This window comes from Streptomyces sp. NPDC003077 (assembly GCF_040611095.1).
GTDB lineage: Bacteria > Actinomycetota > Actinomycetes > Streptomycetales > Streptomycetaceae > Streptomyces.
The window spans coordinates 1-57,671 of record NZ_JBEXNM010000052.1; the positions used below are offsets into that span (position 1 = coordinate 1).

Sequence of the window (57,671 nt, forward strand, 5' to 3'; positions counted from 1 at the left end):
CCGCACCACGGGGGAGTGCGGCGCGCGCTTTCTCGTGTGCCTGGATGCCGGGAGGCCCGGCCTTCGTTCAGCGCCCCGGTCGCACCGTCAGGTCGTTGATCTCGGCGTCCCGGGGCAGGTCGATCGCCGTCAGGATGGTCGTCGCCACCGACTGCGGGTCGATCCAGCGGGTCGGGTCGTACTCCTTGCCCTCCTGCTGGTGGGTGCTCTCCTGCATGGGGGTCGCGGTGCGGCCCGGGTAGACGGAGGTCACGCGGACGCCGTTGGCGTGCTCCTCGGCGCGCAGCGAGTCGGCCAGCGCCTTGAGGCCGTGCTTGCTGGCGGCGTACGCGCCCCACTGGGCGTTGGCGTTCAGTCCGGCGCCGGAGTTGACGAAGACGACGTGCCCTTGGGAGAGCCGGAGCTGCGGCAGCATCAGGCGGGTCAGCTCGGCGGGCGCGAGGAGGTTCGCGTTGATCGTCCGCTGCCAGCTGCGGAAGCCGACGTCGGCGATGGCGCCGAGCTCGACGATCCCCGCGATGTGCAGCAGGGAGTCCAGCCGGTCCGGGATGGGCTGGTGGCCCAGCGCCCAGGACAGCTTCCCGGGGTCGGCGAGGTCACCGACGAGCGTGCGGGCGCCGGGAAACTCCCCGGCGAGTTCCCTCGCGCGGCCCGCGTCGCGCGCGAGCAGCCAGAGGTCCTCGCCCCGGTCGGCCAGCCGCCGCGCGACCGCCGCCCCGATCCCCGATCCGGCGCCTGTGATCAAGTGCGTACCCATACCGCGATCCTAACGACGCGGCCGGTCGCGGCCCGGCACCCCCGGGGCACGCACGCCGGACGGGCGTTTGTTACGGACACTCGGGCGGCCCTTGCCCACAAGTGCTTACAAGTGCCCTCAGGCCTGGACGCCCGCCTGCTCCTCCAGGTACGCCAGGGCGCCCACGCCGTCCTCCGCGAAGAAGACCAGGTCCGTCAGCGGGATCGGCAGGAAGCCCTCCTCCTCCATCCGCTGGAACTGCTGCTTGAGCCCGTCGTAGAAGCCGGCCGCGTTGAGCAGGACCACCGGCTTGGTGTGCATGCCGTGCTTCTTCAGCTCCAGGATCTCGGTCGCCTCGTCCAGCGTGCCGGTGCCGCCCACCATGATCACGACGGCGTCGGCGCGCGCCAGGAGCTGGGCCTTCCGCTCGGCGAGGTCCTTGGTGACGATCATCTCGTCCACCCCGGCCCGCGCCTTGTGCGCCAGGAACTCCACGGAGACGCCGACCAGCTTGCCCCCCGCGTTCTCCACCCCGTCGGCCATGACCTTCATCAGTCCCGTGTCGGAACCGCCCCAGACCAGGGTGTGACCGCCCTTGCCCAGCAGCTCGGCGAACTCGCGGGCGGGGGTGGTGTAGCGGTCGTCGAGGTCGGCGGCGGAGCAGAAGACACAGATGTTCATACCGTCACCCTACGGCCGACCGGGAACGGCGGCCCGGGCCGGTACCTCGTGCCCCAGGCCCACCCACCGTGAGCGGGGGCTGTCGCGAGCGGTACGGGAACAGATCGGGAACAAAAACCGCCCTCGAAAAGCAAAAAAGCCCACACGTTGTGGGCGTGAATGCTCACCCGCCGCACACCACGTGGGCGAGCGAGCGACCCGTACGAGCTCCATTGATCGCACGAGCCACCACGGCTCAGGCCGCCTAGATCAGGCCCTGGGCCAGCATCGCGTCCGCCACCCGCTCGAAGCCGGCGATGTTCGCGCCCGCGACGTAGTCGCCCGGCATGCCGAAGCGCTCCGCGGTCTCGTAACAGGTGTCGTGGATGTCGCGCATGATCGCGGTCAGTTCGCTCTCGGTGCGCTCGAACGGCCAGGACTCGCGGGCCGAGTTCTGCCGCATCTCCAGGCCGCTGGTCGCCACCCCGCCCGCGTTCGCGGCCTTGCCGGGGCCGAACGCGACCTTGGCCTCCCGGAAGACCTCCACGGCCTCCGGCGTGGTGGGCATGTTGGCGCCCTCGGAGACCGCCTTCACGCCGTTGCGGACCAGCGTCCGGGCGGCCTCCTCGCCCAGTTCGTTCTGGGTCGCCGAGGGGAGCGCCACGTCGCACGGCACGTCCCACACGCTGCCGCCCGCCACGTACGAGGCGGAGCCGCGCCGCCGGGCGTACTCCTCGACCCGGCCCCGCTCGACCTCCTTGATCTGCTTGAGCAGCGCGAGGTCGATGCCCTTCTCGTCGACGATGTAGCCGCCGGAGTCGGAGCAGGTCAGCACGTGGGCGCCGAGCGCCTGGGCCTTCTCGATGGTGTAGATCGCCACGTTGCCGGAACCGGAGACGACGACCTGCTGGCCGTCCATGCCCTCACCGCGCCGCTTGAGCATCTCGGCGGTGAACAGCACGTTCCCGTAGCCGGTGGCCTCTGTGCGCACCGTGGACCCGCCCCACTGGAGGCCCTTGCCGGTGAGCACGCCGGCCTCCCAGCGGTTGGTGATCCGGCGGTACTGGCCGAAGAGGTAGCCGATCTCACGGCCGCCGACGCCGATGTCGCCCGCCGGCACGTCGGTGTGCTCGCCGAGGTGCCGGTACAGCTCCGTCATGAACGACTGGCAGAACCGCATGACCTCGGCGTCCGACCTGCCGTGCGGGTCGAAGTCGCTGCCGCCCTTGCCACCGCCGATGTTGAGCCCGGTCAGCGCGTTCTTGAAGATCTGCTCGAACCCGAGGAACTTGACGATGCCCAGGTTGACCGACGGATGGAAGCGCAGCCCGCCCTTGTAGGGGCCGAGCGCGCTGTTGAACTCCACGCGGAAGCCGCGGTTGACCCGGATCTCGCCGGAGTCGTCCTGCCACGGCACGCGGAACATGATCTGCCGCTCGGGCTCGCAGATCCGCTCCACGATCCGCGCCTCGGCGAACTCCGGACGTGCGGCCAGCACCGGCGCCAGCGTCTGCAGCACCTCCAGTGCGGCCTGGTGGAACTCCGGTTCGCCCGGGTTGCGCCGTACCAGTTCCTCGTACAGGGAGGTCAGTCCGGCCGATATCGTCCCGGTCGCAGCGGGCGCGTTCTCAGCGTGAACAGTTGTCATGCTCGTCTTCGATTCCTTTCTTGGCCAGCCAGGGTCTGTCCGCCATGCGGACTTCATCGTCCGGACATCGAACAGCCCTTGACTGGACCTCAAGGCCCTGTCGCGCCCCCGACCCTATTGCCACACCGGCCGCTCCGGGGAGCCGGGGACGCAAAGAGCCCTCTTTGAACGGAAATAAGAGGGCGAAACTTGCGCTCGTTCGGTCGCGCGCGGGCAGGAAGGCCCCTCTTTCGGACGCGAATCGGAGAGAGGACCGTGCGACGCCCGGATGATCTTCGGAGCGCGTCGCGACGCTAGTTTGTGCCCATGACGGAGCGGCGATTGGACACCGACACGGTGCGCCTGGGCATCCCGGCCACGGCTTGGGACGGTCCGGGAGGCGTGAACGCGTACCCGTACGGTGAGGTGTATCCACATGGTGAGACGGGGTCGTACGGCGACGCGTCCGCGTACGGACACGACCAGGGGGACGGGCACGCGTACGGGCACGGGAGCGGTCCGGTGTACGCGGGCGCACGATCGCAGGTCGTAGCCACCGGCTCGTCCGCGCCCATGGGCATATCCGCGTCCGCGGAAACGTCTCCTCCGATCGCGGAGAACGGCCCGGGCGAACAGACCGGCAAGAAAAGCGCCAAAGTCGGAGTCCTGCGCTCCTCCGCCCTGATGGCCGCCGGAACCATGGTCTCCCGCGCCACCGGCATGATCCGGCAGGTGCTCCAGACGGCCGCCCTGGGCACGGGCCTGCTGGCCACCACGTACCAGACCGCCAACACCGTTCCGCTGAGCCTGTACACGCTGATGATCGGCGGCGCGCTGAACTCCGTCCTGGTCCCGCAGCTCGTCCGGGCCCGGGTCGAGCAGCCGGACGGCGGGCGGGCCTACGAGCAGCGCCTGGTCACGCTCGTCCTGTCGCTGCTGGCCGTCGGCACCCTGCTGTCCGTGTGGGCGGCGCCGCAGATCGTCAGCCTGTACCAGAGCGACACGCCCGAGACCCACGCGGCCTACGAACTGACCGTCGTCTTCGCGCGGTTCATGCTGCCGCAGGTGTTCTTCTACGGGCTGTTCTTCATGATGGGGCAGGTGCTCAACGCCCGGGAGAAGTTCGGGGCCATGATGTGGACCCCGGTGCTGAACAACATCGTGCTCATCAGCCTCTTCGGCCTCTACCTGGGCCTGATGACGGTGCCCGACCGGGTGCAGGACATCACCGACGCGCAGGTGAGGCTGCTGGGCATCGGGACGACGCTCGGCATCGTCCTGCAGGCCGTCTCGACGATCCCGTACGCGCGCGCCGCCGGTTTCCGCTTCCGGCCGCGGTTCGACTGGCGGGGGACGGGGCTGCGCAAGAGCGTCGGCGCGGCCCGCTGGACGCTGCTGTTCGTGCTGGTCAACCTGGTGGGCCTGACCGTCGTCACGCACTACGCGAGCGCCGCCGACCTGGCGCTCCCCAAGGACGGGGTGGGCTTCTCCGCCTACACCAACGCCCAGACGATCTGGATGCTGCCGCAGGCCATCGTCACGGTCTCCCTGGTGACCGCGCTGCTGCCGCGGATGAGCCGCGCGGTGGCCGAACACCGGCTGGACGACCTACGCGGTGACCTGTCGCGGGCGCTGCGGACCAGCGGGGCCGTCATCGTCCCGGCCGCCGTGTTCTTCGTGGCGCTCGGCCCGGAGGTGGCCCGGCTGCTGTTCGCGCACGGCACCGCCGACGCCGCCTCCGCCGGGCCGACCGGCCACATGCTCCAGGCGTTCGGCCTCGGCCTGATCCCCTACTCGGCGCAGTACCTGCTGCTGCGCGGCTTCTACGCCTTCGAGGACACCCGTACGCCCTTCTGGATGGCGACCTGGATCCAGGTTGTGAACATCGCCCTGACCGTCGCCTGCCACCTGCTGCTGCCCGCGCGGTGGGCGGTCACCGGGATGGCCGGTGCCTACGCCGTCGCCTACGCCGCCGGGCTGCTGCTTACCGCGCTGCGGCTGCGGCGGCGCCTGGACGGGCGGCTCGACGGGAAGCGGCTGTGCCGCTCCTACGCCAAGCTGACCGCCGCCGCGCTCACCGCCGGCGCCCTGGGCTGGGCGGTCGCCCGCGCCTGCGCCACCGAGGCGGCCCCGACCTTCTGGAGCACCGCCCTCGCCCTGGCGGCGGGCGCGGTGGCGATGGCCGTGCTCTTCCTGCTGCTGGGCCGCGTCCTGAAGATCGGCGAACTGCGGGGGCTGCCGGGGCTGCGGTGAGGGGTTGAGGGCTTCACGCATGTGAGCGGGGAGGGATGGGTCACCCCCGCCCCTCCCCGCTCGTCCCCCGGGGACCGGCTCTTTCGGTGCCGTGGCCCGGGACCGGCTCTTTCGGTGTCACGGCCCGGGACCGGCTCTCCGGTGCCACGGTCCGGGACCGGCTCTCTGGTACCGCGGCCGGGACCGACTCTCCAGTGCCGCGGCCCGGAAGGCAGCCGCTCAGCGACCATCCCCGGCCGCCTCGGGCACCACCGCACCCCCCAGCGCGCCGGCTCCGCCCTCCCCCGCGCCGTCCTCCCCGGCGGCCCGCTCCCTCCGGGCCACCTCTTCCGCCACCATCCGCTCCATCGGGTCCACGGCCATCCCGCCCGAGACCACCATGGCCGCCACGATGGCCACCACCAGCATCACCGTCCCCAGCCACACCATCGTGTCGATCGGGATCGTGTAGGCGCCCACGACCCGCGCCACGCACTCCGTCAGCAGGGCCGCGCCCCACACCGCCGAGAACGTCCGCTCGGCCCTGCGGAACCGCGCCGACCCGGCCAGCAGATCGTCCCAGGCCGCCTGCTTGGCGGGGCTGCCCTTGACGACCCACGCCCGCAGCCCCGGCGTCATCAACGGCCGCCCGTAACAGGCCGTCACCAGGACGACGATGCCGATCACACTGCTCACCCCGCTGTCCTTGGCGAGCATCAGCCGCGGGTCCCCGGTGACCGTGCTGAGCAGCAGTCCGATCACGTTCACGGCGAGGATCAGCGCCGCCATCCCGTTGATCCGCCGCTCCTTGACGACCGACCAGACCGTACGCAGCGCGGGCACCGCACTGCTCCACGCGAGCGCGGCGACCGTCCCCATCCCGAACCCGTCACTGAGCACGTAGTACGAGCCCAGCGGCACCCCCACATCCACGACCAGCGGCGCCAGACTCTCCACCAGCGGATTCCGGCCCTTGCCCGGCCGCCCGCCCTCCTTGCCCCGGCCCCGCTCCCTTGCCCCCTGGCTCATTACCGAGTTCCCCCGTATCCGCTGACGTCCGTGTCCGCCGCCGCGCCCGGGGCCCGCGTTCGGGCCCGGCGTGCGGCGGCGGATTCAGCTTCGCGGACCGGCGGGGCACGGCGGCAGAAGCGACTGTCCAGGGAAAGCGATGACTTTTGTCATGGGGGGCTTGGTGCTGGGCGCGGATGGCATGTTCCCTTCCTGCAGATGGACGGCAGGAGGGGGCAGGGCCTAAACGCTGCTCAGGCGTCTCCGTCGGCGATACCCAGCGCGACGACCAGGCGCCACACATCCGTGGACGGGTCTCGCAGGAGCGGGTCGCACTCCGCCGCGTGGCCGGTGCGCCGCCGCCACCGTTCGTAGGTGTCCCTCTGCACCGGTGCGATCGGCCCGATATCCGCGCCTTTGGGAGAGCAGTTACCGTGCGGGCAATCCGTCACCAGCTTGCGCGCGTTCCGGACGGCGGTCTGCTCCCGCCCCAGCAGCGACGCGCCGCGCTCGCCGGCCACTCCCTTGCCCCGTTCGCCGGACTGCCTGTCGTAATCCGCGAAGCCCTTGGCGTCGCGGTGCCGCCGCAGCCGGTCGACGACAGCGCCGTCGAGCCCGTTCTCCTGGCTGGTGAACGGCTGGAAGTGCAGGAGCAGCCACAGCTCGAACGACGGATGGGACAGCGCCACCTGTACACCGTGCCCGGCGGCCCGGCGCATGGCCTTCCTGATGGCGGTCTCACGGCAGTCGGCCGCGTCACGGTCGAAGAAGGCCCATTTCTCGCAGTCCGGATCGGCTTCGGCCGGCACCTGCTCGACAACGGCCTCGGGGCGTAATCCGTTGGCGTGTGAGGGGGAGCAGACGTGGAGCCGGAACATCTTGCCGCTGCCGCGTTCTCCGTACACCTCGTTGAGCAGCCGGAAGTAGTCCGGCTCGGTCCTGGCTCCTTCGGCGGCGACGTACACGACACGGCGCGACTGGTCTCCGTACGAGCCGAGGGTGCGGCGAAGCCGTCCGGCTCCGCCGGACCGGTCGCGTCGCCGGGCGCCGCCTTCCCTGCGGGTGCTCACGCGGTCACCCCCAACCGCTCCTCGATCAGGGCGAGTTCCCGGGCGACGTCCCCCGTGACGAAACGTGGCACGCCTCCGTAGTGGCCGTGCAGGTAGCGGCGTTCCAGGTTGTCGTCCTTGCGGGCCTTCTTGGCCGCTGTCAGCGGGTAGAGCGAGGTCTCGCCACCGCTGTTCTTCAGGGTCAGCCACACCTGGTCCCGGTCGAGCGGGCGCTCGGCGACCGAGGGGCCGAGCAGCGTGGCGTCATGCGTGGTGAAGATCAGCTGGGCGCCGCGCGAATTGGCGTCCCGGTCCTGGAAGAGGCGGATGACCTCGGCGGCCAGCAGGGGGTGGAGGCTGGAGTCCAGTTCGTCGGCGAGGAGGGTGCCGCCCCGTTCGAGGGCCCGGAGTAGGGGGCCGAGGAAGGCGAACCACGCGTGGGTGCCCAGGGACTCCTGGGTCAGGAAGTCCAAAGGTCGCTCGGTCCCGTCGGCGCCACGGTGCAGCAGTTGGCACTCGCCGGTTTCGGGATCGGTGGTCAGCCCCGTGATGCCGAGGTCGGCGGCACGCAGGAGGCCGAGGAACCTTCGGCGCAGGCCCTCGTCGGCCCGTCCGGGGTCCGCGAGAAGATCCCGGGTCCACTTGGTCCGCGCCGCCGCGTCGGCTCCGGGGCCGATCTCCCACAGGTCGTCCCGGAACCAGCGGTGCACCTCGGAGAGCTGCGGGTGGTTCATCGTCGCGGCGACCGTGAGGAACAGGGCGTCGGGCCGGGTGAGGGACACGTACGCGTCCTTGGGGCCGCGCAGGCCCGTGCCCCGGAAGCGGAACTCTCCGCCTTCCTCTTCGGGGCGTCCCGCCTCCCGGTCGAACCAGACCTGCCGTCGTCCCGAGGGGTAGGCGTGCAGCCACTCCGCTTCGACGCGCTGGTCCGAGAGCTCGAAGCCGTAGGTGTACCGCACGGGGGCCGGGTGGCCGAGCAGCAGCTCGACCTCGAACAGGCTGGTCTGCTCGCGGGCCTCCGGGGCCAGGGCGAAGGGGTCGCGTTCCTGTATTCCGGCGTCCCGGCCCCAGTCGGCGAAGGACGCCCGGACGGCCCGGCGCATGAAGGACAGGGCCGCCAGCACGTTCGACTTGCCGGAGGCGTTGGCCCCGAGGACGCCGACCGCCGGCAGCACCGCGACGGGCTTGCCCTCGAACCGCACGCCGGTGTCCCGGCCGGTCCGTTCGTTGAATTCGGTGGCCACCAACGACAGCTCCTGCTCGTCGCGGATCGACCGGTGATTGGCGACGCGGAAGCTGAGCAGCATGGCCGACCTCCCGGCGAGACGGCCCCTATAAAGCCGTCTCACGCTCTCACGTGTGGGTAACCCTCACGAGACAGCCTAGGGCGGGGTGGCGGACGTCACCACCGACACGTCAACCCGCGGTGACCTTTCCGACCCGCTCCGTGCTCGCGATCGTCGCCGACCCCACCACCCGCGTGCCGGCGTACAGCACGACGGCCTGGCCGGGGGCGACGCCGCGGACCGGCTCGGTGAAGCGGACGTGGATCTCGTCGCCGATCACCTCGGCCGTGACCTCCGTCTCGCCGCCGTGGGCGCGGAGCTGGGCGGTGTACGGGGCCGGGCCGGGGGGCGGGGCGGAGCCGCACCAGCGGGGGCGGATGGCGGTGAGGGCGGTGACGTCGAGGGCTTCGGCGGGGCCGACGGTGACGGTGTTGTTCACCGGGGAGATGTCCAGGACGTAGCGGGGCTTGCCGTCGGGGGCCGGGGTGCCGATGCGCAGGCCCTTGCGCTGGCCGATGGTGAAGCCGTAGGCGCCCTGGTGGGTGCCGACCTTGGTGCCCGACTCGTCCACGATGTCGCCCTCGGCGGTGCCCAGCCGCTTGGCCAGGAACGCCTGGGTGTCGCCGTCGGCGATGAAGCAGATGTCGTGGCTGTCCGGCTTCTTGGCGACGAACAGGCCGCGCCGGGCCGCCTCTTCGCGGATCTCGGCCTTGGTGGTGGGGGTGTCGCCGAGGGGGAACATGGCGTGCGCGAGCTGGCGGTCGTCCAGGACGCCGAGGACGTAGGACTGGTCCTTGGCCATGTCGGCGGCCCGGTGGAGTTCGCGGGTGCCGTCCTCGCGCAGGACGACCTGGGCGTAGTGGCCCGTGCACACCGCGTCGAAGCCCAGGGCGAGCGCCTTGTCCAGGAGCGCGGCGAACTTGATCTTCTCGTTGCAGCGCAGGCACGGGTTCGGCGTGCGCCCCGCCTCGTACTCCGCGAAGAAGTCCTCGACCACGTCCTCCCGGAACCGTTCCGCCAGGTCCCAGACGTAGAAGGGGATGCCGATGACGTCGGCGGCGCGGCGCGCGTCGTGCGAGTCCTCGATCGTGCAACAGCCGCGGGCGCCCGTGCGGAAGGACTTCGGATTCTCGGAGAGCGCGAGGTGCACGCCGGTCACGTCGTGGCCGGCTTCGGCGGCGCGGGCGGCGGCGACGGCGGAGTCGACGCCGCCGGACATGGCGGCCAGTACGCGCAGGCGGCGGGGTGCGTCAGTCATAACCCCTCAAGAGTAGACGGAACCGGTGACAGGCCCGTAAGCGTTTGTCCAGCACAGGGGGACGCGTGATCACGAGCGGGTGGGAGGGGCGGGGTGCATGGGCGCTGAGGTCGGGGAGAGCGGGACGAGTGGGGGCGGTCCAAGCGGTGCCGGGGTGCGGGCTTCCGGTGACGATGACGGTCGGCAGCCGGGGCCTGGTGGCGAGGGCCGGAAGCGGCGGCGGGTCGGGCGGCGGGCGCTGCTCATCGGGGGCGCGGGTGTGGTCGCGGGCCTCGGGGTGGGCGGGTACGCCGCGCGCGAGGACCTGGCGCGCTGGTGGTGGCGGATGCCCTGGCAGGAGAAACCGCGCCAGGAGGGCGCGGTGGACTTCGCGGGGGCCCAGTGGATCGCCGCCTCCCCCGCGAACTCGCGGCGCGCCGACCGGCCCGAGGACTATCAGGTCGACCGGGTGGTCATCCACGTCGTCCAGGGCGGCTATCCGGTGGCGCTGAAGGTCTTCAAGGACCCGCTGCACGGCGCGGCCTCGCACTACGTCGTCCGCAAGGACGGGCATGTGGCGCAGATGGTCCGCGAGCTCGACGTGGCCTTCCACGCCGGCAACCGCGTCTTCAACGAGCGCAGCATCGGCATCGAGCACGAGGGGTTCGTGGACCGGCCGGAGTCCTTCACCGACGCCATGTACGCGGCGTCCGCGCGGCTGACGGCCGGGATCTGCCGCCGCTACGGCTTCCCCGCCGACCGCGAGCACATCGTGGGCCATGTGGAGGTGCCGGGGACGGACCACACCGATCCGGGGCCGCACTGGGACTGGGAGCGGTATCTGCGGCTGGTGCGGGAGGAGCTGAAGCGGCCGGCCCCCTCGGGGACGGGGGCCGCTCCGCCGGCCACCGCTTCCTCGGGGTCCGCTTCCCCGGGGGCGGAGACGGGGAAGGCCGGGGCGCCGGGGGTGGCTTCCGGGCGGTGACGGGGACGGGGGCCAGCCCCCGGACACCAGCCCCGGCAGCCTTTCGGACCGGCCTCTCCAACCTCCCTCAGCTCAGCCCCGCGCTCCGCGCCCGTTCGACCACCGGGCCGATGGCCGAGGCCAGCGCCGCCACGTCCGCCCGCGTCGAGGTGTGGCCGAGGGAGAAGCGCAGGGTGCCGCGGGCGAGGTCCGGGTCGGTGCCGGTGGCGAGCAGGACGTGGCTGGGCTGGGCGACGCCCGCGGTGCAGGCGGAACCGGTGGAGCAGGCGATGCCCTGGGCGTCCAGGAGCAGCAGGAGGGAGTCGCCCTCGCAGCCGGGGAAGGAGAAGTGGGCGTTGGCGGGGAGGCGGCCCGCCGGGTCGGGGTCGCCGCCGAGGACGGCGTCGGGGGCGGCGGCCCGTACGGCCGCGATCAGCTCGTCCCGCAGCCCGCCGATCTCCCGGGCGAACTCCGCGCGGTGCTCCACCGCGTACCGCCCGGCGGCGGCGAACGCGGCGATGGCGGGGGTGTCCAGCGTGCCGGAGCGCACCTGCCGCTCCTGGCCGCCGCCGTGCAGGACGGGGACGGGGGCCCACTCGCGGCCCAGCACCAGCGCGCCGATGCCGTACGGGCCGCCGACCTTGTGGCCGGAGACGGTCATGGCGGCCAGCCCGGAGGCCTTGAAGTCCACCTCCAGCTGCCCGAACGCCTGCACCGCGTCCGCGTGCAGCGGCACCCCGAACTCTGCTGCCACGTCGGACAGTTCACGCACCGGCATGACCGTGCCGGTCTCGTTGTTGGCCCACATGACGGTGGCCAGCGCGACATCGTCGGGGTTGCGCGAGATCGCCGCGCGCAGCGCGTCGGCGTGCACCCTGCCGTGCGCGTCCACCGGCAGCCACTCGACCCGCGCGCCCTCGTGCTCGGCGAGCCATTCGACGGCGTCCAGGACGGCGTGGTGCTCCACGGGGCTGGCGATGACGCGGGTACGGGCCGGGTCCGCGTCGCGCCGGGCCCAGTACAGGCCCTTGACGGCGAGGTTGTCGGCTTCGGTGCCGCCCGAGGTGAAGACGACCTCACTGGGGCGGGCGCCGAGCGACGCGGCGAGCGATTCCCTGGCCTCTTCGACGGTGCGCCGGGCCCGTCGGCCCGCGGCGTGCAAGGAGGAGGCGTTGCCGGTGACGGTGAGCTGGGCGGTCATCGCCTGCACCGCCTCGGGAAGCATCGGAGTGGTGGCGGCGTGGTCGAGGTAAACCATGGTGCGCACGATTCTACGAGTCGGCGCGGGGGCGCGCGGCGGGCGCGCGGTGGCGTCGGACGCGCGGGCCACGGAGCGTGAACGGCGGCTGGACGCAGAGCATCGAATTGCGGACGGTCGGAGAGCGCCGAATCGCGGACGGTCGCAGAGCACCGAATCGAGGACGGCCACGGAGCGCGAGACGGCGTCCCGTGCGTGGATCCCCGTACAGAGCCCTCCGCCAAGATCATGACAAACTTGATCATGTGTTTGATTTCTCCGCGCGCCGCCTGCGCCCCGCCCTCGCCGCCGCCGGTGTGGGGCTCGCCCTCACCCTGACGGCCTGCGGGTCGACGGATTCCGCCGCCTCCAAGGCCCACCCCTCGGCGTCCGCCTCGTCCGCCTCGTCCACCGACCGTCAGGGCGGCACCCCTGCCCCGAAGGCGACCCACACCGCACACGAGGACGCGACCGAGGCCCCGCGCCGGAGCACCCCGGCCGCCGACCCCACGACGGCCGCCGCCCCCGAGCCGGAGCCCGCCGCCCCTGAGCCCGCCACCACACACGACTCCCCCGGTCGGCACGACGGCAGCAACTACGACCACCTCTCCCCCGAGGGGCAGCGCGCCCACGACACGCTGAACTGCGCCAAGGGCCCGGGCAAGAAGAAGGGGAGCTGCAACGAGCCGCACCGCAAGTGCCGGGAGAGCGGCGCGGAAGCGGTCAGCTCCGCCGGTATCCACCTGACCTGCCGGACCGCCCCGTGGGACGGACGGCTGCGCTGGCTCGGCGACGAAGAGTGACGGTGCGCCGCGGTCGCCTCGCGGCCACCTTGTAGTGGCCTCGCGGTCGTACCGCGGCGCGACCGCGGCCGTCCCCGGCACCCCTCCCCCGAAGGCGCGCCATCGCGGCGAAGCCTCTCCTCGTCACTCCCGCATCTCCATCAGCAAATGCAACTCCCTTGCCGCATCGGACAGTTGGCGCACCTTGGACGTCCCTCACGGACGTATATCAGCCGCGTCACCCGCCCCCACCCAGGCACCCTCAGGCGCCATCCGCACGCCATCGGCAAGACCCCCGAAGAGCGCGAGCGATACCCCCGCGACCGGCCGTAACCTCGGCCCGCTAACACGCCGTCCGGCGATTCCGCAATCCCTTGTCGTATTCCCGCCCGGCCCCTTACGGCCTTCACGTCGGCGGCGTAACCTGTGATCCACGTCACAGATGACCTTGCTTCTCGCCAACCTCATCCGCCCGAATTCCCGCTACCATGTTTGCAATTCGGACGGACACTCCGGCACCGCGGCGCACCGGAAACCCGGCCCTTCCCACGCCGCGGTCCATCGGCCCCCTCCCCACTTCCAGTCGGCTTCTTCCCCCACTTCCAGTCGGCTTCGCAACGAGCCGCCGTCGAACAGCGCTTGCTCACCCCACTCACCGGCCCGCGCGCCGTGCGCCAAAAGCGTCGTCGCATGCGGAAGCCGGAATCAGCTGCGCACAGGAGTTGCCATGCCCTCTTCCGGGAATGCGTCGTTCTCAGCTGTCACCGCCGCCGTGAACGAATGCCGTAAAGAATTCGCCGGTACTCTTCTTCTGCCAGGCGACCCCGGATATGACGACACGCGCCGCGTATGGAACGCGATGCACGACCGCAGACCAGCGGTCATCGCCCGGTGCCGGACGACCGCCGATGTCCAGGCCGCCGTCCGGCTCGCCACAAAGGCCGGAATTCCGGCTACGGTGCGCGGCGGCGGACACAATGTCGCGGGCACCGCCGTGGACGACGACACCGTGATGATCGACCTTTCCCTGATGCGCGCCGTTTCGGTGAACGCCGGGGAACAGTGGGCGGACGTCGACGGTGGATGCCTCCTGAAGGACCTCGACACGGCCACCGCCGAGCACGGGCTCGCCTGCCCGTCGGGCGTCGTCGGGCACACCGGCGTCGCCGGTCTGACCCTCGGCGGCGGGTACGGCTGGCTCACCCGGAAATGGGGCCTGAGCTGCGATCACATCATGAGCGCCGAGGTCGTGCTCGCGGACGGTTCGGTGATCGAGGCCACCGACGCCGAGCACCCGGACCTCATGTGGGCGCTGCGCGGCGGGGAGGGCACCTTCGGTGTCGTCACCCGCTTCCGGATGCGGCTGCGGCCGGTCGGGCCCATTCTCTACCGGACCGGTCTCTATTCTCTCGACACCGCCCCGGCCGCATTGCTGGCCTTCCGGGAATTCACCGCGCGGCAGTCCGACGACCTGCGGGTGTTCGGCTCGTTCCAGCAGGCGGGAACGTCGGCCGTCATTCCCTCCGTATTGCACGGTCAGCAGGCTCTGGAGCTCGCCGTCGCCTGTTCCGCGGACAATCCCGACAGCGTCCGGCAGAGCCGTGAGATCTACGACGCGGTGCCCGCGCTGGCCACCACCGAGCAGACCATGCCGTACGCCCGGTTGCAGGCCATGCTGGACGCGAGCGGACCGGCCGGCCGCCGTTACTACACCAAGTCCTGCTATCTCACCGACCTCGGCCCGCAGGCGGTCGAAGAGGTGGTGAAGGCCGCGGCGGCGAATCCGTCCGCGCTTTCCTCCATCGACGTGGAATTCCTGCGCGGCGCCATGGTGCGGGAAACCGGCGGCCCCTCGGCCTTTCCGCAGCGTGAGGCCCCGTACATGCTCACCGCATGGGCTTCCTGGCTCACTCCGCAGGACGACGCGACGAATATCGCCTGGTCCCGGGACACCATTTCTGCCCTATCCTCCTGGCATCACCAGGGGCATTACGGGAATTACGCGCCCGAGGACACGGCCACCGCGCCACCGGCCGATCCCCGGCTCGCCCGGGTGAAGCGGGAATACGATCCGCACCACCTGTTCCGAGGAAAGCGCCATTCCCTTCCGGAATCCGCCCGGGCCGCTTCCTGAGTGGCCGCCGGAGAGATCCGGACGGGAGCCCGCGCATGACGACACATCGATCTCCGGACCCCTCACTCCTCGACGACCTGGCCTTACAGGCGCGGCTGCGACCGGACGAGCCGGCCCTGACATGGCGCGAAGGCGTCGTCAGCCACGGTCAACTCGCCCGCATGAGCGACCGGTTGGAGAAGGAACTGGCCACCGGCGGACGGCCGCTGGTGGCCGTGCCCGCGGTCAAGGCACCGCAGACCATCGCCCTGGTCCTGGCCTGCATGAAGGCGGCCCGGCCGGTCCTCCTGCTGTCCACGGAGCTGGGCTCCGCCACCCGGGAGGCGCTCCTCGCCCGGGTGGGCGGCCCGGGCCTGGCGACCGTCACCGCCGACCTCCGCGTCGAGTGGAGCGGTGGCGCGACGCCCGGGGACGCGCCCGCCGGGCCGGACATTCCCCCGAACACCCTTCTGCTGCTGACCACTTCGGGTTCCACCGGAATCCCCAAGATCGTGCCTCTGGGCCGGTCGGCCGTGGACCGGTTCACGGACTGGGCCCGCGCGGAATTCGGGCTCGGGCCCGGGACCCGGGTCCTGAACTACGCGCCGCTGAATTTCGATCTGTGCCTGCTGGACATCTGGGCGACGCTGCGGGCCGGCGGCCATTGCGTCCTCGTCGATCAGGAGCGCGCGGCCGATCCCCGGTACCTGCTCGATCTCTTCACCGCGACCGAGCCCGAGGTGGTGCAGTCGGTCCCGCTCTTCTACCGGCTGCTGAGCGAGGCGGCGGGCGCCGCCGGGGTCGCGTTCCCCGGCGTCCGGCACGTCCTGCTCACCGGTGACCACACCCCGCGCCCGCTGAGGGCCGGGCTGCCCGCCCTGTTCCCGTCGGCCGTCTTCCACAACGTCTACGGCTGCACGGAGACCAACGACAGCTTCCTCCACTCGCTCGGGCCCGCCGAGCTGGCGGCGGCGGAGGTCCTGCCGCTCGGGCGCCCGCTGCCGGGGGTGACCGCGGCCGTGCTGGACGAGGACGGGGTGCTGGACGGCCCGGGGACGGGCGAGCTGCTGGTCTCCACGCCCTTCCAGACCACCGGCTACCTCGCCGAGGACGGGCCGGGCGACCGGTTCACCGGCCCGCCGGACGGTCTGCCGCCCGGCACGTACTACCGCACCGGCGACCTCGTCACCCGTGCGCCGGACGGCGCCCTCACCCTCGTCGGCCGCACGGACTTCCAGGTCAAGGTGCGGGGCGTGCGGGTGAGCATCGAGGAGGTCGAGCGCGTCCTGCTCGCCCACGAGGGCGTGGTGCACGCCGCCGTGGTCGGCCTGCCGGACGAGGCGGCCGGGACGCGGCTGGTCGCGGTCGTGCTGCGCCGCTCGCCCCGGCTGTCCGTCTTCACCCTGCGACGGCACTGCGCCGACCGGCTGCCCAAGGCCGCCGTGCCCGCGTCGTTCCGTTTCACCGAGCACGCGCTGCCCCTGACCTCCACGGGCAAGACCGATCGGCGCCGTGTCAAGGACCTCCTGCGAGAGGAGCGGATATGAACACCGAACGTGCGGTCAAGGAATTCATCATCTCCGAGTACGCACCCGAAGCGTCGCCCGACGAGCTCGACGCGACGTACGACCTGCTGGACACCGGCCTGGTGAACAGCCTCGGCCTGCTGCGGCTGATCGGCTGGGTGGGCAAGACGTTCGACATCCCCGTCGACGACATCGAGATCTCGCCCGACGACTTCCGTACGGTCGCGGCGATCTGCGCGTTCGTCGAGGGCGCGCCCACCGGCCGGCACTGATCCCCGGCCGGGACCGGCCGGGCGCCGAAGCCCCGGTCGTCAACCGGCCGGCGCCCCGGGTCGACCCGCACCGGACGGCACCGAGGACCGACCGACACGGCCGGATGGGAAAGACCGACCACACCCAGGGAGCTGGGAAAACACCCTTACGGATTCATGCGGAGAAAGGAGTGGCTGTGTTCGCACGCTCAAAGGACGCGGTCAAGGCGGTCAATTGGGGCAACGGTCTCAGCTATCGGATGCTGGTCGCGTCCGACGGCATGGGATTCACGATCTGCCACACGGTGGTGCACGCCGGAACGAAATCCCGGCTGGAGTACCGCAATCACCTCGAAGCCTGCTACTGCATCGCGGGAAAGGGACGGGTGGTCAGCGCCGACGGCAGCGAATCCCACGACATCGTGCCCGGCACGATGTACGCCCTGAACGAGCACGACGCGCACTTCCTGATCGCCGATCCCGAGGCCGACATGCATCTGATCAGCGTGTTCAACCCACCCTTGCGGGGTGATGAGCGGCACAACCTGGAAGGCGACCACTTCTCGAATTACTAGATCGGGACCGAATCGCGATGCAGTGGAACGACGAACAGCGAGCATTCCGCACGACCGTCGCCGGACTCAGTGAGGTGTTCAACGCCGACCACATCGAACGCGACGCCACGGGCACCTTTTCCCGCGACCACTGGAAGCGGCTGGCCGACACCGGATTGCTGGGCCTGCCCTTCGGCGAGGAGGTGGGCGGCCTCGGCCAGAGCCTCCTGACCACGCTGTACGTCCTGGAGGGCCTGGGGCAGCACTGCCGGGACGCGGGCCTGAGTTTCTCCGTCTCGACGCACATGGTCAGCGTCGGGGTTCCGCTGGACCGCTTCGGCTCGGACGCCCTCAAGGCGCGTTTCCTGCCGGGCATCACCGCGGGGACGACCATCGGCGCGCACGCCATCACCGAGCCCGACGGCGGCTCGGATGTCATGGGCATGCGCACCACCGCGGTGGCCGACGGCGACGACTACGTGCTGGACGGCGGCAAGACGTTCGTCAGCAACGGGCCGATCGCCGACGTGTTCGTGGTGTACGCGCGCACCGGCAGGCCGTCGAACCCGGCGGGGATCACCGCGTTCCTGGTGGAGCGCGGTACCCCCGGCCTGAGCGTGGGGCAGCCCATCGGCAAGATGGGCCTGCGCACCTCGCCGCTGAGCGAGCTGCGCTTCGACGCCATGCGGATACCGAAATCCCAGGTCATCGGGTCGGTCGGGGCGGGGTTCCTGGTGCTCGACCACGTCATGAAGTGGGAGATCCTGTGCTCCTTCATGATCAACGTGGGCGAGATGCAGCACCGCCTCGACCGCTGCGTCTCCTACGCCCGCAGCCGCACCCAGTTCGGCAGCCACATCGGCGCCTACCAGTCGGTCTCCAACAAGATCGTCCAGATGCGGATCGACGTGGAGACGTCCCGGATGTGGCTGTACCGCACCGCGGAGAAGCTCATGGCCGGCGAGGACGTGGCGGTGGACATCGCCATCGGCAAACTCCTCGCGAGTGAGGGCAACGTCCGCACCGCACTGTCCGCGGTCCAGATATTCGGCGGATACGGCTACACCACCGAATATGGCCTGGAAAAGGACGTGCGCAACGCCGTGGCCGGCACCATTTATTCGGGCACCACCGAGATCCAGCACCAGCGCATCGCCGCGCTGATGGGCCTGGACCGTCCCCAGTTCCGCGGGAAGAGCGCCACCGCCTCCCGTACCGAAACTTAGGAATGGCCGAGTACAGATGAGCGACCCGAACGCTCCAAAGCGCATCACGAAAAACGGAAACAACAGAGAGAACGAGAGAAACAGGGAAAACAAAGAGAACGGGGAAGGAAAGGCAAACGCAGAACACGAGCAGTACCTGCGCAGAACCGAATTCCTCGACTACGACTCCCCCACCGTCCAAAAGCTCGTGGGCGACGTCCTCCCCGACCCCGCCGGCATGACCCCCGTCGAAAAGGCCTGCGCCCTCTACTACGCCGTCCGCGACGGCATCGATTACGAGGTGTACGGCGCCGACCTGTCGCGGCACGGGCTGCGCGCGAGTTCCGTCATCGACGGCGGCACGGGTTTTTGCGTCCACAAATCGATCGTGTACGCCGCCGCCGTGCGGTCCGTGGGCGTGCCCTGCCGGATCGCCTACGGCGACGTGCGCAACCACCTGGCCTCCGAGCGCCTGCGCAAGCTGGTGGGCGGTGACGTCTTCCGGTACCACAGCTGGACCTCGGTCTACCTGGAAGGCAAGTGGGTCAAGGCGACGCCGGTCTTCAACAAGCTGCTGTGCCGCCTGTACAAGATCAAGCCGCTGGACTTCGACGGCCGGTCGGACAGCGTGTACCACCCGTACGACGAGACCGGCCGCCGTCACATGGAATTCCTCCAGATGCACGGGGAGTTCGCGGACGTCCCCTACGAGCGCGTCGTCGGCGGCATCCGCGCGGCCCACCCCCTGCTGTTCGCCGGCGCCGAGCGCACCACGTCCGGCTCCCTCCCCGCCGAGGCCCACGCGACCACGACCCCGCCACCTCCCACGGCGGCACCCACGACAGGAGGCTCCGACGGTGGAGCGCGTTAAGTTCCAGCTCGACGAGAAGGACATCCCCACCACCTGGTACAACCTGGCCGCGGACCTCCCCGGGGCGCCGCTCGCCCCGGCGCTGAACGCCGCCACGGGCGAGCCGCTGACCCGCGACGAGCTGGCGCGGCTCATGCCGGAGCCGCTGATCGAGCAGGAGATCGGGCTGGAGCGGGAGTTCGAGATCCCCGAGCCGGTCCGGCAGATCTACGCCATGTGGCGGCCCTCGCCGCTGTACCGGGCCCGGCGCCTGGAGAAGGCGCTGAACACCCCGGCCCGCATCTACTACAAGTACGAGGGCGTCTCCCCGGCCGGCAGCCACAAGCCCAACACCGGCATCGCGCAGGCCTACTACAACAAGCAGGCCGGCAAGACGGGCCTGGTCACGGAGACCGGCGCCGGGCAGTGGGGCAGCGCCACCGCGCTGAGCGCCGCGTTCTTCGAGATGTCCGCCAAGGTCTTCATGGTCAAGGTGAGCTTCCAGCAGAAGCCCTACCGCCGCGCCCTGATGGAGACCTACGGCGCGGTCTGCACCCCCAGCCCCAGCCCCGAGACCGCCGCGGGCCGCGCCATCCTGGCGTCCGACCCCGACTCCCCCGGCAGCCTGGGCATCGCCACGTCCGAGGCCATGGAGACCGCCGCCGCCAACCCGCAGCTCGGCTACGTCCTGGGCAGCGCGGCCAACCACGTCCTGGCCCACCAGACGGTGATCGGCCAGGAGGCCCTGGCCCAGATGGAGCTGGCCGACGACTACCCCGACATCGTCATCGGCTGCGCCGGCGGCGGCAGCAACGCGGCGGGACTGAGCTTCCCCTTCCTCGGCGCGCAGCTCCGCGGCGGCCCCGAGGTGCGGATCATCGCCGTCGAGCCGGCGTCCTGCCCCACCCTCACCCGGGGCCGGATCGCCTACGACTGGTCCGACACCGGCGAGGTCGGCCCGCTGTTCCGCATGCACACCCTCGGCCACGCCTTCGTCCCGCCGCCGGTGCACGCCGGGGGCCTGCGGGCGCACGGCATCGGGCCGCTGTTCAGCCGGGCCGTGGAGGACAAGCTGATCGAGCCGGTCGCGGTGGGGCAGGTCGCCTGCTTCGAGGCCGGGGTGACCTTCGCGCGCAGCGAGGGCATCCTGCCGGCGCCGGAATCCACCCACGCGATCCGGGTCGCCATCGACGAGGCGATCCGCTGCCGTGAGGAAGATCGGTCACGGGCGATCCTTTTCGGCCTTTCCGGCCACGGCCACTTCGATCTGGTGGCGTACGACAAGTACTTCGCAGGCACTCTGGACGACCAAGTCCTCGGCGAGGCGGAACTCGCCCTCGCCGCCGAAAGCATCCCCGAGTTGGGACGCCCCTGAGTTTGGGACATCGATGAGTCCAGAACCCTCCACCCGGCTCGTCAGCGGCGTCGTGCCGCTGGTGGCCTTCGCCGCGCTCACCGCGCTGGTGGACGTGTACGCCGGCAACCGGCTGCAGTCCCTCAGCCCGCTGGGCATGGCGGCCGTCTCCTTCACCCTGGCCGCGGCCTTCTTCCTCGGCCTGGAGGTGACCCGCAAGGGCGTGCCCGCCGCGCTGCGCCCGCTGCGGTCCAACCGTGCCGACGTCGTCGCGATCAACATCTCGACCGCGGTGACCTGGCTGTCCATGCTCTACGCGCTCAAGTACCTGGAACCCGCGGTCGTCAACGTCGTCGGCCTGGCCATCGGCCCGGTGTTCGCCCTGCTGCTCAACCCCCTGCTGCGCAAGGGGACCGCCATCCTCGCCTCCGAGGTGGCGGTCTCCCTCGGCATCGGCGTCTTCATCGGCGTCCTGGTGTGGGGGTCGGTCACCGGGCGTACGGGCGTGGCGCCGGTGGGCGCCGGGGACGCGCTGCTGGGCATCGGGCTGACGCTGCTGTGCGGCCTCGGCTCGACCGGCAACGTCATCTTCTCCAAGCGCCTGAGCGAGTCGGGCTACGCGCCGCAGTCGGTGCTCTCCGTCCGCTTCTTCCTCGCCATCCTCGTCACCTGGGCGGCGGTGGCCGTGAGCGAGGACCCGCAGGTGGGGTCCGTGCTGCTGCCCGGCCTGATCATCGCCGTCATCGGTGTCGGGGTGCCGCTGTACGTCCTCCAGGTCGGCATCAAGCACACCGAACCGATCACGGCGTCGCTGCTGTGCACCCTCTCGCCGCTGTTCGCGTTCCTGCTGCAACTGCCGGACGACCGGCTGACGGTGTCGGGCCTCACGCTCGTCAGCGTCCTCGGGATCACCGCCCTGGTCGGTCTGGGGACGCTGGCGCGCGGCCGGTACGACCGCCGGCAGGCCGCCGCGAAACAGCGACCCGAGACCGTGCCGGCGCGCCCTGCCCCCGCCGACCCCACCGATCCAGAGGTGAGTTCCCCGTGAAATGCGCCATCGTCGACGCCTACGGCATCGCCCGGTTCCTGCCCGAGGCGCTGCGGCGCCACGGCGTCTCCTACGTCCACGTCCGCTCCCCATCGCCGGACGTGCACCTGAACTACCGCCCCGAGGACTTCACCGTCGACATCGAACACCACGGTGACGTCGCGGAGACCGCCGCGCTGCTGCGCGCCGAGGGCGTCGGCTTCGTCGTCGCGGGCGCCGAGTCCGGGGTGCTGCTGGCGGACGCGCTCTCCGCCGAGCTGGGAACGCCCGGCAACGGCATGTCCCGCCCGGCGGCGCGCCGCGACAAGTACGAGATGGTGTGCGCCGTGCGCGACGCCGGGCTGCCGCACGCGGCCAGCGTCTCGTCCGCCGACGCGGAGGAGGTCGTGGCGTGGGCGGCGGACCTGGGCCGCTGGCCCGTCGTCCTCAAGCCGCTCGCCAGCGCGGGCACCGACCAGGTGTACTTCTGCCACTCCGAGCAGGAGGTCCGCGACGCGCACGCGGCCATCACCGCCGCCACCGACCGCTACGGCCGGCGCAACGAGCGCGTCATCGCCCAGCAGTTCCTGGAGGGCGACGAGCACTTCGTCAACACCGTCAGCCGGGACGGTGTCCACCACATCGTCGAGATCTGGCGCTACCACAAGCGCCCGGCGGGCGAGAACCGCTCCATCAACGACTACGAGCACCCGCTCCCCCCGGACGACCCCACGGCCGTCCTCCTGGGCGAGTACGTCCTGAAGGTCCTGGACGCGCTGGAGATCCGCAACGGCGCCGCGCACACCGAGGTCATGCTGACCAAGGACGGCCCGGTGCTGGTCGAGTCCGGGGCGCGGCTGGGCGGCTCGCACAAGCCGGAGATCGTGGCCCGCTGTATCGGCACCGACCAGGTGGACCGGCTGGCCCTCGCCATCGCCCGACCCGAGTTGATCACGGAGCACCGGCTGCCGCCCTACAAGCTCCTCACCCACCTGCGCTACGTCAACCTCATCAGCCACCGGCCGGGCCGGGTCCCCGACGCGCGGGGGCTGGCGCCGCTGCGCGCGCTGCCCTCGTACCTCGACATGGTGCTCACCACCCCCGAGGGCGGCGCCCTCACCCAGACCCTCGACCTGGCCACCTCGCCCGGCTACCTCTACCTCAGCTCCGACGACGCGTCCCAGGTGGAGGCGGACTACGCCCGGCTGCGCGCGCTGGAGGAGGACGGCCTCTACGACTGACCCGCGCCGCGCCCACCCACCACACCGAAACGAAGGGCTCACGATGACCCAGGCACTTCCCCAGCTCGCCGACCTCGGCAACATCCCCGCCGACTACGTCCACGTGCGGAAGAACATCCGGCCCGCCGACCTCCTCACGGTTCCCGGCGCCATCTTCAAGTGGTACGACGTGTACGCCGACGACCGGGACGTCCCCAAGGACGTGCGCGAGGAGGCCCGCGAGTACCTGGCCGCGGAGGCGGCGGCCGGGCGGCTCGAACTGCGCGGCGAGATAGGTTTCACGCTGCTGCACCGGGCCGGCGACAAGTACTTCCTGCTGGTGTGCGTCTGGCGCAACAACAACGAGATGTGGCAGGGCCTCTTCTACAAGGACGACGCGGGCTTCCTGCCCTACCCCCTCCACGAGGGCGTCCCCCGCCCCACCCAGGAGGTCGTCGAGCTCGACGCCACCTCCCACGAACGCCGCGGCTGGTCCCGCTACCTCCAGTCCACCCGCGACGAGGCCGCCAAGCGCGCGTACCTCGATGATCTGTGCCGGGGGTTCCTGGTCTGACGGACCGGGCCGGTCGGCGGGCCGCGACCCGCCGACCGGCTCCTCCTAGCTCCCCACCCGCGCCAACTGCCGCGCCTGCGCCACCAGCCGGTCCGCGCTGTCCCACACCTCCGCGTCCTCCTCCAGGAAGCCGCCCGCCAGGTTGCGGGTGGTGATGCCGACGCGGAGGGGGCCGGGGGCGGGGCGGTGGCGGATGTGGGCGGTGAGTTCGACGGTGGGGACCCAGCCGGACAGGCCCATCTCGAAGGCGGTGGGCGGCAGCGCGTCCACCGCGAGAAGCAGCGAGAGGGCGTCGGGAGCGCGGCCGTCGGCGAGGCCGAACCAGCCGCGCATCTCGCCCTTGCCGGAGGGCGCGCCGACGGCCCAGCCGCAGGTGGCGGGGTCCAGGCGGAGGTCGAGGCGGTCCATCAGGGCCGTGCTGCCGACGCCGGGCGGCCGTCCGCCGGGGGCGCTGTCGGGGCCGGGGCAGTGTTCGTACGGGGGGATGGCGGGCGGCTTGGCGGTGGTGCGGACGTCGTCGGGCAGGGCGTCCAGGTCGCCGTAGGTGGCGATCACCCGCATCCGCTCGACCTCGGTGCCGTCCTCGCGGAGCTGGGTGAGGGAGGCGGTGGCGGTGGAGAGCGTCCGGCCGGTGCGCACGGTGTCGGTGCGGACGACGGCGGGGCCGGGCGCGGAGGCCGTCAGGTAGTGGGCGGTGATCGTGAACGGGTCGGGGTGCGGGAGCGCGTCGGCCAGCGCGCGGCCGATCAGGGCGAGGAGGTAGCCGCCGTTGACGGCGTGGACGATGGTCCAGCCGGCGGACAGGTGGGTGTCGTAGCGGCCGGGAGCACGGCGGACGACCGCCGTGTCACGGTCGAACTCGCTGTTTCCTATGGTCACCGTTGCCATGCGCGGCACGGTACACGGGTTTATTACCGACGGGTAGGGTTGATTTTCGGGGGCGGGGATGCCCGGCAGGGGAACGTGAAGAACGGGGACGCCCGCCGGAGCCGACGCCCGATGACCGGCGACGGGTCGGGCACATCCGCCCCATCCCGCACAATGACCCCATGCTTCATCTGCTCTACCTGGTCGGTGTGTCCGCCTTCGCCGCGAGCGGCGTGCTGGCCGCCTACCGTGCCGACATGGACCCCTTCGGCGGACTGGTCCTCGCCTTCGCCGCGTCCATCTCCGGCGGCACGCTGCGCGACCTGATCCTCAACCGGCACCCGCTGTACTGGACGCACGACTGGGTGCTGCTCACGGTGATCATCAGCGTGGGCGTGGCCACCATCGTCTACCTGCGGTTCTGGTCCCTGCCGCGCCGGTCGCTGCTGGTCGTGGACGCGCTCGGGCTGGCCGTGGTCACCGTCATCGGCGCCCGCGCCGCGATCTCCGCGGGGGCCACGCCGCTGGCGGTGATCATCCTGTCGGTACTGACCGGCGTGGCCGGTGAGGTGATCCGGGACGTGCTGTGCGGGGAGTTCCCGCCGCTGCTGCTGCGCGAGGACGTGTACGCGATCGCGGCGCTGGCCGGTGCGGTCTGCTACCTGGCCATGCACCACCTGGGGGCCGGGGCGAACGCCGCCGCGGTGGTGTCGGCGGGGGTGGTCTTCGCGCTGCGGATGGGCGCGGTGTACTTCGGGCTGCACCTGCCCCGGCCGCGACAGTTCCGCGAGCGCGGCGCGGAGGGCTGAGCGCGGAACGGGCCAAACCGCCGAAGGGGCCACGGGGAGCGTCCCCGTGGCCCCTCTTTCATGCGGTCTGTTTCACGCAGCCTCTTTATGCGGTCTCTTTCATTCGGTCTCTTTCCTGCGACCTCATTCCTGCCGCCTCTCTCCTGCGGCCTCTCTCCTGCCGTCGGCCCCTTACGGCAGTGCCGGCTTGGTGTCCGTGAACAGCCAGGTCTGGAACAGGTCGTCCAGGTCCTCGCCGGAGACCTTCTCCGCCAGCCGGATGAACGCGTCCGTGGTGGCGTTGCCGTAGCGGTGCAGCTTGGTCCACAGCGGCAGCAGTTCGAAGAAGTCGTCGTCACCGATGCGCTCGCGCAGCACCTGGAGCGTCATGGCGCCCCGCGTGTAGACGCCCTGGGCGAACATCGTGTCCCGCTGCGGGTCGCCGATCTTCACCTTCCAGAACGGGGAGTCGGCCGGGCGGGCGTTGTAGGCGGCGATGAAGGAGTCGTGGGCGCTGCGGCGGCCCTTGTGCTCGTCCCACAGCCACTGGCTGTAGCTGGCGAACCCCTCGTTGAGCCAGATGTGCCGCCAGTCCTTGACGGAGACCGAGTCGCCGAACCACTGGTGGGCCAGCTCGTGGACGATGGTCGTCTCGTTGCGCACGGCGGAGTAGATCGGCTTGGTCTGCGTCTCCAGGGAGAAGCCCGCCTGCGGCATGTCGTCGACGATCGCGCCGGTCTCCTCGAACGGGTACGGGCCGAAGACCTCGGACCAGTAGTCGGTGGCCTCGGCGGTGACCCCGTAGACGTCGACGCCGCCGGTGGGCAGGACGGGGTCGGTGGCGACGTAGATCGGGATGCCGCCGGGGGTGGTGCCGGTCCGAACGTTGAACTTCCCGATGGTGGCCGTGGCCAGGTACGTCGCCATCGGCTTCTTCGTGCGCCAGTGCTGGTAGGAGCGGCCGTCCTTCTCCCAGGAGTCGATCAGGCGGCCGTTGGACACGCCGGTCAGGCCAGCGGGCGAGTCGATGCGGATGTCGAAGGCGGCCTTGTCGCTGGGGTGGTCGCTGGAGGGGAACCAGGTGGAGGCGGCGTTGGGCTCGCAGGCGACGAACACGCCGTCCTTGGTCTTCATCCAGCCGTAGTCGGACCCGAAGACGATGGGCCCGCTCAGGGGCAGCGGCACCCCGCCGTAGACGACGGTGACCTTGAACTGCCGGCCGTCGCGGATCGTGTACTTGGGCGTGACGGTGATCTCGTCACCGGCTCTGGTGAAGGCGGCCCGCTTGCCGTCCACCGTGATCGAGGTGACCTCCAGCTTCTGGAGGTCGAGGTTGAAGGAGGAGAGGTCCTGGGTGGCCCGGGCGGTGATGGTCGTCCGGCCGTCGAGCCGTCCGCTCGGTGGGTCGTAGCGGACGCCGAGGTCGTAGTGGAGGGCGTCGTAGCCGCCGTTGCCCAGGTTGGGGAAGTAGGGGTCGCCGACTCCGGGGGCGCCGGGTGACGCGCCGGGCGCGGCGGCGATGGAGGTGGCCGCGGCGGCGGCCGTGGCCAGGGCGAGCAGGCGGGACCCGCGACGTGCGGAACGAGAGAGTGCCATGAGCCGTCCCTTCGAACACACGGTTTGTGGTGGAACAACCGTGCCGACTCTGCCCTCTCCCGTTCCGACGTGGGTCTGACTTTGCCAACTCGTCATGCGTACCGGACGGCAACTGACCGTTTGCGGAGATGAGTTGTTCGTCCTACGAGGCTGCGGCAGTCGGTTCTCTTGCGGAGCCGCCACCGGTTCTCTTACGCAGCCGCCGCAGCCGGTTCTCTTACGAGGCCGCGGAACGCCGTTCCCTTACGAGGCCGCCACCGCCGGTTCCGGCGCCTGGTCCGGGGCGTTCTCCGGGTGGTGGCAGGCCACCTGGTGACCGGTCTTGAGCTCGGCCAGCGGCGGTTCGGTCGTCGTGCACACCTCCGTCGCCTTCCAGCAGCGGGTGCGGAACCGGCAGCCGGAGGGCGGGTTGATCGGGGACGGCACGTCGCCCTTGAGCAGGATGCGGTCCCGCTCGGTGCGCCGCTTGGGGTCGGGCACCGGCACGGCCGACATCAGCGCCTTGGTGTACGGGTGCATCGGCGCCTCGTACAGCGAGGTGCGGTCGCCCATCTCCACGATCTTGCCGAGGTACATCACCGCGATCCGGTCCGAGACGTGCCGGATGACCGACAGGTCGTGCGCGATGATCACGTACGTGAGGCCCAGCTCGTCCTGGAGGTCGTCCATCAGGTTGACGACCTGCGCCTGGATGGAGACGTCCAGCGCGGAGACCGGCTCGTCGGCCACCACCAGCTTCGGCTTGAGCGCCAGCGCGCGGGCGATGCCGATGCGCTGCCGCTGGCCGCCGGAGAACTCGTGCGGATAGCGGTTGTAGTGCTCCGGGCTCAGGCCCACCAGCTCCAGCAGCCGCTGCACCTCCTTCTTCACGCCGCCCTCGGGCTCGACGCCCTGGAGGCGGAAGGGGGTGCCGATGATGCCGCCGATGGTGTGCCGGGGGTTCAGCGACCCGTACGGGTCCTGGAAGATCATCTGGACGTCGCGCCGCATCGGCCGCAGCTTGCCCGTGGACAGGTGGGTGATGTCCCGGCCCTCGAACTCGATGCTGCCGCCGGTGGGCTCGTCCAGCCGCGTGATCAGCCGGCCCATCGTCGACTTGCCGCAGCCGGACTCGCCGACCACGCCCAGCGTCTCCCCCGGCCGCACGTCGAAGTCGATGCCGTCCACCGCCTGCACCGCGCCCACCTGGCGCTTGAGCAGGCCCTTGGTGATCGGGAAGTGGCGGACCAGGCCGCGCACCTTGAGCAGCGGCTCGGCGTCGGAGGCCCGGCCCTTCGCGGTCGCGTCCCGGGGGCCGGTCTTCCCGCCCGCCGCCGCGTCCTTGCGCGGCTCGGGGATCGCGGTGCCCTTGTCGGTGTCGTCGGTGTCGGTCACAGCTTCGGCGCAATCTCTTCGGTCCAGATCCGGGCCCGCTGCTCCCGCGACATGTGGCAGGCGGCGAAGTGCCCCTCGCCGACCTCGCGCAGCTCGGGCCGGACCGTGCGGGTCACGTTGTCCTCGGGCACGTCCGCGTACGGGCAGCGCGGGTTGAAGGCGCAGCCGGACGGGACGTTGATCAGGCTGGGCGGCGACCCCTTGACGGGGATCAGGCGCTCGGTCTGCTCCCGGTCGATGCGCGGCATCGAGCCGAGCAGACCCCAGGTGTAGGGGTGCTGCGGCCGGTGGAAGACCCGCTCGGCCGGGCCGCGCTCCACGCACCGGCCGCCGTACATCACCAGCAGCTTGTCCGCCAGCTCGGCGACCACGCCCAGGTCGTGCGTGATGATGACGACGGCCGAGCCGAACTCCTTCTGCAGGTCCCGGATCAGGTCCAGGATCTGCGCCTGCACGGTGACGTCCAGGGCGGTGGTCGGCTCGTCCGCGATCAGCAGTTCGGGGTTGTTGACCAGCGCCATCGCGATCATGGCGCGCTGGCGCATGCCGCCGGAGAACTGGTGCGGGTGCTCGTCCACCCGCTTGTCCGGCTGCGGGATGCCGACCCGGTCGAGCATCTCGATCGCCCGCTTGCGCGCCGTCTTCTTGTCGACGTCGTGGTGGACGCGGTACGCCTCCACGATCTGCTGTCCGACCGTGTAGTACGGGTGCAGCGCGGACAGCGGGTCCTGGAAGATCATCGCCATCTCGCGCCCGCGCAGCCGGCGCACCTCGTCCGGGTCGGCGCCCACCAGCTCGCGGCCGTTGAGCCAGATCTCCCCGGACATGTTCACCTTGGCGCGCTGCCGCCGCGAGGCCCGGTGCAGACCCATGATCGCCAGCGAGGTCACCGACTTGCCGGAGCCGGACTCGCCGACGATGCCCAGCGTCTGCCCCTTCTCCAGGGTGAAGGAGAGCCCGTCGACGGACTTCACCAGGCCGTCGTCGGTGGGGAAGTGCACCCGCAGGTCGCGCACCTCAAGGAACGCGGTGGGCGGCTGCGAGGTGCCGGCGGGTTCGCCGGGGGCGGTGCCGGTGCGGGGGGTGGCGGACGCGGTGCCCGCCGTGGCCGGGGCAGGCTTGGCCGCGTCCGTCTTGGCCGGGGCAGCCTTGCTCGCGTCCGCCTTGCCCAGGTCCGCCTTGGTCCCGTTCGCGGCGGACGGCTTCTCACCGGCCTTCTCGGTCTCCGGTTTCCCGGCGGCCTTCTTCGTGCCCGGCTTCGTACGGGCCTCGGTACCCGGCTTCGTACCGGCCTCGGTGTCCGGCTTCGCGCCGGGGGTCGCGTCCGGCGCGGTGCCGGGCGCGGGGTGGTCGGAGGAGTCGGTCACGAGAGCCTCACCCGCGGGTCGACGGCGGCGTACAGGAGGTCCACCACCAGGTTGCAAATGACGATGAAGAACGCGGCGAGCAGGGTGACGCCCAGGATGTTCGGCAGGTCGTTGGCGTTGATCGCCTCGACCGCGAAGGCGCCGACGCCCTTGAGCGAGAAGACCTGTTCGGTGATGAGCGCCCCGCCGAGCAGCAGGCCGACGTCCATGCCGAAGACCGTGATGATCGGGGTCAGCGCGGCCCGCAGGCCGTGCTTGACGACGACCTTGCGCTCCCGCAGGCCCTTGGCGCGGGCGGTGCGGATGTAGTCCTCGCTCAGTGTTTCCAGCATCCCCGCTCTGGTGAGCCGGGCGTACAGCGCGGAGTAGAGGAACGCGAGGGTCACCCAGGGCAGGACCAGGGTGCGCGCCCACGCCACCGGATCCTCCGTCAGCGGCACGTAGTCGCTGCGCTCGAAGATCGGCCACTGGTACGTGAACAGGGCCAGCGCCAGGGCGCCGGTGAAGAACATGGGCAGCGAGACACCCGCCAGCGCCACGCCCATGGAGAGCCGGTCGAAGATCGACCCGGGCCGCAGCGCGGAGATCACGCCGGTGGTGATGCCGGTGACCAGCCACACGATGGCCGCGCCGGCCGCCAGGGACATCGTCACCGGGAGCCGGGACTGGATCTCGGGCCACACTTCGAGGTGCGTCTTGAACGAGTAGCCGAAGCACGGGACGCTGCACTTGCCCGCGTCCGGGCCGAACTTGTACTCGACGCCGACGAAGATGCCCTTCAGGAACTCCCAGTACTGCAGGTACACGGGCTTGTCCAGGCCGAGGTTCTTCTTCACCGCGGCGATGTCCGCGGCCGAGGGGGCCTTGCCGATGTACTGCTGGGCGAGCTGGTCGGCGGTCTGCCCGGCCAGCTTCGGCAGCAGGAAGAAGATGCCGAAGGTGACCGCGCTGACGATCAGCAGCAGGATCACCGCGCTGATCAGCCTGCGGATGAGGTACGCGAACACGGGGATGCGGCGCCGGGGCCGCGGACCGGCGGGGGCCGGTCCGCGGGCACCAATGCCTTCACCTGCCTTCCGGGGGTGCTACTTCTTGACGCCGATGTTGAGGTAGTCGTACTGACCGGTGTACGCCGCGCTGGCGACCATGTTGGTGGCCTCGGGCGAGCGGTAGTGCAGGACCTTGAAGTAGGTCAGCGGGACGATGACGGCCTGCTCCATCGTCCTCTTGTCGATGTCGGCGTACATCTTCTCCCGCTCGGCCTTGGACGCCGTGGCGATGGCCTTGTCCAGCAGCTCGTTGATCTTCGGGTCGTCCAGCTCGGAGAGGTTGCTGTTGCCGGACTTCTGGATGGCCTTGCCGTTGAGGATCTGGTTCAGGTAGCCGAACCCGGTCGGGTAGTCCGAGCTCCACTGCATCATCATCAGGCCGACGTTGTTCTTCTTGGTGAACTCGGGCACGCCCGCGTAGTCCGAGAAGTACTTGCTGGTCGGGTACTGCTGGATCCTGGCGTTGACGCCGATCTTCTTGAGCGAGTCGATGACCGAGGTGGCCGCGTCGATCTCGTCCTGGCGGTCGCTGCGGGCGAGGATCGTGGTGTTCACGTTGCCGGCGCCGCACTTGTCCCAGTGCTTCTTGGCCTCGGTGAGGTCCAGCGTGTCACCGCTGTACTTCTGCGGGTACAGGTCGAACTTCTGGTAGCCCGCGAGGTCGTTGGGCATGACGGTGGTGGCCAGGTCGCCGCGGATCGGGCCGCCCATGACCTTCTGCACGGCCTTCTTGTCGATGGCGTATTCGACGGCCTTGCGGCACTCGACGTTGTTGAACGGCGCGACCTTGGTGTTGATCGCCGTGTAGACGAGGCGCTGGCCGTACGCGTTGTCGGTGTTGGCCTTCTCGCTGGGGTCCGTCAGGATCTGGGCCTGGGTCTGGGCGTCCACGCCGCGGCCGGCCATGTCGACCTGGGTGTTGCCGGCCTTGAGGTCCTTGTCGATCGTGGACTGGGCCACCTTGAGCTTGAGCACGATCTTGTCCGGGAGCTGCTTGCGCAGCGGGTCGGTGCTCGCCGACCAGTGCGGGTTGCGGACCAGGACGAGCTGCTTGCCCTCCTGGTAGCTCTCGAACTTGTACGAGCCGGAGGACACCACGTTCTTGGTGTAGTCGGCGCCCTTGTCCTTGGCCTGCGGCACCGGAGCGGTCTGCGGCGCGCTCACCAGGTAGTCGAACTCGTAGTACGGCCGCTTCAGGTGGAAGACGATCGTCTGGTCGTCCGGCGTCTCGATGGACTTCAGGCCCTCGGCGCTCTTGTCCTTGTACGGGCCCTTGTAGCCACCGGGGTTGTCCACCAGGAACTGCTGGAAGTAGTTCGGGCCCAGCGACAGCACGTCACGCGCGAAGTTGCTGCGCTCCACCGCGTACTTGACGTCCTTGGACGTGATCGCCGAGCCGTCGTCGTACTTGACGCCCTTGCGGAGCTTGTACGTCCAGGTCTTGCCGCCGTCGGTCGGCTTGCCCATCGACTCGGCCAGGTCCGGCACCAGCTCGTTGCCCTTCAGACCGGGGCCCGGCTTGAAGGTGGTCAGCGGACGGGCGTACAGGCGGCTGAAGTTGTAGACGAACGCGTAGTACGTGTTGCCCGGGTCGAAGGACTCCGGCGCGTCGCTCATCGCGTAGTTGAGCGTGCCGCCCTTCTCGTCGGAAGCGTTGACGACACTGGTGGTCGCGGCGTTCGCCTTGGCGTTTCCCTTGTTGGAGCTCTTGCCCCCACCGCAGCCGGCCAGCAGCAGGCCCGCACTGGTGACGGTCGCGATCGCCGCGACCCGGACTGACCTTCGCATGATGGTCAATCTCCCCTTCGTTCGACGGAAACTTGGTGGTCACCCGACCGGACCGGAGACCTGGTGATCGCCCGGACCGGTCGGGCTCAGCGGCTGCGCGGGTCCAGCGCGTCCCTGAGACCGTCACCGAGCAGGTTGAACGCGAGGACGGTGACGAAGATGGCGAGGCCGGGGACGATCATGTACTGGGGGTCCACCTCGTAGTACTTGACCGCCTGGTTGAGCATGCCGCCCCAGGAGGCCTGGGGCGGCTGGATGCCGACCCCCAGGAAGCTCAGCGCGGCCTCGAAGAGGATGTTGGAGGGAATCAGCAGCGTCGAGTAGACGACGATCGGCCCCACCAGGTTGGGCAGCAGTTCGCGGAAGAGGATGAACGGCCCGCGCGCCCCCATCCCCCGCGCCGCGTCGACGAACTCCCGCTCGCGCAGCGAGAGCGTCTGGGCCCGCACGATACGTCCCATGTACGGCCAGTTGAAGAAGCCGATCACGAAGATCAGGACGGAGATGTGCAGCGGGAGCCCTTCGAGCCCGAAGGCGCCGCCCTGGAGCGAGGCGGAGATGGCGATCGCGAACAGCAGCAGCGGGAAGGCGAGGAAGACGTCCATCAGCCGGCTGATCAGGGAGTCCACCCGGCCCCGGTAGTACCCGGCGACCACGCCCAGGACCGTGCCGATGGCGACGGACAGCAGCGTGGCGCCGAACGCCACGATCAGCGACACCCAGGAGCCCTCCAGGATGCGGGCCAGCAGGTCGCGGCCGAACTTCGGGTCCACGCCGAAGGGGTGGTCCGCGCTCATGCCGCCGAACGAGCCGATGGGCAGGGTGGTGTTCGGGTCGATCAGCTCCTGGTTGGGCTTGTTGGGGTCCAGTCCCAGCCAGGACTGGATCGGCCGGGACAGCGCGGCGATCAGGATCAGCAGGAAGACGATGACGGCGCCCGCCACCGCGACCTTGTCCCGCTTGAAACGCAGCCACGCGATCTGGCCGAGCGACCGACCCTCGATCTTCTTGCTCTCGACGCCTTCCAGCACCGCTTCCGGCTGCGCCTCAGCAGCCGCCCCGGTGGTCTCGATCGGTGCGGTCACGGTGCCTTTGACCCCTCTCGGCCGACGACGGTGGTCGGCCCACGCCCGCCGCATTGCGGCCTGGTCACATCACTGGTGCAAGTCGTGCGCAGGGTCGCGGAGGCACGCGAAAGGGAGGTGCGGAATCCGCGACGCTGGTCGCCATGACGGTCGTACGCAGGGCCGAAGCCCTTTGCTGCGGGGAGTCTTCATCCGATTCGCGATCACTCACCAGACCTGACCGGGAATGGATGCGCAACTGTGATGTGGCCCTCCGGCTTCCGTTATACGGACAGCTGTGACGGCTGAGCGGTATGACGGGAGGAGGGGGGAGGGTCCAACTACGGTGCCATAGGGGGCACTTCGTGATCTTCGATGGGTGCCGAGGTGGGGGTGTTCGGGCTGTTCGGACCCCGGATTACCGTTTCGCGCGTCTCAGATGGTGGACGAGGGCCGGGGAGGGGGATGGGTTTCGGTCGCGCGGAGGGGAGGGCGTGGGTGGGGTGTGCGGCGGGTGCCGGGGGTGCGCGCGGGGGTCGCCGGATGGGGGCGGGCGCGGGTCTGGGACGGTGTGCCGTGACGGTCGGGGACGAGCCCGGGCAGGGGGCGCGCAGGGGGCGGCCGGGGGCGGGGACTCGTGCGGCGGGTGGCGGCGGGGACGGTCGGCGGTGCGGAGGACGCGGTGAGTGGGCTGCCGACGCGCGGGGGCGCGTTCGCGCAGGTCAAGGCGGTTCGTCGGCAGGAGATGGGCCCGCGCCGTTCAGCGTCGTCGCGTGCCGTTCAGCGCCTCGTCCGTCCCGCGCCGTTCGGCGCGGTGAAGGGCCCGATCAGTACGGCCGCGGGTACCCGTACCCGTACGACGGCGCCGGGGCGGGGGCCGCGCCGGGGCCTCCGTAGGCGTCGCGGTCGAAGAACGGGCGGGCGTTGGCCCGCAGCCACATCGCGACCGGGTCGTAGGCGTCGTTCATCGCGACGGTCGAGACCGGCAGCCCCTCCGGGACCGCGCCGATGGACTGCTGCATCATCAGGCGCGCCGCGTCCACCGCCGGTTGCGAGGTGTCGTACAGATCGAGCCCGATCGCCAGGTACGGGGCGCCGAGGGCGGGCTGCACCCAGGCGCGGCGCAGCGAGCGGACCGGCGGGGTGCGGTGCGCGTTCTGCCCCAGCAGGGCGTAGAAGTGGGGGATCTCGATGGCCGGCTCGCTGATCCGCAGCGGTCCGGCGGGCAGCCGGTCCAAACCGCCGGCGATGCGGCGCAGGTCCAGCCACGGGATGCCGACGCCGCCGCCGGGGGCGTGCGGATTCAGCCACAGGCCCCAGCGGTCGGGGTAGAGGGCGGCGGCGATGTCCCGGCCGCCGACCACGGCGTACGCGCGGTTCCAGCCACTGGCCGCCAGCTCGGGGGCGGAGGTCACGCAGGGCGCGTAGCCGAGCCCGTCGACCTCCATCTTTCCGTACTGCGCGTCGGGCGACCCGGCCTGGCCGTGCCAGAGGAGCATCCAGACCTGGCCGTCCGCGAGCGCCCGCAGCAGCGCCTCGTAGGCGTCGTACCGTCCGGGTGCCACCTGCCGCAGCATCTGCTCGACCTGGTCGCCCGCCGCCGCTTGCCGATGCGCACCCGCGCTCACGTGTCCGTCCCTTCTGTGGGCGGGCGCGTGGAGTGCCCCCGCCGGTCGTTCACCAGCTTACGAGGGGTCCCGCGCGTAGAAGGGGCGGACGCGCTCCAGCATCCAGTCGGCCACCGGGTCGCCCTGGGCGAGATCCAGCATGACGAGTTGGACGGGCCAGGGCACGGGGACGGCGCCGAGCGCGCGGCCGAGCGCGGCCAGCACCACGTCCCGGTCGGCGTCGCCGGGCAGCGGCCCGGCGTGTCCGTCCACCTGCACGCCTATGAAGAGACCCGGCGGCCCGCCCTCGACGCTGGCCAGCGCCCGGCGCGCGGTGCGCACCCCGGGCGCGCCGGAGAACTCCAGCCCGGCCGCCGAGAGGAAATCCACCGGTTCGTCCTGCCAGTCGGGCTGGAACAGCCGCACCCGGCCGCCCATGGCCCCCGGCTGTGGCCCCGTCAGGTCGTCCTCCCACCCCGCGCGGCACAGCGCGGCCACCGCGGGCGGCGGCAGCGGGGCGCCGACGGTGCCCTCCGGATTGACCGCGATGCCGATCAGCGGGGGCAGGCCGCGGGCGAACTCGCGGGCGGGCGCGACCGTGTAGGACATGTGGGGCCCGGCGACCCGCAGGAACTCCTGCTCGGAGCTGAACACGGGGACGTACGCCACCTCGTCGATCTCGACGGTGGGCAGGTCCAGGCCCGCGGCGCCGGGGCCGGCGCTCTCCGGGCCGCCGCCGCGCGGCAGCGGGACCCACACCCGGCTGCGGCCCAGCACCTCCAGGATCCGGCCGGCCGCCTCGGGGCGCCCCACCGAGGCGGCGAGCACCTCCTCCAGTTCGTTCGCGGGCCACGCGAGCCGCGGGATGCCCTGCTCCGTCCCCGTGAATTCCATGTTCATCCGCCCCGTCCGCACTGGTGTACCTGTTCCGAAACCCTAGCGCCGGGCCCGGCCCGGACGCCCCGTACACCCGGATGCGCACGCGACGCGCGCTTGCGGTTGCGGACAGTGACAGTGGCCCGGATGGTTTCACGGGAAAGATCCTGACTTGTCGTCATGTTCCAGAAAGGCAGCTCATGACCATGAACCGGACCGCCCGCACGTTCGTCGGCACCGCCCTCGCCGGCGCGCTCGCGCTCGGCGTCGCGGGTCCCGCCGCCGTCGCCCTCCCCTCCCAGGTCACCCGGGACCAGACCAAAGCGGTCACCGATATCGGCGCGCTCCTGCGGGCCGCCGGGGAACTGTCGAACGCCGCCGGGTCCGGCGCGGACACCGTCCCCCTGGTCAAGAAGGTGAACTCCCGTCTGGACGGCGCGCTGCGCAGCGTGGACCGGGCCGGGAAGTCCGCGCGCAGAGCCGGCGTCCCCGGCCTGCGCTCCGACACCCGGGGGCTGCGCGCCGCGCAGAACGGGCTGCGGCACGGGATCGCCCAGGTCACCGACCGGGCCGATGACGGGACCACGGCGTCCACGCAGAACTGGAAGCCGCTGGGCGAGAAGATCGCCCAGTCGGTGGCCGACATGCTCACCACCACGGGGATCGAGGTCCCGAAGCAGATCCAGAAGGAGCAGGGCGTGGGCACCGCCACCCAGCCGACGCAGACCCAGCCCGCCGAGGCACAGCCCGCCGACACGCAGGCCGCTGACGACCCGTACGCTCCCGAGGCCCCGGCCGCCGAGCAGGCCACCCGCCCGGAGGGCACCGCGGCGGCCCCGGCCACCGCCACCCAGCCCGCGGCCACGCAGCCCGCCGCCGGTTCGACGTTCCCGTCCTCGCGGCTCTTCCCCAAGGCGCCGGGGACCCGTACGACGGACGACACCACCGCTCCGGAGGACCCCGCCTCGGAGGCCGCCCCGAAGACGGCCGGGGACACCGACGCGCCGTACACCGAGCCGGCGGCCACGGCCGCCGACCCGAACGCGGCCACGGCACCCGCGGGCACCAGCACGTCACAGGTCGCCGACCCGTACGCCAGCCCGGACGACTCGTACACCACCCCGCAGACCTCTCCGCAGGCCGACCCCCAGACGAACCCGCAGGACAACGCGTCCGGTCCGCGGGAGGCGACCAAGGAGGAGAAGACCGGCCTGCTCTCCGCGCTCCTCGGCCTGCCGCAGGCCGTTCTGGGCAAGCTCGTGTGAGCCGACGGCCGACCCGCGTGAGCCGACGCCGAACTCGCGTGAGCCGACGCCAAGCTCGCGTGAGCCGACGCCAAGCTCGCGTGAGCCGACGGCCAGGAGGAGCGGCGCCGCCCCGGGCGGGTGGCCGCGCGCCGCTCCGCACGCGCCCGAGCCGCCGCCCGCCGGCGGCTCGCGGGCCTCACCCGAAGGCGACCGACCGCAGCGCCTCCGCCGCCGCGCGGTCCAGCAGGACCACCGAGGTGAACCCGCGCGGCAGCCGGGCCGCCCGCGCGTCCTCCGTCAGGCGGCGGACCGCGCGGCGGTGCCGGGCGAAGGCGTAGCGGGAGACGCCGCGTCCGCGATCCCGCTGGCCGGACAGCGCGACCTCGGGCGGCACGTCCAGCAGCACCAGGTGCAGCCCCCGCCCGCCGCGCCGGGCGCTGCGGGCTATCCAGCGGCGCACCCACGCCAGCGTTCCGCAGTCGTGCACCACGACACTGCCGCCGGAGCGCAGCGCCCGCCGCAGGCCCAGGTAATGGGCGGCGCGCACCAGTGGCCGGTACAGGCCGTACGGCAGGGCGCGCAGCCTGCCCCGGGCCCAGCGCTCGCGCACGTCCTGGGAGTCGATGCGGTGCACCGCCGCGCCGGACGCGTCCGCCGGCGGCACCACCCGGTGCATGAGCGTGCTCTTGCCGCTGCCCGGCAGCCCCGAGACCACGACCAGGTCCCCCGCGGGGAATTGGAGCGCGCGGGCGGTGCGCCGGTCCCGCAGGTCCACGACGTAGGCGCCGCGGCCGGGCCGGACCACCGAGCGCGCGGCGCGCCGGGGCCGGGGCACCGGGCCGGACACCCCCTTCACCCCGACGCCCGGGGGCGACGTGAACCCCCCAACCGTCGCGCATGCGGCTTGCCTTGACACGTGATCGCCCCTCCCCGAACGTTCTGGCCCGTCCCCTACCCGGAGAGTGTAAAGAAAAGGTAATGCGCTGTGGGGGGCAGAGTGCGGGCGGTGCGGGCCGGGACGCCGCGGAACCGGAAGCGGGGACGGGCCGGGCGGGACGCCGCGGAACACGGGAGCGGGGACGGGCGGACGCCGCGGAACACGGGAGCGGAAGCGGTACGAGCGCCGCGGAAACCCAGGAGCCGGAACGGGCCGACGGTACGGAACCCGCAGGAAGAGGACGGTCCGGACGCCACGGAACCCAGGAGCGGGAACGGGCCCGGCGGGGCCTCCGGGCCTCCGGTTCCGGCCGGGACTCCTGCATCCGGCGATCCCGTGCGATGATGTGCGCGCCGTCCGGGTCGTGCGTCCTTGCGCTTCCCGTACGGCCGTTCGTACGCCCGTACGCGTCCCGCGACCGGCACACGCACGCACCACGCACAGCCATACGCACAGCCAACTGCATACCGGCCGCTTGAATCCGCGCGGGAGAGTCCCCGGCCGCCACGGCGGGGCGCCGAAGGAGCAAGTCCTCCCTTGAATCTCTCAGGCCCCTATACCGCGCGGGCGAGGCAGATCTGAAAAGCGGGCCGCAGCGGCGGCTCCACCCAAGGTGCAAACCGGGTCCGGGCACGGACTCCCGGTGAACCTCTCAGGTTCCGATGACAGATGGGGAGACCGTCCCGTCACCCCTGCCCGGAGGCCGGAACCATGACCGAAGCCCCACGTCGTACGGCGCTCGACGCCACCCACCGCGCGCTCGGCGCGACCATGACCGACTTCGCCGGCTGGGACATGCCGCTGCGGTACGGCAGCGAGCGCGAGGAGCACATCGCGGTCCGCACCCGGGCCGGCCTCTTCGACCTGTCCCACATGGGCGAGATCACCGTCACCGGGCCGGGCGCCGCGGACCTGCTGGACCACGCGCTGGTGGGCAACATCGGCGGGGTGGCCGTCGGCCGCGCCCGGTACACCATGATCTGCGACGAGCGCGGCGGCATCCTGGACGACCTGATCGTCTACCGGCTGGCCGACCGGGAGTACATGGTCGTCGCCAACGCCTCCAACGCCCAGGTGGTGCTGGACGCGCTGACCGAGCGGGCCGCCGGTTTCGAGGCCGAGGTACGCGACGACCGGGACGCCTACGCGCTGCTCGCCGTGCAGGGCCCGGAGTCCCCCGGCATCCTCAAGGCGCTCACCGACGCCGACCTGGACGGGCTGAAGTACTACGCCGGCCTGCCCGGCACGGTCGCCGGCGTCCAGGCGCTGATCGCCCGCACCGGCTACACCGGCGAGGACGGCTTCGAGCTGTTCGTCCGGCCCGAGGACGCGCCGGGCCTGTGGGACGCGCTGCTGGCCGCCGGCCGCGACGCGGGCCTGGTGCCGTGCGGCCTGTCCTGCCGGGACACGCTGCGCCTGGAGGCGGGCATGCCGCTGTACGGGCACGAGCTGACCCGCGACACCACGCCCTTCGACGCCGGTCTGGGCCGGGTCGTGAAGTTCGACAAGACCTCGAACAACGGCGCCTTCGTCGGCCGGGCCGCGCTGGAGGAGGCGGCCGAGCGCGCCGCGTCCGCGCCGCCGCGCAAGCTCGTGGGCCTGGTGGCCCAGGGCCGCCGGGTGCCGCGCGCCGGGTTCCCGGTGGTGGCGGCCGACGGCACGGTCATCGGCGAGGTGACCTCGGGTGCCCCGTCCCCCACGCTGGGCAAGCCGATCGCCATCGCCTACGTCGACGCGGCACACGCCGCGCCCGGGACCGAGGGCGTCGCGGTGGACATCCGCGGCAGCCACGAGCCGTACGACGTGGTCGCGCTGCCGTTCTACAAGCGGCAGAAGTGATCCACGGGCGGTCGTTCCCGGTAGCGGAAGCAGTCGTTCCCAGTAACGGGGACAGTCGTTCCCAGTAACGGGGACAGTCGTTCCCGGTAGCGGGAGCGGTCCGCGAGCGGCAGAGGTGATCGCCGAGCGGCGGATGTGATCCGCGGGGGTGAGGCGGTCCGCGCCACGACAGGACGGCCCCTCCGCCCCGGCGGACGGCACGCACCGCCGCTCCGGAACGCCGACGCGTACCGACTGACGCCGACGCGTACCGCGTGACGGTGGCGCGGGACGAGTGACGGTGGCGCGGGACGAGCCCGGGGTGACGGACGAGCCCCGGGTGACCGACACGCCCGGGCCCGGCCCTCGGCACGACCGGCCTCTGTGATGTTCGAAACGGTCACAAGAAGCCGTCGAGCGATCGGATCGGAACTCCACGGCGACCCGAAGTGATCGCCCCTCGTCACCGTCACGCATCCCCCCACCCGCTTCATCCCGCTTTCATGTGGTTTCGCGAGCCGTCGCGGCCTCCCGGCCGCCCGTCTCCCCCTGTCTCCGCACGCCGGACGACCCGCCCGTACCTCCCGAACGTGACGCATTCGCGTCTCACTCCTCAAGACCCCCCGCACCCGCACTGCCACACATCCAGGAGAATCGAGCCATGAACAACCCCCAGCAGCTGCGCTACAGCAAGGAGCACGAGTGGCTGTCGGCCGCCGCGGACGGCGTCTCGACGGTCGGCATCACCGAGCACGCGGCCAACGCGCTCGGCGATGTGGTCTACGTGCAGCTTCCTGAGGTCGGTGACACGGTCACGGCGGGCGAGACCTGCGGTGAGCTGGAGTCGACCAAGTCGGTCAGCGACCTGTACGCACCGGTCAGTGGCGAGGTCACCGAGATCAACGAGGATGTCGTCAACGACCCCTCGCTGGTGAATTCCGCCCCGTTCGAGGGCGGCTGGCTGTTCAAGGTGAAGGTGTCCGGCGAGCCGGACGATCTGCTCACGGCCGACGAGTACACCGCCTTCGCCGCCGGCTGAACCCGCCCGGTCCCGCCCGCCCCTCCGTCCAGGAACCTCCCGCCCAGGAAGTCTGATGTCGCTTCTCAACAGCTCCCTCCACGAGCTCGACCCCGACGTGGCCGCCGCCGTCGACGCCGAGCTCCACCGCCAGCAGTCCACCCTCGAAATGATCGCGTCGGAGAACTTCGCCCCCGTCGCCGTCATGGAGGCCCAGGGCTCGGTCCTCACCAACAAGTACGCCGAGGGCTACCCGGGCCGCCGCTACTACGGCGGCTGCGAGCACGTCGACGTGGTCGAGCGGATCGCCATCGACCGCATCAAGGCGCTCTTCGGCGCCGAGGCCGCCAACGTGCAGCCGCACTCCGGTGCGCAGGCCAACGCCGCCGCGATGTTCGCGCTGCTCAACCCGGGCGACACCATCCTGGGTCTGAACCTCGCGCACGGTGGGCACCTGACCCACGGCATGAAGATCAACTTCTCCGGCAAGCTCTACAACGTGGTCGCCTACCACGTCGACGAGCAGACCAACCTGGTCGACATGGAGGAGGTCGAGCGCCTCGCCAAGGAGCACCGCCCGAAGCTGATCGTCGCCGGCTGGTCCGCGTACCCGCGCCAGCTCGACTTCGCGGCGTTCCGCCGGATCGCGGACGAGGTCGGCGCCTACCTGATGGTCGACATGGCGCACTTCGCGGGCCTGGTCGCGGCGGGGCTGCACCCCTCGCCGGTGCCGCACGCGCACGTCGTCACCACCACCACGCACAAGACCCTCGGCGGCCCGCGCGGCGGTGTGATCCTGTCCACGCAGGAGCTCGCCAAGAAGATCAACTCGGCAGTCTTCCCCGGTCAGCAGGGCGGCCCGCTGGAGCACGTGATCGCGGCCAAGGCGGTGTCCTTCAAGGTCGCGGCGTCGGAGGAGTTCAAGGAGCGCCAGCAGCGCACCCTGACCGGCGCCCGCATCCTGGCCGAGCGCCTGGTCCAGCCGGACGTCACCGAGGCCGGCGTCTCCGTCCTCTCCGGCGGCACGGACGTGCACCTGGTCCTGGTGGACCTGCGCAACTCCGAGCTGGACGGCCAGCAGGCCGAGGACCGCCTGCACGAGGTCGGCATCACGGTCAACCGCAACGCCGTCCCGAACGACCCGCGGCCCCCGATGGTCACCTCGGGCCTGCGGATCGGCACCCCGGCGCTGGCCACCCGCGGCTTCCAGGAGGAGGACTTCCGCGAGGTCGCCGACGTGATCGCGGAGGCGCTGAAGCCCTCCTACGACGCCGAGGCGCTCAAGGCCCGGGTGACCGCCCTGGCCGCCAAGCACCCGCTGTACCCCTCGCTGTAATCCGGCCGCGGCACACGCCGCGGTCCCGCGACGGCCGGAGGCCCCCTCCGGCCCGTCCGCCGTCCCGTCCGCGGGACGCGCTCGTCCCGTCCGCGGGACGCACTGTCCGGTCGTACGGCCGCGCGCATCACCACGATGGGCCGGTACGGGACTCCGTACCGGCCCATCGGCGCGCTCGGGGCGGGAACGCGCACCCGCCGCCGGTCCGTATGCCGACCCGTCGGCACGCTCGGGACGGGACGGCGCTCGGGACGGGACCGCGCACCCGCGCCGCCGGTCTACGTACCGGCCCGTCGGCACGCCCGGAACGGGAGTACGTACCCGCCCATCGGCACGCCGAGGACCGGAGCCGCCCGCCCTGAGCCGAGCGGCCCGGGCATCCGTACGCCGGATCAGGGGAGCCGTACGTCGTACCGGGGCCTCGTCCTGCCCCACGACCGGCCGGTTCCTCCCCATCCGCCCCGGTTTTCCGGGGAGCGAGCCGCCCCGTCCCCCGCTGTTGTCGCGGAGGACGGCCGTCCGCCGACTCGCGTCTGCGAGCCTGTGCCGCGCCCGCGTTAGGCTCGACAGTCGGCACAAAATGTCACACCCGCCCCATTGCTCCACGTCCACCACGAGCAGACAAGGGAGTCCGCCACCGTGGCCATCTCCGTCTTCGACCTCTTCTCCATCGGCATCGGCCCGTCCAGTTCGCACACGGTCGGCCCGATGCGCGCGGCCCGGATGTTCGCCGGACGCCTCAAGAAGGACGGCGTCCTCGCGCAGACGGCCTCGGTCCGCGCCGAGCTGTTCGGCTCGCTCGGCGCCACCGGCCACGGCCACGGCACCCCCAAGGCCGTACTGCTGGGTCTGGAGGGCCACTCCCCCCGCACCGTCGACGTCGAGACGGCCGACGACGAGGTCGAGCGCATCCGCACGACCGGCCGGCTGCGGCTGCTGGGTGCCGAGATAGGCGACGCGCACGAGATCCCGTTCGACGAGCCGAACGAGCTGATCCTGCACCGCCGCCGCTCGCTGCCGTACCACGCGAACGGCATGACGCTCTTCGCCTACGACGCGAGCGGCGCCCCGCTGCTGGAGAAGACCTACTACTCGGTGGGCGGCGGCTTCGTCGTCGACGAGGACGCGGTCGGCGAGGACCGGATCAAGCTCGACGACACCGTGCTGAAGTACCCCTTCCGCACCGGTGACGAGCTGCTGCGGCTGTCCCGCGAGACCGGGCTGTCCATAGCCTCGCTGATGCTGGAGAACGAGAAGGCCTGGCGCACGGAGGACGAGATCCGCGCCGGTCTGCTGGAGATCTGGCGCGTCATGCAGGCGTGCGTCAGCCGCGGCATGTCCCGCGAGGGCATCCTCCCCGGCGGCCTGAAGGTCCGGCGCCGGGCCGCCAACGCCGCCCGCGCCCTGCGCGCCGAGGGCGACGCGCAGGCCCACGCCATGGAGTGGATCACTCTGTACGCGATGGCCGTGAACGAGGAGAACGCGGCCGGCGGCCGGGTCGTCACCGCCCCCACCAACGGCGCGGCCGGCATCATCCCCGCCGTCCTGCACTACTACATGAACTTCGTCCCCGGCGCCGACGAGGAGGGCGTGGTCCGCTTCCTCCTCGCCGCGGGCGCCATCGGCATGCTCTTCAAGGAGAACGCCTCCATATCCGGCGCCGAGGTCGGCTGCCAGGGCGAGGTCGGCTCGGCCTGCTCCATGGCGGCCGGCGGCCTGGCGGAGGTCCTGGGCGGCACGCCCGAGCAGGTGGAGAACGCCGCCGAGATCGGCATGGAGCACAACCTCGGCCTGACCTGCGACCCGGTGGGCGGCCTCGTCCAGATCCCCTGCATCGAGCGCAACGGCATGGCCTCGGTGAAGGCCGTCACGGCGGCCCGCATGGCGCTGCGCGGCGACGGCCGCCACCACGTCTCCCTCGACAAGGTCATCAAGACCATGAAGGAGACCGGCGCCGACATGAGCGTGAAGTACAAGGAGACGGCCCGGGGCGGGCTGGCGGTGAACATCATCGAGTGCTAGGGAAGTAGGCCCTGACCAGCGCGTTCGTGTGTCTTTCAGCGCTGTCAGGGCCTTCCCTGCTTACGCGGCGGAAAATCCCTGAAACCTCCCTGGGACAGACGTGAAAGTCCCTGAAAAGTCCCTGGGGTGTCCCTGCGTCCGGGGGCGATCCCACATAACCCTCAGCTAATCGAACACAACAGGACCGCTTGGGTAGGGCCTGCGAGCGGAGTCTGTCAGTGGCCGGGAAGGGGACTCACCTCGTCATCCGGCTTCGCCAGCCTCCACCATGTACCGGACAGGACGACCGACCGACCTGAGCCACGTTCTTCCTCGGTGGCCGGCGCCAGACGAACGCTGACCCACGTCCCTCTCTCCGGGACTGGGAGCCCCAAGGCCCTGGCGATCTCAGGATCGGAGTTACGGTGGTTCAGGACGAGGATGCCCTCGGCGGCCAGAATTCTCCGGGCATCCCGCGCTCTCTTCGCCGCATCCCGCTGCCTGGCGACCGTGGCGAGGACCGGAAGGGTCACCGACTGGCGCTGCGCCACACGGAACAATTCGTTCACGCGCCCCTGGCCGGTTGTCTGGGCAAGCACCGTCTGCAAGTCGGCAGCAGGAAGTCGGTTCAGGACGTTCACCGGCAGACGACTGTCCTTGTGGACCCACTCGATCACTTCGCGCCCGGCTCGGCGCAGATTCCGCTTGCCGTCCTTGTTGGCGCCAGAGAGCAGCAGCTCCTCGGTCGCCCTCACCACTCCGAGGCTCCACACCCCCCTGCGGTGGTCGAGGTGGACCAGCATGCACACACGGCCCTGGGCTTCCCTCGGGATGATCCAGGTCGAACCGGAAGTCACCTCGAGATCCACATCAACCCCGGCGATCCTGAAGTCGAGCGGTCCGCGGGTGTCGAACCGGAAGTCGTGTCGCATCAGGTTCCCGACGAGTTGCCCAGTCATCGCCTTCTCCGACTTGGTGAGCTCCTCCCAGCGGAACCGTCCGGTGAGCTCCCCGTCGAGCAGTTTCTCCGTGGCGTGCTCCAGCACGGCCGTCATTCGACGTCCGGAGGGATCGAGACCCAGCAGCTCATCCCTCACCACCGCCACCTCGTTCATACTGTGTGTGACGCCGGGGATCGATTCTGTCCCCTGCCCTTGCTCAGCCTTCCTGCCAGGAGTCGGGGACGTACCGGCTGCGGCGAGCTTCCGCTCCAAGGCGGTGATCTGCTGCTTCGCCTCCTGGACGGTCCTCAACGCCGCGTCCCGCTCACCCGTGACGGCCAGCAGGCCTCGCCGCAGTTCGGTGATCTCCTCTTCGCGTGAGCTCGAGTGGGCGTCGAGTTTCGCCTCCGCCTGTTCCTTGGCTTGGAGGGCGCGGCCAAGAGCGGCCTGGGTCTCCAGCAGCTGTTCGTGCACATGAACGAGTTTCGCCAAGTGAGCAGTACAGTCCTTGTCATTGCCCTGGCCTTGGCCGGACTCGGCCCGAGCTGGCTGCTCCCACGCCCTCTTCAGCAGCGCACGCGCCCTTCTCTGGGCCTTCGCCGCCTCAACCGGGTCCGCGATGCAGATCTCGATGAGGGCCGTGACCAAGCCTTGGTGGTTCTTGAGACCCACCCCTCTCAGGACTCTGTGCAGTGTCGACGGGGCCGGCTTCGGCTTGTCGCCCACCATGTCGGGCAACAGAAGGTGTATCCGCGCCACCGAAAGGCCGGCGGTATCCCGAAGACTGCGCAGGAACAGGACGAGCAGGTCCTCTGCGTCGTTCGCTCCGCTGGGAAGACCAGGCGGCCGCCCGTCCTTCCCCCTCAGGCGAGCCGACATCAGCGTCCATTCTCTTTCTCTCAGCAATTTCGAGGTTCTCTCAGATAGAAGGGAGAGAACACTACCCGAGCTGCCGTCGGGGACCGCAGCCTGGCTCCGTCACGTACGTCGTCAGAGGAGAGCCGTCATGCACCAGCGCACCCCTTCCACCCGTCGCTCCATGTACGACCTGGCGGCCCTCGTAACCGTGCTGGCGACGGGTGTGGCGCTGGTGGCGCTCGGAGTCGCGCCCGAGTCGCTCGCTGCGGTGACCATCGCTCTGGCGGGCCTCTACTCCACATGGCGCACAGGACCAAGCGCCCGAGGTGCGGGACGGGATCCCGAGCTAATGACACGCGACGACCAAGACCGGGAAGCCGAAGCGGCCAGGCGAGAGCGGGGCCACTCGTAGTCCTGCGGCAGAAGTCGGCAGCCCCGTTCACGGTCGAAGGGGACGGGGCACCGACCGCTCCGAGCAGGAGCTCATCGGTGCGTCCGATCAATTCAAGCAAGAGATCGAATCGTTCGAGACAGACTTGACCAATTTCGGTTAGCAGCTTGTGACTACACTCCGCCTGAGCCCATGCTGCTCAGGTTCGGAGAAGCAGAAGGTGTCCGGCCATGGCGTCGTGCCATGGCGGCTTCTGACTCACGGACCTTGGAGTTCCCGTGGACACCCCTGTCCTGCGGGCCGGTTCGGCATGTTCACCATCCCCGGCACGCGCATCGGAGCAGATCCGGCTCCCCCGTTGCCTGTTCCCGAGCGACGGCACCTGCCTCGTCAGGCCCTCTTGCAGCTCCTCCCCTCTTTCGGCGGCACACGCCCGGCCTCACAGGGAGACGCTGTGACCACTTCCCCGTTCGAGCCGAGCGTCGCCCAGCAGACAGCGCTCGTCGAGCACCTCGTGAACGCCGTGGTCAGCGACGCGACCGGAGAAGCCCAAGGCGACGTATGCCTGGGCGAACCTCCCAGTGCCCGCTATTTCATGGAAAGCCTCGGTCCCCACACCGTCGAGCCGGGCGGCGCCGCTCCACGGTACGGACGGACCACTCCGGACAGCCTCGGGTTCGAGTTCGAAGCCGAGAACGCCAGCTCCGTCACGGTCAAGGCCAAAGCCTCATTTTACTACTCGGCGCTGCCGACCCGCGTCCAGCAACTGGAATGGGCCGGTGAACGTGAGGAGCCTTACCGGCTGGCTCCGTTGTTCAAGCGACTTGGTGTGACGGTGGGGCCGGTGGAGATCGTCCTAGGGCACGAGGCCGGTCTGCGGGAGACCCTGGAAGCCGAGTTCCGGCACGCCTTCGCGGAGGCCGTCAAGCTAACTCTCCGCGACCCGCGGATCGACCGTCGCGTCGGGAGCGACCGCCGAGAGCGACTGGTCCCTCCTACCGCGATGAAGGATGACGAGGCCTTCGAACAGTGGCTGGCCCGGGAGGTGGGCGGGGACCCCGTGGTGCCGTCGCCCGCCGCGCACGTCGTCGTCACGTCGAGGCCGGTCGCCTCCGGCCGGCTCCGTGTGACGGCCACACTCCAGAACCTCGCCAAAGACCCCGTCGTCACTGTCCAAGGTCGGGGTAGCAACGCCGGCCGTACCCGCCGTGACGAGGCCAGGGACAATGCACTGTTCCGCGCGAGCCTCGAAGTCGAGGGCGACCGTCTGCTGCCGATCACGATGGACCTCGGTGCCGACGCCTATCGCTACTCCGGGGAACTCGGGGCGTACGCGAACAACTGCGGTGTCGAGCCTCGGTGGCATGACGGGCGACTCGTGGCTGTGCGCAGTGTGCCTGTTCCACAGCACGACACCCACCGCGCCGTGGCCCGGACCGACGAGCGATGGGGGTACGCGGCGCTCGCGGCCGACCCTCTTCCGGTTCTCGACGACCTCGCCGACGAGATGGAGGCGTACCTGCACTCGTCGGCCTGGAGCACAGCGGACCTCCAGGACAGGCCCGGACTGGCCGATCGGAAGGAGGCCGACCGACGGGCCGCCGCGCTTGAGGTCTCGCGGTTCCGCGACGGCATCGCGTGGTTGCGACGGGACAGGCGCCTGCTGGTCGCCTTCCAGCTCGCCAACGAGTCCATGACGGAGCTCAACCGGCGTCGGAAGCGGCCGAATCGAGGATGGCGGCTGTTCCAGCTCGTGGCCATCGTCAGTCAGCTCGGCGCCCTGGCCTGGCGAGAGCACCCACAGCACCGCTTCTCCCCCGGGCTCTGGGGTGACGACCAGGGTGTGGATCCGACAGAGGCGGCCACCGTCGTCTGGTATCCGACGGGAGGCGGCAAGACCGAGGCGTACCTCGGGCTGGTGCTGGTGTGCATGTTCTACGACCGCGCCAGGGGCAAGAAGGTCGGGGTCTCGGCCTGGTGCCGTTTCCCCCTCAGGTTGCTCACCCTGCAGCAGACACAGCGGCAACTCGACGTCGTCGCTGCCGCGGACATCGTCCGGGACCGGAACGCCGACAGGCTCAGGGAGATCGGCGGTGACCCCGGGTGGCCGTTCTTCATCGGGTTCTACGCCGGCGGCGGCAACACACCGAACTCCCTGACCGCCGACCGCACGCTCGACCGCCTTCGGTCGAGCGAGGCGGAGCGGCACGCGTTCCGACTGGTGCACGACTGCCCCTACTGCGGTGAGCGGTCGGTGCACATCCCGCCGCCCGACCCCCAGCGCCTCAGGTTGGAACACGTCTGCGGCAACGAACGGTGCGGCAAGGTCCTCCCGATCGTCGTGGTGGACACGGAGATCTACCGCTACCTCCCCACCGTCGTGGTCGGCACGCTGGACAAGCTCGCGAACATCGGGCTGTCGGACCGGTTCGGCGCGCTCTTCGGGGACGTCGACTCCTGGTGCACTCCCCACGGGTTCGGTCGTGGTGGCAAGTGCCACGAGCGTCATGCGCCAGGCCATCCGAAGTCGCCTCCCAAGCCCTTGGGGACTCCGCTCTACGACCCCTCCCCGTCGTTGGAGATCATCGACGAACTCCACATGGTCAACGAGGAACTCGGCGCGTTCTCGGGGCACTATGAGGGGCTCCTGGCAGAGGTCCAGCGCACGCTGACAGCCCGGCAGCGCCCTGACGGACGGGGCGTCCGGATGAAGGTGGTCGCGACCACCGCGACCATCCGTGGCGAGGACCGCCAGAGCGAACACCTCTTCGGCCTGCGGTCGGTGGTGGTTCCTCTTCCCGGCCCCAACCTCGACGAGAGCTTTTACTGGCGTCTCGACCGAGGCCTTCCCCTGCGCCGCTTCGTTGGGGTCATGCCGACACGGGGTACGGCGGAGATGACGCTGGTTAGGATCCTGACTTCCGCACACCGGGCCCTGTGGAAGCTCGTCCAGCGCCGGGACCTTCCCCCGGCTCTCGACGCATGGCCGGAAGAGGAGCTCCGCGCAGTCGTCGACCTGTATCGCACGAGCCTCACATATGCGACGACCCTCGTGGACTTCGGCCGTATCCGGCGCTCGCTGGACACCCAGGTCAACGAAGTCCTGCGCAGGGAGGGGTTCCCCGATCTCCGCGTAGCCGAGCTCAAGGGCGAGACGCGTCTGGACGAGGTGCGTGGTGTTCTGGACGACCTGGGCAGCACCAACGGCAGCACGGGCATGGTCGTCGCGACGAGCATGGTCAGCCACGGGGTCGACGTGGACCGGTTGAACCTCATGCTGTTCAACGGGATGCCCAGGTCCATGGCCGAGTACATCCAGGCGTCGTCACGGGTCGGCCGTGCGTACCACGGCCTCGTGTTCATGCTCTTCAACCCGGTGAGGGAGCGGGACCGGTCGCACTACCGGTACCACGGCAAGTTCCACGAGTACCTGGACCGCATGGTCGAGCCGGTGGCCATCAACCGCTGGAGCCGTTTCGCCGTGCGCAGGACCCTCCCCGGGATACTGATGGGCCACCTCCTCCAGATCGCCAACCGGGACTGGTGGCGGGCGGGTAACGCGCCAGGGCACCTGCACGACCTCTCGAAGATGCAGGCCGCACTCCGTGATCCCTCGCTCGGAGGGCTCGAGGGTGTCCAGCTCACCGAACTGCTGGAGGCACTTCACACGGTCTTCCAGTCGGATCGCCCGGAGGGGCAGGAGCTCCACAGCGATCTCGAGGACATGGTGGAGCATGCGCTGGCCAGCCTCCGCTCCGCCGGGGCATCCGCCGGCCTCTCCGGTGGCAACAACCGCGGATACCGCGCCACAGGCGACTACCTGGGCCTCGAGTACCGGCCCATGACGAGTCTCCGGGATGTGTCCGAGGGCATCCCGTTCCACATCGTGTCCGACGGCAGGAGGTCGTGATGGCGTTCAACCCGAGGAGCGAGGACATGGCCCGCGACCGGGGGCAGGTCCTCTACCGGTACCGCCCCGGTCAGACTTTCGACCACCGCGGCGGCTACACCGCCCAGGTGGTGCAGTTCGGACGGGACGAGGAGTTCGACGGCCCCTCGCTCGACCGCGAGCACTTGGTCCAAGAGGCCATGCGGTTCGTACGCAGGTGGCGGGCCGCCGGCCGTGCGTTCGCCGCTGGCTCCGACCGGGCACCCGAGTTCCCCGGAGACGAGGACCGGCTCGCTGATCGTCACTACGAGGTCGTGGTACCCGGCAAGGTCTTCTGCCGCATCTGGCCCCGGGTGGTGCGCTGCGCCAGCGGCAGGTGCGGACACGTCTGGTCGGCCGGTGACCCCCGGCCGGGGACGGACGACTGGCCGCCGGCCTGCCCCGCGTGCGGCAACGCCGTCGGCAACCGGCAGCTCCAGTTCGTATTCGCACACAGGTGCGGCGAGATATCGCCCATGTACCCGCCGGGCAAGTGCCCGAGAGGACACACCCGGTTCAGGCTGGACGACCGTGCGAGTCGGTTCCGCGACTTCCGGTGGGAGTGCATGACATGCGGCTTCCCACTGGGTGTGCAGTGGAGCTGCAGCAACTCCTCGTGCAGCTACCCGGACAAGTTCATGCATCCCCTGCTCCACACGGCGGGAACAGCGCATGTCGGCCAGGGCCTGACGCTCGTGAACGTGACGACGACCGAAGAGGCCACCCGTCAGAGCAACCCCCTCTACACAGCCGCCGTGCTCGGCTGGTGGCTCGGTGAGATCACCGAGGAGGAGTTCCGGCGACTCACGGACGGGCACACGGTGGACGTCCCCGACGAGGTCGTCGAGAGCATCCGTGTGATGGAGGAGGCCGGTCTGCACGACCAGGCGCGTGCACTGCGGGCGCGCTTCATGCCCGTCGAGGTGGACCATCTGAGGGAGCGGGTGGGCAAGGCTCTCGGACTCGACACAGAAAGCGACGACGCCCGCGGGCTCGCAGCCGAGCTGCACACCTACCGTCGGGTCCTCAACCTGGAACGCTTGGGCGTCCCCCGTCTCCGGCGGGAGGCACGCAACGCCGAGCGCCACGCCCTGTACGAGCGCTACCCCGAGATCCTTGCGGCTGCCGGCCTCGGCCGGGACACCTGCCTGGTGAGCGATCTTCCGATCACCTACCTCGCGATCGGCTACAGCCGGACGGGTTTCAGCCCCGAGGAGGCGGACCTCGTGCCCTACCGGGGGCGCGCCTCACGGGGCACGCCTGAGAAGACCCTGCTCTACGCGCACCCCACGCAGGCGGAGGCGCTGCTCTTCCCGGTGGACAGGGAACGGGTGAGCCGGTGGTTGGCCCGCAACGAGCTCGTGAGTCGACGCGCCCTCGACGACGCCGGCGGCGTCGCCCAGTGGCTGGTGCACCAGCTCGGCCCGAGCGACGGCAAGGCCCTCTCCCACGAGACCCGCCCGGCACCGGGGCATCCCGACCTGCCCGTCCACGAGCTGTTCGGTCTGCTCCACTCCCTGTCGCATCAGCTCCTGCGGGCGCTGGCAGTCGACAGTGGCTACAGCGAGACCAGCCTCTCCGAGTACCTGTTCCCGTACGATCTGGCCTTCGCCATCTATCCCAACGGCGGTAGCGAATTCAGCCTCGGTGCCATGCGGACCGTACTTGAGCAGAACCTCGACGCGGTCGTGAGCCGGGCCATCGACAACGACTCGTGTCTGTACGACCCCAACTGCATGATCACGAATGAGGGTGCGGACCACGGTTGTCTCCAGCTCCCCGAGACGGCCTGTCAGTCCTGGAACCGGAACCTCTCCCGCTGGCACCTGTTCGGTTCCCCTGACGGTTCGAAAGTCGGGTACTGGGACCCCACCCTCTGAATGCCTGGTCGGGAGGGCCCGCGCTCTGCCCCCCACCACCGGCCCCGCCAGACGTCGCAGGGCCCGTCGAACACCGATCGCCCACAAGTGGAGCCTGCGTGAAACCCGAACTGGACCTGCTGGACACCATCGCCAGCGCTCGTGACAGGGTCCGCTCACTGCGTGGCTGGAACTCCGGACCGGAGCGGATCTACGACCTTCTCCGGACGGCGACGAAACTCCGCGCGATGGAGATCAGCGCAGGACTGATGACGGACCTGCCGTGGGAAAGCGTCCTCGCCCAGCTCGTCGTCTGGCACCACGACTACCCCGTCGGCACGGGCACGTGCTCGGAGAAGGACGCAGCCGAGATCGTCATTGCCGCGGCAGCGGCCCAACGGCTGGATCTAGTGGAGACGGGCGTCCGGAGCGGGGCCTATCAGGTACGGGTGACCAGGGGAAACTTCCGGATGCGCCACCGCTGGAACCCATCGGCCGAGGTAGCCGACATGTTCCTCGAACGCGACGCACGTCCCACACGGCTACCGAAGCTGTCCGAGACGGAGCGCCGATGGATCTCCACTCGGACTGTCGACTCCCGGACCAGCCCGCCACCAGAGGTCCTGCGCGCTGCCGTCCAGCGCGCCTCCACGATGATCGAGGCATACCGGCAGTCGGTGCCCGAAGGGCAGGTGCCTGATTCCTTTCCCCTGGGCGAGGGGATGACCGCCGGCGACATGATCAGCGTCCTGGCCGTGATCATGGGACTCGCCTCCCTGTGCGAGCAGACGGCACACAGGCTCTCCCGGCTGGAGACGACACTCTTCCACCTGACAGACACCCGGCTGATGGCCGTCCTCGCGGAGATGTGCCCGGACGTCTCGGAGGCACATCAGGCTCTGGTGGTGGAAAGACTCACCTACCGGCCTGGGCGCTCGTGCAGGACCTCCCCGCTGATCCGACACGGCGACGTCCTCATCGTCTGCCCATCCCTCGTAACTCCGAGGGCCGTGGATCCGATCATGCTTCGCTCGGCCGCCCAGGCCTCCCGGGGATTCGGTCACATAGGCAGGGAGCAGGGCGGGCGCGCAGCAGCGTGGGCTGCCTGGCTGCGCACGACACCCGGCACCTCGGTCGCGGAAAGGGCCCCGGTGGTCAGGACCGACGGCAGATCTGCTGGTGATCTGGACGTGGTCGTCGTGGACCCGGGCAGGCGTCTCGGTCTGTGTCTCGAGATCAAGTGGCCGATCGAAGCACTTTCCCTGCACGAGGTCATGAAGGCCGAGAACTGGGTCACCTCCGCAGCCCAGCAGCTGGACCGTGTGAGGGGAGAGCTGCGGGCGGGCACGGCCACGGCCAAGCTGCCGGCCGGCTGGCCACCGTTCGATGCGATCGACTGGACCTGGTGTGTCGGCACACCCCAACAACTCGGTCTTCGCCCTCTCCCGGCGCCGGACATGCACGCCACCTCTCTCCGCTACGTACAGGCCCTGGGAACCCCGCCCGACCTCGACACCTTGGTGACAGCCCTGACGCGACCCGACCTCCCCACCGAGGGATTGCACTACAACGTGGTGAAGAGAACGTTTCCCGTGGGTCAGTGCCAAGTGCACATGGACGCGCTCCAGGTGTCGCCGGTCGGTTGGCACCCACGGTTCCGGTAGGACGGCGCCGCCGCCCTGTCGCCTCATGAACCAAAGCCCCCTTCCTCAGCACGCGGAGAGGCGTATGGAACGTTCACGCCCCAACTCGACTACCCATGCATGGCCCGAACGGCATACGTGGATAATCGCAACCAGCATCAGAAATCGGAAACAGGCTGGACATTCGGCGTGACGTACGACATAGCAGCTCCGGAGCCGGCAGGCATGGTCGCCTCGCTCAGTTCACTCGGGTACTCCCTGCCTGCCGCCATCGCGGACCTTGTGGACAACAGCATCTCCGCAAGGGCGTCCACGATCGACGTCGAGTTCACCTGGGCCGGGCAGGACTCCTGGATCGCCGTTGCCGACGACGGTGCCGGGATGACCGCCGACGAGCTCGTGACCGCCATGACCGTGGCCGCGCGAGGTCCTGCGACGCCCCGAAGCGCTACGGACCTGGGGCGCTTCGGCGTCGGCCTCAAGTCGGCCTCGTTCTCACAGGCCCGGCAGCTCACCGTCACCACCGCGACCTCCGGCGAATGGCATGTGCGCACATGGGACCTCGACGTCGTCGAGAGGACGGGCGAGTGGCGGCTGCTACACGGCGCGGACGAGACGACCACCGAGTTGCTCGAAAGGATCCGGGGCAAGTCGGGCCATGGCACGGTCGTGTTGTGGCGGCGCCTCAACGGCTACCACGTCGACGCGGTGACGGTCGAGGACGAGCGGACCCAGAAGCAGTTCTACGCGGAGGCCGCCCGCACGGAGTCCCATCTGGGCATGGTCTTCGGCCGGTTCCTCACCGGAAGCCGACGTCGCAACCTGCGTGTGTCGGGCAGCCCCGTCGAACCCTGGGACCCGTTCCTGTCCCGCCACCCGTCCGTACAACCGCTTCCGGTCGAGCGTCTGCGGTTGGCGGCAGGTTCCGTACGGGTAGAGGCGTTCGTCCTCCCCAGTGCCCAGAGGCTCACCCCGGACGAGTACGAGAAGGCCGGCGGCCCGCGTGGGTGGCTCGACCAGCAGGGGTTCTACGTGTACCGCAGGGATCGTTTGATCTTGGCCGGTGACTGGCTCGGACAGCGCGGGTTGCGCCGCGAGGAGAAGTACAACCTGGCACGGATCTCCGTAGACATCCCCGCCGAGACGGATGTCGAATGGGGGGTCGACGTCCGGAAATCCAGTGTCGTCCCGCCGGTCGCACTGCGTTCTCATCTACGGCGCATCGCCCTGCAGGCCAGGAGAAGGGCCGCCGACGTGCTTCGGCACCGCGGGCAGATCGCCGCACGCACGCACGGGGATCCGCTCGTGTACGCGTGGAACGTCCGCCGTGTCGACGACCAGGTCACCTGCCGGATCAACCGGGGCCACCCTCTGGTGAAGGCGGCTCTGCGCACTGGCGGTGCCGGCTCGGATGACGTGCGTGCCCTGATCCGTCTGCTTGAGGAGACGGTGCCGGTCACCGCCCTCCGCGTGATGCACGAGACGGACACCAGTGACGATCCCGAGCCCTTCGGGGGCCCCGGGCCCGCCGACGCCGAGGCGACGGAGGTCGCACAGCGCATCTACGAGGCACTGGTCTCAGACGGCCGCTCGCCTGCGGCCGCTCGCGAACGCCTCCGGACGATGCCCCCCTTCGACCAGTTGCAGGGCTTCTGGAACGGGTGAGCCCGTTGTCAATGCCCGCCCCTAACCTGGCCCATGCCGTTCCCGCCCAGCCGGAGGTCTGCTGTGAGTTCCACCCCCGAGGACTCTCTCGAATCCCTTGCCAAGGCCCGTCGCCTGGTTCTCGCACTACTGTCGCAGGACCGTCAGCCGACGCCGGACGAGGTGCAGAACGCGGTCACCGTCATCTTCGGGATGCTTGCCGGCCAAGGCGAGGTGCTTGACCGTGACCAGCTGGCCAAGGAGGTCGAGGTCCTGACGGCGGTATTCCAGGAGGGCTCCTCCGGGCTGGAGAGCGACAGCGGGCACGAACCCTGGCTGCCCGAAGCCAAAAACGACCGGGCCTGGGACTTCTGGGAGCGCTACCGCCGTTACCTGGAGGACGTCCGGAACCTCCCGCCGCTCGTCGTGCGCCGACTGGACCAGAGCACGGACGAGGTCTTGGGGCAGCTCGAGGACCCGCGCCGTGTCGGCTCATGGCGCCGGACGGGCCTGGTGATCGGGCAGGTCCAGTCGGGGAAGACCGGCCAGTACATCGGGCTCGCCGCGAAGGCCGTGGACGCGGGGTACCAGTTCGTGGTGATCCTCGCCGGTATCCACAATGACCTCCGGAGCCAGACCCAGCTACGTGTCGACGAGGGGCTCCTGGGTTTCGACACCCAGCACCAGCAACGGTCCAACCAGAACGGGAAGTCCCGTCTCATGGGTGCCGGCAGGATGCCGGGCGCCAAGAAGCTCGACATCGCGTCCCCCACCAACAGCTCGGAGAAGGGCGACTTCGGCCGACAGGCGGCCAACGCCGTCAACTTCCCGCTCGGCCGTTTCCCGGTCGTTCTCGTCGTCAAGAAGCACTGGAAGATCCTCGAGTACCTGCGGACGTGGGTGACCGAGGTCCAGGGCACGGAGGACGAGAGCGGGAACAAGGTCGTACGCGACATCCCGCTGTTCGTCATCGACGACGAAGCGGACAACGCATCCATCAACACCAAGCGCGATCCCGACGCGGATCCGACAAAGACCAACGGCGCGATCCGTGAGCTCATGAAGAGCTTCGAGAAGTCGGCGTACGTCGGGTACACCGCCACCCCGTTCGCCAACATATACATCGATCCCGACGTCAACCACACCGATCTCGGCGCCGACCTCTTTCCCGACAGCTTCATCCGCACCCTGCCCTCACCGACCAACTACCTCGGCCCGGAGCGCGTCTTCGGTCTCCAGGTCGACAGCGATGACGAGGAGGACGTGCCCCCGCTTCCGCTCGTACGCCCCGTGAACGACGCCGAGAGCTGGATCCCGAGCAAGCACAAGTCCTCCTTCGTCCCCTCCGACGACCTTCCGCGGTCCCTACGGGAGGCGATCGCCTCGTTTATCCTCGCCAGCGCTGCACGACGGGTGCGCGGACAGACGAAGGTGCACAACTCCATGCTGGTGCACGTCACCCGCTTCACGGCGGTCCAAGGGATCGTCTGCGACCAAGTGGACGACTACCTGCGGCTCCTCGTGGACTCGCTCCGCGACCGGTACGGACAGGCACCGCAGCGCATGGGCGAGTTCCGGGCCCTGTGGGAGCGGGACTTCGTCTCCACCACGGACCACTTCCCCGCGAACGAGGCCCGACGCGTCACCTGGGAGGACGTGTCGAGCCAGCTCATGCCCGCGCTGCGGAAGATCGTGGTCAAGACGGTCAACGGCGCCTCCCGGGACGCACTCGACTACTACGAGCACCGCAGGACCGGTCTCTCGGTCATCGCGATCGGGGGCCAGAAGCTCTCCCGGGGCCTCACCCTGGAGGGGCTGACGGTCAGCTACTACCTGCGCACGTCCAGCACGTACGACACCCTGCTCCAGATGGGACGCTGGTTCGGATACCGGCCGGGGCACGAGGACCTCTGCCGCCTGTACACCACTCCCGATTTGCAGGCGAAGTACATCGAGGTGACTGCTGCAACCGACGAACTGCGTCGTGAAGTCGAGGAGATGGCGGCGTTGAACCTCAGTCCGAGGTACTTCGGCCTGAAGGTTCGCGCCTCCTCTCTGGGCCTCGCCGTCACGGCTGCCAACAAGATGCGCCAGGGTACGAAGGTCATGCTCAGCTACTCCGGGGAGGGGCCGGAGACGGTGATCTTCAACGTCTCCGACGGGGTCCCGGAACACAACCTCA

43 protein-coding genes and 1 riboswitch (1 of these 44 running past the window's edge) are annotated in these 57,671 nt (G+C 70.3%); of the genes, 24 read left to right on the plus strand and 19 right to left on the minus strand.

Annotation, left to right across the window (positions count from 1 at the left end; all coding sequences use genetic code 11):
• Window positions 1-67: 67 nt before the first annotated feature.
• From ABZX96_RS27800 to gdhA, 3 genes are all read right to left on the minus strand, one after another.
• Entirely contained in the window at window positions 68-757 is a 690-nt protein-coding gene (locus ABZX96_RS27800) for an SDR family oxidoreductase (protein ID WP_355549655.1), read from the minus strand.
• A gap of 117 nt (window positions 758-874) precedes the next feature.
• Entirely contained in the window at window positions 875-1,417 is a 543-nt protein-coding gene (locus tag ABZX96_RS27805) for a TIGR00730 family Rossman fold protein (RefSeq protein WP_355549657.1), read from the minus strand.
• A 244-nt stretch (window positions 1,418-1,661) separates the two neighbouring features.
• Entirely contained in the window at window positions 1,662-3,044 is a 1,383-nt protein-coding gene (gene gdhA / locus ABZX96_RS27810) for an NADP-specific glutamate dehydrogenase (RefSeq protein WP_355549659.1), read from the minus strand.
• A 306-nt stretch (window positions 3,045-3,350) separates the two neighbouring features.
• On the opposite strand from gdhA, the gene murJ reads away from it, so the two are divergent.
• On the plus strand, window positions 3,351-5,276 hold the full coding sequence (gene murJ / locus ABZX96_RS27815; protein ID WP_355549660.1) for a murein biosynthesis integral membrane protein MurJ: 1,926 nt from the start codon (window positions 3,351-3,353) through the stop codon (window positions 5,274-5,276).
• A 219-nt stretch (window positions 5,277-5,495) separates the two neighbouring features.
• On the opposite strand, the gene ABZX96_RS27820 is transcribed toward murJ, so the two are convergent.
• The 4 genes from ABZX96_RS27820 to mnmA form a co-directional block, all read right to left on the minus strand.
• Window positions 5,496-6,284, minus strand: coding sequence for a VC0807 family protein (locus tag ABZX96_RS27820; RefSeq protein ID WP_355549662.1), 789 nt, complete (start codon window positions 6,282-6,284; stop codon window positions 5,496-5,498).
• Window positions 6,285-6,517: 233 nt separating this feature from the next.
• Entirely contained in the window at window positions 6,518-7,333 is an 816-nt protein-coding gene (locus ABZX96_RS27825; protein ID WP_355549664.1) for an RloB family protein, read from the minus strand.
• Window positions 7,330-8,619, minus strand: a complete 1,290-nt coding sequence (locus ABZX96_RS27830) for an ATP-binding protein (protein WP_355549666.1) — start codon at window positions 8,617-8,619, stop codon at window positions 7,330-7,332. The genes ABZX96_RS27825 and ABZX96_RS27830 overlap by 4 nt, the downstream gene beginning before the upstream one ends.
• A 109-nt stretch (window positions 8,620-8,728) precedes the next feature.
• Window positions 8,729-9,856: a tRNA 2-thiouridine(34) synthase MnmA gene (mnmA, locus tag ABZX96_RS27835; protein ID WP_355549668.1), complete on the minus strand. Its 1,128-nt coding sequence runs from the start codon at window positions 9,854-9,856 to the stop codon at window positions 8,729-8,731.
• A 97-nt stretch (window positions 9,857-9,953) separates the two neighbouring features.
• On the opposite strand from mnmA, the gene ABZX96_RS27840 reads away from it, so the two are divergent.
• The gene (locus ABZX96_RS27840) at window positions 9,954-10,820 is read left to right on the plus strand and encodes an N-acetylmuramoyl-L-alanine amidase (RefSeq protein WP_355549670.1); all 867 of its coding nucleotides are present in this window, start codon (window positions 9,954-9,956) and stop codon (window positions 10,818-10,820) included.
• A gap of 67 nt (window positions 10,821-10,887) precedes the next feature.
• Here the strand turns inward: ABZX96_RS27840 and ABZX96_RS27845 are convergent, their stop codons facing one another.
• Window positions 10,888-12,057: a cysteine desulfurase family protein gene (locus ABZX96_RS27845; RefSeq protein WP_355549672.1), complete on the minus strand. Its 1,170-nt coding sequence runs from the start codon at window positions 12,055-12,057 to the stop codon at window positions 10,888-10,890.
• Window positions 12,058-12,302: 245 nt separating this feature from the next.
• On the opposite strand from ABZX96_RS27845, the gene ABZX96_RS27850 reads away from it, so the two are divergent.
• From ABZX96_RS27850 to ABZX96_RS27900, 11 genes are all read left to right on the plus strand, one after another.
• Entirely contained in the window at window positions 12,303-12,839 is a 537-nt protein-coding gene (locus ABZX96_RS27850; protein ID WP_355549674.1) for a hypothetical protein, read from the plus strand.
• 838 nt (window positions 12,840-13,677) lie between these two features.
• Entirely contained in the window at window positions 13,678-14,952 is a 1,275-nt protein-coding gene (locus tag ABZX96_RS27855; protein ID WP_355549675.1) for an FAD-binding oxidoreductase, read from the plus strand.
• A 35-nt stretch (window positions 14,953-14,987) separates the two neighbouring features.
• On the plus strand, window positions 14,988-16,478 hold the full coding sequence (locus tag ABZX96_RS27860) for an AMP-binding protein (RefSeq protein ID WP_355549677.1): 1,491 nt from the start codon (window positions 14,988-14,990) through the stop codon (window positions 16,476-16,478).
• Entirely contained in the window at window positions 16,475-16,729 is a 255-nt protein-coding gene (locus ABZX96_RS27865; RefSeq protein ID WP_355549679.1) for an acyl carrier protein, read from the plus strand. Before ABZX96_RS27860 ends, ABZX96_RS27865 begins: the two co-directional genes overlap by 4 nt.
• Window positions 16,730-16,905: 176 nt before the next feature.
• Entirely contained in the window at window positions 16,906-17,283 is a 378-nt protein-coding gene (locus ABZX96_RS27870) for an ectoine synthase (protein ID WP_355549681.1), read from the plus strand.
• Between the two features lie 17 nt (window positions 17,284-17,300).
• Entirely contained in the window at window positions 17,301-18,488 is a 1,188-nt protein-coding gene (locus ABZX96_RS27875) for an acyl-CoA dehydrogenase family protein (protein WP_355549683.1), read from the plus strand.
• 217 nt (window positions 18,489-18,705) lie between these two features.
• The gene (locus tag ABZX96_RS27880) at window positions 18,706-19,338 is read left to right on the plus strand and encodes a transglutaminase-like domain-containing protein (RefSeq protein WP_355549685.1); all 633 of its coding nucleotides are present in this window, start codon (window positions 18,706-18,708) and stop codon (window positions 19,336-19,338) included.
• A complete protein-coding gene (locus ABZX96_RS27885; protein ID WP_355549687.1) occupies window positions 19,325-20,692 on the plus strand; it encodes a TrpB-like pyridoxal phosphate-dependent enzyme in 1,368 nt (455 codons plus the stop codon). Before ABZX96_RS27880 ends, ABZX96_RS27885 begins: the two co-directional genes overlap by 14 nt.
• A 13-nt stretch (window positions 20,693-20,705) precedes the next feature.
• On the plus strand, window positions 20,706-21,719 hold the full coding sequence (locus ABZX96_RS27890; protein ID WP_355549688.1) for a DMT family transporter: 1,014 nt from the start codon (window positions 20,706-20,708) through the stop codon (window positions 21,717-21,719).
• Window positions 21,716-22,939, plus strand: coding sequence for an ATP-grasp domain-containing protein (locus tag ABZX96_RS27895; protein ID WP_355549690.1), 1,224 nt, complete (start codon window positions 21,716-21,718; stop codon window positions 22,937-22,939). The genes ABZX96_RS27890 and ABZX96_RS27895 overlap by 4 nt, the downstream gene beginning before the upstream one ends.
• A 43-nt stretch (window positions 22,940-22,982) precedes the next feature.
• Entirely contained in the window at window positions 22,983-23,492 is a 510-nt protein-coding gene (locus ABZX96_RS27900; RefSeq protein WP_355549692.1) for a hypothetical protein, read from the plus strand.
• A gap of 45 nt (window positions 23,493-23,537) precedes the next feature.
• Here the strand turns inward: ABZX96_RS27900 and ABZX96_RS27905 are convergent, their stop codons facing one another.
• Entirely contained in the window at window positions 23,538-24,380 is an 843-nt protein-coding gene (locus tag ABZX96_RS27905) for a thioesterase family protein (protein WP_355549694.1), read from the minus strand.
• A gap of 161 nt (window positions 24,381-24,541) precedes the next feature.
• On the opposite strand from ABZX96_RS27905, the gene ABZX96_RS27910 reads away from it, so the two are divergent.
• A complete protein-coding gene (locus ABZX96_RS27910) occupies window positions 24,542-25,168 on the plus strand; it encodes a trimeric intracellular cation channel family protein (protein WP_355549696.1) in 627 nt (208 codons plus the stop codon).
• Between the two features lie 171 nt (window positions 25,169-25,339).
• Here the strand turns inward: ABZX96_RS27910 and ABZX96_RS27915 are convergent, their stop codons facing one another.
• From ABZX96_RS27915 to ABZX96_RS27950, 8 genes are all read right to left on the minus strand, one after another.
• The gene (locus ABZX96_RS27915; RefSeq protein WP_355549698.1) at window positions 25,340-26,743 is read right to left on the minus strand and encodes a M1 family metallopeptidase; all 1,404 of its coding nucleotides are present in this window, start codon (window positions 26,741-26,743) and stop codon (window positions 25,340-25,342) included.
• Window positions 26,744-26,986: 243 nt separating this feature from the next.
• On the minus strand, window positions 26,987-28,117 hold the full coding sequence (locus ABZX96_RS27920) for a dipeptide ABC transporter ATP-binding protein (RefSeq protein ID WP_355549700.1): 1,131 nt from the start codon (window positions 28,115-28,117) through the stop codon (window positions 26,987-26,989).
• Entirely contained in the window at window positions 28,114-29,289 is a 1,176-nt protein-coding gene (locus ABZX96_RS27925) for an ABC transporter ATP-binding protein (RefSeq protein ID WP_355549738.1), read from the minus strand. Before ABZX96_RS27925 ends, ABZX96_RS27920 begins: the two co-directional genes overlap by 4 nt.
• A 191-nt stretch (window positions 29,290-29,480) precedes the next feature.
• A complete protein-coding gene (locus ABZX96_RS27930) occupies window positions 29,481-30,491 on the minus strand; it encodes an ABC transporter permease (RefSeq protein WP_355549702.1) in 1,011 nt (336 codons plus the stop codon).
• A 78-nt stretch (window positions 30,492-30,569) separates the two neighbouring features.
• Window positions 30,570-32,321, minus strand: coding sequence for an ABC transporter substrate-binding protein (locus tag ABZX96_RS27935; RefSeq protein WP_355549704.1), 1,752 nt, complete (start codon window positions 32,319-32,321; stop codon window positions 30,570-30,572).
• A gap of 86 nt (window positions 32,322-32,407) precedes the next feature.
• Window positions 32,408-33,406 (minus strand): ABC transporter permease, encoded by a 999-nt coding sequence (locus ABZX96_RS27940; protein ID WP_355549706.1) that lies wholly within the window; start codon window positions 33,404-33,406, stop codon window positions 32,408-32,410.
• Window positions 33,407-34,212: 806 nt separating this feature from the next.
• A complete protein-coding gene (locus tag ABZX96_RS27945) occupies window positions 34,213-35,013 on the minus strand; it encodes an enhanced serine sensitivity protein SseB C-terminal domain-containing protein (protein WP_355549708.1) in 801 nt (266 codons plus the stop codon).
• Between the two features lie 57 nt (window positions 35,014-35,070).
• A complete protein-coding gene (locus ABZX96_RS27950; RefSeq protein ID WP_355549740.1) occupies window positions 35,071-35,886 on the minus strand; it encodes an enhanced serine sensitivity protein SseB in 816 nt (271 codons plus the stop codon).
• A gap of 182 nt (window positions 35,887-36,068) precedes the next feature.
• Between ABZX96_RS27950 and ABZX96_RS27955 the strand changes: the two genes are divergently transcribed.
• Window positions 36,069-37,133 (plus strand): hypothetical protein, encoded by a 1,065-nt coding sequence (locus ABZX96_RS27955; RefSeq protein ID WP_355549710.1) that lies wholly within the window; start codon window positions 36,069-36,071, stop codon window positions 37,131-37,133.
• 178 nt (window positions 37,134-37,311) lie between these two features.
• Here ABZX96_RS27955 and ABZX96_RS27960 read toward each other — a convergent pair whose 3' ends face one another.
• Window positions 37,312-37,920 carry an AAA family ATPase gene (locus ABZX96_RS27960; RefSeq protein WP_355549742.1) on the minus strand — a complete coding sequence of 203 codons (609 nt, stop codon included), beginning with the start codon at window positions 37,918-37,920 and terminating at the stop codon, window positions 37,312-37,314.
• 608 nt (window positions 37,921-38,528) lie between these two features.
• Window positions 38,529-38,624: riboswitch (glycine riboswitch) on the plus strand.
• Window positions 38,625-38,763: 139 nt separating this feature from the next.
• Between ABZX96_RS27960 and gcvT the strand changes: the two genes are divergently transcribed.
• The 4 genes from gcvT to ABZX96_RS27980 all read left to right on the plus strand — a co-directional run bounded on the left by gcvT (window position 38,764) and on the right by ABZX96_RS27980 (window position 44,246).
• Entirely contained in the window at window positions 38,764-39,891 is a 1,128-nt protein-coding gene (gcvT, locus tag ABZX96_RS27965) for a glycine cleavage system aminomethyltransferase GcvT (protein ID WP_355549712.1), read from the plus strand.
• Window positions 39,892-40,531: 640 nt separating this feature from the next.
• Window positions 40,532-40,909: a glycine cleavage system protein GcvH gene (gene gcvH / locus ABZX96_RS27970; RefSeq protein WP_355549714.1), complete on the plus strand. Its 378-nt coding sequence runs from the start codon at window positions 40,532-40,534 to the stop codon at window positions 40,907-40,909.
• A gap of 55 nt (window positions 40,910-40,964) precedes the next feature.
• Window positions 40,965-42,224 carry a serine hydroxymethyltransferase gene (gene glyA / locus ABZX96_RS27975; RefSeq protein WP_355549716.1) on the plus strand — a complete coding sequence of 420 codons (1,260 nt, stop codon included), beginning with the start codon at window positions 40,965-40,967 and terminating at the stop codon, window positions 42,222-42,224.
• Between the two features lie 639 nt (window positions 42,225-42,863).
• Complete coding sequence (locus ABZX96_RS27980) at window positions 42,864-44,246, plus strand: L-serine ammonia-lyase (protein WP_355549718.1); 1,383 nt, start codon at window positions 42,864-42,866, stop codon at window positions 44,244-44,246.
• 215 nt (window positions 44,247-44,461) lie between these two features.
• On the opposite strand, the gene ABZX96_RS27985 is transcribed toward ABZX96_RS27980, so the two are convergent.
• Complete coding sequence (locus ABZX96_RS27985; protein ID WP_355549720.1) at window positions 44,462-46,045, minus strand: NaeI family type II restriction endonuclease; 1,584 nt, start codon at window positions 46,043-46,045, stop codon at window positions 44,462-44,464.
• Between the two features lie 824 nt (window positions 46,046-46,869).
• Between ABZX96_RS27985 and ABZX96_RS27990 the strand changes: the two genes are divergently transcribed.
• The 5 genes from ABZX96_RS27990 to ABZX96_RS28010 form a co-directional block, all read left to right on the plus strand.
• Window positions 46,870-50,325, plus strand: a complete 3,456-nt coding sequence (locus ABZX96_RS27990) for a helicase-related protein (RefSeq protein ID WP_355549722.1) — start codon at window positions 46,870-46,872, stop codon at window positions 50,323-50,325.
• On the plus strand, window positions 50,325-52,223 hold the full coding sequence (locus tag ABZX96_RS27995; RefSeq protein WP_355549724.1) for a hypothetical protein: 1,899 nt from the start codon (window positions 50,325-50,327) through the stop codon (window positions 52,221-52,223). The genes ABZX96_RS27990 and ABZX96_RS27995 overlap by 1 nt, the downstream gene beginning before the upstream one ends.
• A 98-nt stretch (window positions 52,224-52,321) precedes the next feature.
• Window positions 52,322-53,866, plus strand: a complete 1,545-nt coding sequence (locus tag ABZX96_RS28000; RefSeq protein ID WP_355549726.1) for a hypothetical protein — start codon at window positions 52,322-52,324, stop codon at window positions 53,864-53,866.
• Window positions 53,867-54,034: 168 nt separating this feature from the next.
• Complete coding sequence (locus ABZX96_RS28005; RefSeq protein ID WP_355549727.1) at window positions 54,035-55,510, plus strand: ATP-binding protein; 1,476 nt, start codon at window positions 54,035-54,037, stop codon at window positions 55,508-55,510.
• Between the two features lie 63 nt (window positions 55,511-55,573).
• A protein-coding gene (locus tag ABZX96_RS28010) for a Z1 domain-containing protein (protein ID WP_355549729.1) crosses the window boundary here: on the plus strand, window positions 55,574-57,671 show its 5' portion. 686 nt of this gene lie beyond the right edge of the window; 2,098 of the gene's 2,784 nt are visible here — the first part of the coding sequence; its start codon is at window positions 55,574-55,576; its stop codon lies beyond the right edge, outside the window.

Bases quoted from the DNA above. Each gene is read 5' to 3' on its own strand.
- ABZX96_RS27800 (WP_355549655.1), bottom strand. From the start codon at position 757: ATGGGTACGCACTTGATCACAGGCGCCGGATCGGGGATCGGGGCGGCG.
- ABZX96_RS27805 (WP_355549657.1), bottom strand. From the start codon at position 1,417: ATGAACATCTGTGTCTTCTGCTCCGCCGCCGACCTCGACGACCGCTAC.
- gdhA (WP_355549659.1), bottom strand. From the start codon at position 3,044: ATGACAACTGTTCACGCTGAGAACGCGCCCGCTGCGACCGGGACGATA.
- murJ (WP_355549660.1), top strand. From the start codon at position 3,351: ATGACGGAGCGGCGATTGGACACCGACACGGTGCGCCTGGGCATCCCG.
- ABZX96_RS27820 (WP_355549662.1), bottom strand. From the start codon at position 6,284: ATGAGCCAGGGGGCAAGGGAGCGGGGCCGGGGCAAGGAGGGCGGGCGG.
- ABZX96_RS27830 (WP_355549666.1), bottom strand. From the start codon at position 8,619: ATGCTGCTCAGCTTCCGCGTCGCCAATCACCGGTCGATCCGCGACGAG.
- mnmA (WP_355549668.1), bottom strand. From the start codon at position 9,856: ATGACTGACGCACCCCGCCGCCTGCGCGTACTGGCCGCCATGTCCGGC.
- ABZX96_RS27840 (WP_355549670.1), top strand. From the start codon at position 9,954: ATGGGCGCTGAGGTCGGGGAGAGCGGGACGAGTGGGGGCGGTCCAAGC.
- ABZX96_RS27845 (WP_355549672.1), bottom strand. From the start codon at position 12,057: ATGGTTTACCTCGACCACGCCGCCACCACTCCGATGCTTCCCGAGGCG.
- ABZX96_RS27855 (WP_355549675.1), top strand. From the start codon at position 13,678: ATGCACGACCGCAGACCAGCGGTCATCGCCCGGTGCCGGACGACCGCC.
- ABZX96_RS27860 (WP_355549677.1), top strand. From the start codon at position 14,988: ATGACGACACATCGATCTCCGGACCCCTCACTCCTCGACGACCTGGCC.
- ABZX96_RS27865 (WP_355549679.1), top strand. From the start codon at position 16,475: ATGAACACCGAACGTGCGGTCAAGGAATTCATCATCTCCGAGTACGCA.
- ABZX96_RS27875 (WP_355549683.1), top strand. From the start codon at position 17,301: ATGCAGTGGAACGACGAACAGCGAGCATTCCGCACGACCGTCGCCGGA.
- ABZX96_RS27880 (WP_355549685.1), top strand. From the start codon at position 18,706: ATGACCCCCGTCGAAAAGGCCTGCGCCCTCTACTACGCCGTCCGCGAC.
- ABZX96_RS27890 (WP_355549688.1), top strand. From the start codon at position 20,706: ATGAGTCCAGAACCCTCCACCCGGCTCGTCAGCGGCGTCGTGCCGCTG.
- ABZX96_RS27900 (WP_355549692.1), top strand. From the start codon at position 22,983: ATGACCCAGGCACTTCCCCAGCTCGCCGACCTCGGCAACATCCCCGCC.
- ABZX96_RS27905 (WP_355549694.1), bottom strand. From the start codon at position 24,380: ATGGCAACGGTGACCATAGGAAACAGCGAGTTCGACCGTGACACGGCG.
- ABZX96_RS27910 (WP_355549696.1), top strand. From the start codon at position 24,542: ATGCTTCATCTGCTCTACCTGGTCGGTGTGTCCGCCTTCGCCGCGAGC.
- ABZX96_RS27915 (WP_355549698.1), bottom strand. From the start codon at position 26,743: ATGGCACTCTCTCGTTCCGCACGTCGCGGGTCCCGCCTGCTCGCCCTG.
- ABZX96_RS27935 (WP_355549704.1), bottom strand. From the start codon at position 32,321: ATGCGAAGGTCAGTCCGGGTCGCGGCGATCGCGACCGTCACCAGTGCG.
- ABZX96_RS27950 (WP_355549740.1), bottom strand. From the start codon at position 35,886: ATGGAATTCACGGGGACGGAGCAGGGCATCCCGCGGCTCGCGTGGCCC.
- ABZX96_RS27955 (WP_355549710.1), top strand. From the start codon at position 36,069: ATGACCATGAACCGGACCGCCCGCACGTTCGTCGGCACCGCCCTCGCC.
- gcvT (WP_355549712.1), top strand. From the start codon at position 38,764: ATGACCGAAGCCCCACGTCGTACGGCGCTCGACGCCACCCACCGCGCG.
- gcvH (WP_355549714.1), top strand. From the start codon at position 40,532: ATGAACAACCCCCAGCAGCTGCGCTACAGCAAGGAGCACGAGTGGCTG.
- glyA (WP_355549716.1), top strand. From the start codon at position 40,965: ATGTCGCTTCTCAACAGCTCCCTCCACGAGCTCGACCCCGACGTGGCC.
- ABZX96_RS27985 (WP_355549720.1), bottom strand. From the start codon at position 46,045: ATGTCGGCTCGCCTGAGGGGGAAGGACGGGCGGCCGCCTGGTCTTCCC.
- ABZX96_RS27995 (WP_355549724.1), top strand. From the start codon at position 50,325: ATGGCGTTCAACCCGAGGAGCGAGGACATGGCCCGCGACCGGGGGCAG.